The following is a 57,671-nucleotide window of genomic DNA, read 5'->3' as shown; positions in this document are numbered from 1 at the left end:
GGCGGAAGGAGTGTTAACTTGGTCCATTGTTTGTTTCGATTTTATCTGTCAGGCCGGGTATTACGTCAGCGGTAGTTTCGATCTCCGCTTGTAGCGGGATAGACGACGATGTCTTCTCACTCTGAGATTCATCTGTTATCTCTTTATCTTTGCGCTTTTCGACATCGGCTTGGTTATCTGCGTCTTCGTTTGATGATAAAGGGGGGGTTAACGAAGAATTGTCTTGTGGATCTTCTGGTGTCTGCGCGTCGAGTTTTGTGTCCGAAATATTCTGCTCAGCGGTTGTATCTTCAACTTCGACTTCAATCTTAGCTTCAACAGGCAGTAATTCAGGCTGTTGCTCGTTTAACCACACTAAGGTGTCGTAGTAGCGGCGAATATTATCTACGTAGATTACAGCCTCGTGGCCTCTTGCATAACCGTAGCGGGTGGTTTTGTAGTACCTTTTTTGGCGTAACTGGGGTAAACGTTTTTTTACATCGACCCACATATCTGGATTGCCACCTTGTCGCTCCGTTAACACGCGAGCATCTTCTAAGTGACCTAATCCCACATTGTATGATGCAAGTGCAAACCATAATCTGTCCGGGGACGGTATACGGTCTGGTATACGGGTCAACAATGTCGCGAGGTACTCAGAACCACCGCGGATACTTTGCTCAGGATCAAGGCGCGAGGTAACACCTAAGTCTTTCGCGGTATTTAATGTGAGCATCATTAAGCCCCGTACCCCGGTAACCGATCTTGCTCTAGGGTCCCAATGACTTTCCTGATAACTGAGGGCTGCCAATAAGCGCCAATCAAGATCGTTAGAATAACGTTCAAATAGCGTTTGATACTGAGGAAGTTTACTTGCTGCTGAACGAATGAAATCTCTCGTATCCACATAATTGAATTGGCGAACGTGGCCAAAATGTTTGTCTTCTAGGGCTGCCAATGTGCCATTTTCATGGATTTTTCCAAAATATTCAATGAGTGCAGCACGTAATGCGTCGTCACTTTTTTGGCTTGTCGCCCATGCGATACCTTGTGACTGACTTAATGAGAATCCGATACTGAGTTCAGGATATCTACGGCGCATTAAGGCTAATATATTTGAGTCCACTACTGTGTAATCTAATTCATCGGCTAAAACGGCTTCGAGTAACTCTTCAGAGTCCTTGTCATTCGTTTCTTGCCAGCTTAAATCTGGATTTTGCGCTTTGAAGTTGCGTAAGGTTTCACTGTGACCACTGCCGGCTACAACCATAAAGTCACCCGTGAGATCAGACAGTTCTCTAGGCCTGACATCACCTTGTTTAAACACTAGCTTTTGGCTAACATTTTGATATGCGGGGCCAAAACGAAATTGTGCGTAGCGTTCTGAACTAACGTTAATACCCGCGGCGATCACATCTAAGTGGGCATTATCTAACTGGGGAAAAAGCTCATTTACCGTGTAATAAGGAAATATTTCCAGCTTGACGCCTAAGTAGTCAGCAAATCCTGCTGCAAGCTCGTATTCGAAACCTTCTGGGCCGTTTGGGCCGTTATAATAAGTGGTAAGGCCGTAAATAGTGCCCACACGTAATACGCCCGTGTCTAGCACGTGTTGCAAGCTATCTTGCTTTTTAGGTTCATCACACGCACTGATCAGCAATGATAATGAAAGCAAAAAATAATAACGAAAAGAAATACGACACCCCTCAAAAAGCTTATAGCTGGATATTGTGACCAAAAGTGATGAATTCATCCAGATATTTATCATTTAATAAAAGTCGCCTTCCAAGCGGTTAAGTGCTTATCAATTGGGCTAAAATCAGTATATAATCCTGCGCTTAAAAATTTCCCGAAAATCGGTTTGCCATCACGAAAGTGGGCGAGCCCTGCAACTTGGTGATTACCTTTATGCTTGTCCTGCGCGGCGCTCCAGCCCTCTCTGAATTTCGTACTACAAAACTTCTGCAATCTATCGCAGCTCTTAATCTACCTGTTCACTCGTTGTTTGCCGAATTTGTGCATTTTGCACAAGTGAGCGCACCATTGAACAGCAACGATCAACACGTTTTAGATAAACTACTGACTTACGGCCCTAAAATTGAGGAGAAACAGCATAAAGGCATGCTGTTACTTGTTATTCCACGTGCGGGCACTATTTCACCTTGGTCATCGAAAGCCACCGATATTGCGCACAATTGTGGCCTGCAAACGGTACAGCGGTTAGAACGTGGTTGCGCATTTTACGTAGATGCTGACACATTAAGCGTTAACCAGCTTGCTCAATTAAAAAATGTATTGCACGACCGCATGACGCAAAGTGTAGTAGGGGACTTGCAAGATGCGAGTGTGTTGTTCAAGGATGAGTCACCGAAACCGCTTACTTCGATTGATATCTTAAGCGGCGGTAGAGAAGAATTAGTCAGCGCGAATCTACGATTAGGGTTGGCATTGGCCGAAGACGAGGTCGATTACTTGGTCACCAGTTTTAAAACACTGGGACGTAATCCGAATGACATCGAACTGTATATGTTTGCGCAGGCGAACTCAGAGCATTGTCGGCACAAAATATTTAATGCAGATTGGACCATTGACGGACAAGACCAGCCAAAGTCATTGTTTAAAATGATCAAAAATACCTACGAAAAATGCCCAGACTACGTGCATTCAGCTTATTCAGATAACGCTGCCGTTATGGAAGGGAGCTTTGCTGGTCGATTTTTTCCTCAAGCTGATAGTAATCAATACCGTTATCATCACGAAGACATCGATATTTTGATGAAGGTCGAAACCCATAATCACCCTACTGCCATCGCACCATTTAGCGGAGCGGCAACAGGTTCCGGTGGAGAAATACGGGATGAAGGCGCTACTGGTCGAGGTTCAAAACCTAAAGCTGGATTAGTAGGGTTTTCGGTTTCGAACCTGCGTATTCCTGGATTCGAGCAACCATGGGAAATCGACTACGGTAAGCCTGAGCGTATTGTAACCGCATTCGACATTATGCTTGAAGGACCATTAGGTGGCGCCGCGTTTAACAACGAGTTTGGCCGTCCAAATATTCTTGGTTATTTCCGAACGTATGAACAACAAGTTAATAGCTTTAATGGTGTTGAAGTGCGTGGTTATCATAAGCCTATTATGTTAGCCGGTGGTTTAGGGAATATTCGTAAGCAACATACTCTTAAAGGCGAAATAACCGTTGGCGCTAAGCTAATTGCGTTAGGTGGACCTGCCATGAACATTGGTTTAGGTGGCGGAGCTGCTTCATCTATGGCTTCAGGTGAGTCGAACGAAGATCTTGATTTCGCTTCAGTGCAACGTGGCAATCCAGAAATGGAACGACGCTGCCAAGAAGTAATCGATAAGTGTTGGCAGTTGGGTGAAAATAACCCCATACAATTTATTCATGATGTGGGCGCTGGCGGATTATCAAATGCGTTTCCTGAATTAGTTAATGATGGAGGCCGAGGGGCCAATTTTTCTTTGCGTAATGTGCCCAACGATGAAGCCGGTATGACTCCTCTTGAAGTATGGTGTAACGAGTCACAAGAGCGTTATGTGATGTCAGTGGCACCAGAAAATTTAGCTATATTTGCCGATATCTGTACCCGAGAGCGCGCACCTTTTGCGGTTGTAGGTGAAGCCACCGAAGCACGTCATTTAACCCTTGATGATAGTCATTTCAATAATAACCCTATTGATATGCCGCTGGACGTATTACTTGGTAAAGCACCGAAGATGCATCGCGATGTGCAGTCTAAAAGCTTTACGAGTAGTGCGTTTGATGTCAGTGAAATTGATTTAAATGAAGCTGCAATGCGCTTGCTATATCTACCTGCGGTAGCAGAGAAAACGTTCTTAATTACTATCGGTGATCGGTCTGTGACAGGGCTAGTTAATCGTGACCAGATGGTCGGTCCATGGCAAATCCCTGTAGCGGATGTGGCGGTTACGGCTGCTGCTTTTGACACGTATCAGGGCGAAGCGATGTCTTTAGGTGAGCGTACTCCCGCTGCGTTGCTTAATTTTGGTGCCTCAGCACGCTTAGCAGTGGGTGAAGCATTAACCAATATTGCTCCAGCCGACATTGGCGATTTAAAGCGTATTAAGCTTTCGGCAAACTGGATGGCCGCAGCAGGTCATCCTGGTGAAGATGCAGGTTTGTATGAAGCAGTCAAAGCCGTCGGTGAAGAGTTATGTCCAGCATTGGGCTTGACCATTCCTGTTGGTAAAGACTCAATGTCGATGAAAACCCAGTGGCAAGATGAACAAGGCGAAAAAGCAGTGACATCACCCATGTCATTGGTCATTACGGCATTTGGCGCCGTGCGAGACGTGCGTAAAACCCTGACACCAGAATTAACCCGTGACGGTGATACACGCTTGATGCTTATTGACTTAGGTGCTGGTCAAAATCGCATGGGAGCATCATGTTTGGCCCAGGTTTATAAGCAGCTTGGTGATAAGACCCCAGATGTGGATTCACCTGAATTACTCAAAGGCTTCTTTTTAGCTATTCAGCAATTAGTGCACGATAAGGCGTTACACGCATACCATGACCGTTCAGATGGTGGTTTGTTTACTACGCTGGTGGAAATGGCATTTGCAGGGAATACTGGTCTTAAAATCAATCTTGATGAATTAGCTGGGGATAACGCCAGTGTATTATTTAATGAAGAATTAGGTGCCGTAATTCAGTTCGATGCTGACAAGCAAATCCAGGTTGATGCGGTATTGGCAGAACATGGCTTAACTCAGGTCAGTCATGTTATTGGTACGTTGTCGACTGATGATCAAATTGTCTTCTTACGAGACAGCAAAGCAGTACTACAAAATAGTCGTGGTGCATATCGTAATGCTTGGGCACAAACCACTCATCATATGCAAAGTTTACGAGACAACCCGGAATGTGCCGAACAGGAACTCGCTACTAAAAATGATTCGAGTAATCCTGGCTTGCATGCGTCATTAAGTTTCAATGTGAATGAAGATGTTGCTGCACCTTATATTGCCAAAGGTATTGCGCCAAAAATGGCTATTTTACGTGAGCAGGGTGTGAATTCTCATGTTGAAATGGCCGCTGCATTTGACCGAGCAGGTTTTGATTCTGTAGATGTTCACATGAGCGATATTTTATCCGGACGAGTGTCGTTGACACAGTTTCAAGGCTTGGTTGCCTGTGGCGGTTTCTCATACGGGGATGTGCTAGGAGCGGGTGAGGGTTGGGCTAAATCAATTTTATTCAATAACATGGCTCGCGACGAATTCTCAGCGTTTTTCCAACGCAATGAGACCTTTAGTCTTGGGGTTTGTAATGGTTGCCAGATGTTGTCAAATCTGAAATCGCTTATCCCAGGGGCTGAACATTGGCCGCATTTTGTGACCAATCAATCTGAACGCTTTGAAGCGCGTGTAGCTATGCTTGAAGTGAAAGCGTCTCCATCTGTTTTCTTTCAAGGTATGCAAGGCTCAAAAATGCCCATTGCTGTATCCCACGGTGAAGGACGAGCTGAGTTTGCACAAGATGCTGGGCTACAAAATGCACTAAACAGTCATACCATAGCGCTGCAGTATGTAGATAATTACGGGAAGGTAACGCAGCAATATCCAGCTAACCCGAATGGTTCGCCAGCGGGCATATCAGGATTAACCTCATTAGATGGTCGTGCCACAATCATGATGCCGCACCCAGAGCGCGTATTTAGAACAGTCGCTAACTCGTGGCATCCAAGTGATTGGCAAGAAGATAGCCCGTGGATGCGTATGTTTAGAAATGCTCGGGTTTATCTTGGTTAATTTACCTATAGCAGAATAATGTAGTGTAAATAATCGTTCGGTAATTAATTTGCGCTGCTAAAAAGCCCCATTTCTTGGGGCTTTTTTGAAATTTTATCTATGTATTAATAACTTACATCTTTTTATAAGTAAAATAACAGGCCAAATTATTTTACGTTCAAAAAATAAACAAAAAGTTCCCCATATTTAAAAATTTATTTTTCGTTCAATTCTTTGATTTTACTAAATAAAACCTTGTAACCTTAGTGAAACCTGATTATTATTTACTCGTTTCTTGACAGAAGTTTACAATTCTGATTGTAAAAAGGATGTTAAGAATTCCGTGCAGGAAGCAAGTACTCATAAAATAATAAGAGACGTGATATGAATCGTTCATCTAAAGGTTTTGGTTTGGCAGGCGTGTTAGCGACTGTGGTTGTTCTTATTGTGGCTGCTATTTTCAGCACCTCTGCAAAATCTCAATCTGCTCCAACTAACACTGTTCAATCTTCAATTAATCAAAATAATGAGCTAGGTTAACTGGCGAATAAAGAATGAAATTTCTTGGTCGTTATTTTCCTTTATACAAAGGAATAGGCCTCCGTTCGCAATAGATTAATATTTAAAAACGGTTTTAACTGAACTATTTTTTCGATGTAACTCTTTGTTATGCGCCTTATGCTGGTCGCTTTTTTTCAGTAATACATATACTGATGCACTTCCTCCGTGATGAATTTGCGCGCTATGAAACGCGATCACTTCTGGCATTTGCTCTAGCCACTGATTTACTAAACTTTTCAAATAAGCAGCAATAGGTTTACCTTGCGCACCACGGCCATGTTTAATTAACATACAGCGAACTCCTTTTTGCTGGTTGTTATGTATAGCGTTAAACAATAGTTGGCGTGATTTTTCGAAGCTGCTTTGTTGTAAATTGAGTACGCCTTCGAGCGTATATTTACCTAACCGCAGATTTTTAAACACACCTTCTTGTACGCCATCTTGCTTGAAACTGAGCAGATCATCCGGCTTAACGAATCGTGTCACTTCACTAGATAAATAGTTATTGGCTTGTTTGAGGTGTAGCTCTAATGCTTGGCGTTTAAGTTGCTGTGCCAATGTTTTATCTGCTTGGGTAATAGTGACTTTATCATTAGGGGCGAGGGGAGTGACATCGCTCATGGCGGACAAAAAGTCATCATCAACACCATCTTCGTCAAATAACATACTCGTCACCATCCAATTGTCAGTGTGATATAAAATATTAATATAAGGCCATAACGGTAAATTTCAATTTACAAAATGTTGCAAACAACACGCATTGCAATAGGTTCTGTTCCAGTAGCGGATGTGCCACAATTTACAGTGGACAAACCATTAGGAATAACAATGAAGTCAGCAATATTAGCCACCACCATTTCAGCCATATTTGCGTTGAGTGGTTGTCAGGGGCAAGGAACTACCAATAACACCGGATCTCACAGTCAGTTAGGTAGTGTCGGCAATGCCGCCGTTAACATCGAATCAGGTAAAGATTATCATTCATTTTCAAATCCTGAACAAATTAGCGTCAGTCATTTAGCATTAGATTTGGATGTTAATTTTGATAAAAAGATTATTTCGGGGGATGTGGAATTAACGGTCAAACGAATGCAAGAAGGGGCTAACACCCTTATTCTAGACACACGGGATTTAACCATAAAAGGTGTGACTGCTAATGGTATGCCAATCCCCTATACGTTAGGTAAAGAAGATTCGTTTTTAGGTGCACCACTTTCGATAACGGTACCTGAAGGTGTTAATAAGGTGACGGTTTCTTATCACACGTCACCACAAGCATCTGGGGTTCAATGGTTAACGCCTGCGCAAACCGCTGGCAAAAAGCATCCCTTTTTATTCACTCAGTCACAAGCAATCCATGCGCGCAGCTTTATACCTTTGCAGGACTCGCCCCAAGTACGTGTGACTTACAGTGCTACCATTCATACCCCTAAAGATTTGCTCGCTGTAATGAGCGCCGCTAATGATCCTGATACGGCTCGCGATGGCGTTTACGAATTTGCTATGCCTCAGCCTATTCCGGCTTACTTAATTGCGTTAGCTGTAGGCGATTTAAAGTTCAAAGCTATGGGCAAACGAACCGGTGTATATGCTGAGCCTGCATTGCTTGATGCCGCTGCGGATGAGTTTGTTGATACTGAATCTATGCTTGAAATGACAGAAAAAACCTACGGACCTTATCGCTGGGACCGTTATGATTTGTTGATTTTACCGCCGTCATTTCCTTTTGGTGGAATGGAAAATCCTCGTTTGTCATTTATTACACCCACCGTTATTGCTGGTGATAAGAGCTTAGTCTCGCTTATCGCGCATGAACTAGCGCATTCATGGTCAGGTAATACCGTAACGAATGCCACTTGGCGTGACCTGTGGTTGAATGAGGGGTTTACCACTTATCTTACCTATCGCATCATGCAGATGGTTTACGGCGATGACAGATTTAACATGGAAGCGGTTTTAGGTCGCCAAGACTTGCAAGCCGATATTGATAGCTTGCCTGAGGGCGATCAAATTTTAGCAATTGATCTTCGTGGTCGAGATCCTGACGTGGTCTTTAGTAATATACCTTATGAAAAAGGCGCATTATTTTTACGTGAGTTAGAACAGAAAGTCGGTCGTGCTAATTTTGATGAATTTTTGCTGAATTACTTCGAGCATTTTGCTTTTCAAAGTATCACGACAGATCAATTTTTGGCTTATTTAGATGATACTTTACTAAAAGACTACGCAGATAAATTATCGGTAGAGCGTATTCACCAGTGGATATTCGAACCTGGTATTCCACAAGGAGCCCCAATAGCGCATTCGAACGCGTTTAAAGTGGTTGATGATGCTCGTAATCAATGGTTAAACGGCGAAATAAAAGCACAGGATATCGATGCTGATGATTGGGTTGTGCACCAATGGTTGTACTTCCTTAACAATATGCCAGAAACATTATCTCAGGCGCAATTACATGAGCTTGATCAAGCATTTGATTTGACCCAAAGTAAAAATAATGAAATTGCGCATAGCTGGCTATTAATGGCAGTCGAAAATTGGTATGAACCAGCATTACCTCGTGTTCACAGCTATCTGGTTAGCATTGGGCGTAACAAGTTGGTAAAACCAATTTATAAAGCGTTGTCGCAAACACCAGAAGGCAAAGAATTAGCGAAAAAAGCGTTCGCTGAAGCTAAACCTGGTTATCATCCGTTAACGGTTAAAGCCAATGAAGGCTTTGTAGAATAGCTTTGTTGCACATTATCTAGCACATAAAAAAGGAGACCGAAGGTCTCCTTTTTTATGTTTCTATTTAATGAACGAGAATGCTTACGGCGCTGTTACATTAGATTGAGCATTCGTTTTAAGTTGCTGCTCAGCGGATTTTCGCCATTTTTCTAACTCAACTAAACGACCCGTTAAGCCATTGCTTGCCAATGCCGTAGACATTAGTTTTTCTCGCAGGCTGGCGAGTTGCTGTTCTGAGTCGATTCCCGTTTGCTCAACCTTGTTTACTAACTCGCTTAATCTATTGGTGGTTTTATTGGTGCTATCTAATTGCTCCTGCAACAAACCCACAGTAGTAGCGTTCACGTCGGTTTCACCTTTAACGGCTCGGATACTTTGTTCTAACACTGATTTTTGCGATTTTAAGCTGACTTCGAGATCTTTTATTTCAGATTGATTTCTGCGCCACGCTGATGCCCAAAGCTTGTCCATTTGTTCCCACAAATCTTGTGTTTTGGCGCTGAGCTCGCCTACTTTAACCTGCAAGGCTACGGCAGACTGATCCATCTCCTCTCCGGTAGCGGAAAGTCTATTTTCTAAATCACCGATACGTTTTTGCGCCTCAACAATCACTAATTTTTGTTGTTCAATAGTGTACGCCGTATAACCGATACCTGCGCCCAATAGCAGAATGATGAATATTAATGCTACCCACGATGGGCCTGAGTTTTTAGCTTTGCGCTCGGGCGGCGGTGTGGGTTTCGTGGATGAGGTTGATCCCTTGGTCGTTGTAGTACCGCGGGTACGACGATAAGAGTCGAGATCATCTTTGTCCAAAACCATGGAAGGCATTTCATCTTTAATATTATCGTTCGACATAACCTGGTGTACATCCTCTAGCTAATTATAACAGGCCGATTATAACGTTGATTAAGGGAAAATTACCAAGTCAGTATTCAATATGGCCTTGATTTAACGTTAATTTAGGCGTTGCTACATAATTAGAAACAGTTTTGTGGGCTTCATAGATGTAAGTCGACACATATTTGACTATGGACTGCAACATTCTACGCATTGAATGACTGATGATTTCTTTGAAATGGCTCACATTGTCGCCCCATAACAGCACTAAAGCTGCCATGGGGCGAAGAGCTATCGCGGCAAAGCGAGTTTAGAAGCTGTAACTAACGCCAACTGATGCAGTGCGCGATTTGTTCGGGCGAGCACCATAGGGTTGACGACTAACAATATTTTCTTGATTAGTTAGGTTTTCGATTCGAGCAAAAAGACGCAAGTTGTCATTCACGTTATATGAACTTGATAAATCAACAATAAATGAGCTGTCTGTAACTTCAAATTTTTCACAAGAGGCTCGAGTACATACAGCATCGATAAATACAGCATTGAGGTAAGTCGTCCAATTGTCACCTTCAAGCCCCAAGGTTATTTGGCCTTGGTTTTCAGGAATATACGGAATACTGTCGCCTGCGGTTACATCACCGAAGAAATCGGTGCCTGATATATCTGTATTAAATTCACTGTCGATATAGGTGTATGTAACATTAAGCGGAACTCGCACGCCGTTAAACTGACCAAGCTCGGTTTTAAACAAAAACTCAACGCCTTGTACTGTGGCAGCGTCACCATTAAATGCATCACCAATTTCACAATTACTGCCTGATGATGCTGTACAAACACCTACTATGTTGTCGTAGTCACTGAGAAAATAAACCAATTCTGTATTGAGGTGATTATTTGCATAGCGAACCCCCAGCTCATAGTTAATTGCTTCTTCTTCTTTGGCCCCAGGTGAATTGCTCGGTGCAGTGAAACCTTTATGTGCGCCTGCAATTAAATTTAAGTTAGCGTCGACTTTATATAACACGCCTAAGCCAGGTAGTAGTACGGTGGTGTCGTTTTCTCTATCATCACGAAAAACTCGGTCTGCACCATTGGTATAACGAGTGCGGCTTTGGCTGATATCTTCAAAACGTAATCCTGGGGTAAATACCCAGTCGCCTAGCGTTATACGGTCATAAACATGAATAGCCAGTGCATCGGCGTCTTGCACGCGATTTCCTGCATTGCCCAGTTCACCTAAGTCGCTCAATACAAGTTGGCCATTAAGTTGTTGGTAGGTACTGTTGCGTTGTAGTCTGTCTTCTTGATCTTGGTGAAGACGAATGCCAACTTCAATGTGGTGTTTCGCTTCGCCTAATTCTTTATCTAAATTTAAGCCGAATTGAACACCCCGAGAATAATACTCTCGATTGTTCGAACGAAGCTGAATACTGCCTTCTGCTGTATCAATAGTGCCGTTCAAAATACCTTGCAACTGACTAACACTAATGTCATCTATGGCCTCGTTGGTATTAATTGCATTGACCACATCTGACCAACTAGTGCTCGAAAAATCTTGGGCATTGTCACTGCCATCTAAATCAATACCTTCAGTTTTAAACCAATCACGTTCGTGCGTGTTGTTGTAGGCGACAGCCGTGAAGTTTAGGTCTTTGTTAATTTGAAATGCATAGTTAAGCATCACTTGAGTGTGTTCAGTGCTGATGTTATCTAAAGCGGATAAGCCATAACGACGCTGCGCATTGTTAGCGAAATCAGCGTCCGTTAAACCCAAGTAGCTTTGTTCTGAATCCTGATCAGTATATTGTAATTTTAGCTCAACACTATGCCGAGAATCTTTTGGTGCATAGGCCAACTTCATGGTGAGGTCGGTAACGTCTAAACCTGTGTCGTTGTTACTGCGGTCAATGTCTTGAAAACCATCTGACTGCCATTGATGTGCTTCAAGTAAATAACCGAAGCCATTATCATTTTTACCGCCAACGGTTGCGTGGGCGCGATAAGTTGCATTTTGGCCTGCTTCTAAAGTGACTTGTCCACCTTGCGTGCTGGGTATAGGTGTTGAAATCATATTGATTGCACCACCAATGGTGTAAGGACCTTGGGTAATGGCAGCAGGACCTTTCACCACTTCAAAGGCACTCATTCGGCCAGCAGTGGGAAAATAATAAGCTGACGGGGCAGAGTAGGGCGCAGGAGCGATAAGCACATTGTCTTCTAAAAGAGTGATACGGCTGCTTCGCTCGGTTGCGACTCCACGAATACTAATATTCGGGCGTAATCCGTAACCGTCTTCTATTTGCAAAGATACTCCAGGGGCTTGTCTAATGATGCGCTGAATATCGCTATATTTGAATTTTTCTAAGTCTTGTTCGCCAATATATTGAGCGGCGCCGGTAGCTTCTTGGGCTTTTTGTTGATTTCCGTAGATAGTGACGGTTTCAATGGCTTTGTTCGTGGAATATTCTTGTGCGGCGACATTAAACATTGTTAAAGCAATTGCAGTGGCGAGCAGCGTTCTTTTCATTTCAGTTTCCGATCCGTTACTTTTTTGTTGTGGGTGTATCTAGCGTGTTAAAAGCCCGAGGATAATAGGTAAATAGAAAGCTTAATGCAAACCATTATCAATAGTCATCATTGTTGGCTATAGTTGAGTCTGTTCGCAATCAGATGATTGTGTCGGGAAAATGCATTTTACTTGTCAATAATATTGAAAATACGTCATACAAAATTCATTTTCTTTGTTTCGTGAGATTTGTGTTAGGTGTAATGGAATGACAATAAAATGTTATAAGTGAAATGGTTTGAACGAAATTTCAGTAAATCGCCTTATTGGGGGTACAGTCTTTGTTCAGTATTTCTTATTATTTTCCGTTGTGCTCACCTCTTGATTTTATTGATCTGGACGATCATGCCAGACAATCTAACTACAAGAGATTGTCAAAATGTCAGCATTTCCTGATTTTTGTCTCGCAAATCTCCGGCATTTTGTACACGCAGGACAAGAAATCCCTAGGCCTTTTAATTGGCGCTTTGCCAACACAAGGTTTGTTAAACTGAGCGCTCCAAGGCTTTGCGCTAAGGTCATGGATAAACATTAGCAAAATTATGGCAAACCCAGTTTTGAGCCTGTTTTTTTGAATATTGGCTTGGCAACTTTTGTGCAGAAGTCTTTTGCAAGTTAAGGTAAAAAATAATACCTGCTGTCAATAATCCGAATTCAATCGGCGTTTGCTTACCTTCTTATTCGTTTAATCAGTCCAAAACAGAAAATGATTGATTCAAACTAGTATATGAGCCGATTAGTTGGTAGCATTCGGCTCATATTTTGAGCCGAATAAATGGCATTAATCGACTCATAAAAACGTAACAGACATGAAATCCACTGATTAAGAAGTGCCCTATGTATATCTGGCAAAGTGCTAATTGGACTGAATTTACCTACCAGCAGGCAGCGCTAGCGCCTTTGCTGCATAAGGTATTGGTTAATCAACAGCAACTCATCGGCAAAGCTGCGAAGCTGCCTAAAGAGCTTTATCGTCAGGCTCAAATGGATGCTTTGATCCAAAATGCGCTTAAAACTTCAGAAATTGAAGGCGAGATGCTTAATGTGGGCTCGGTGCGTTCGTCTGTTGCGCGTCATTTAGGCTTAGAAAACTCTGCTTTTGGTGTTACGAAAAATCAGGCAACCGCACAAACTGATAGTTTGGTTAGCTTGTTGACCAAGGTCACATCAAACTTAAGTGTGCCCCTTACTCTAGATGAATTATGTCAGTGGCAGGGGACGTTATTCACACAAACGCCCCTTGTTCGCCAGATTAAAGTGGGTGAGTTACGTGATGAAGTACCAATGCAAGTTGTGTCACAACGTGGTGGCGGGCGCGAAACCGTGCATTTTGAAGCGCCACCAAGGTCAGATTTAAGCGAGCAATTAAACCTTTTTATGGAATGGTTTAATACCTACCCAAGCCAGAGTAGCCAGAAGCCTAGTGACAGGATTATTCGAGCTGCACTTGCCCATCTATGGTTTATCACATTACATCCGTTTGAAGACGGTAATGGTCGTATTGCAAGGGCATTGACTGACCGCGCACTAGCCCAAAGTGAGCAAAGTAGTATTCGCTTTTATTCGTTAAGCAGCGCCATTGAACAAAATCGTAAAGGCTACTATCACATACTTGAAGCCACTCAAGGTGTAAAAACATCCAGCCAAATGAACCAAGGCCAAGCTCATGATGTGACTGACTGGCTTATATGGTTTTTACAGGTACTTAATCAAGCACTTGAGCAAGGCTTAAAACGCATCGACAAAGTCGTGAGCAAAACACGTTTTTGGCAGCAACACAGCCAAACTGTATTAAGTGAAAGGCAAGTTAAAGTATTAAATCGCCTACTAGATTTATTTGGCGAAGAATTTGAACTAGGTATTAATGCTCGGAAATATCAAAGTATTGCCGATGTAAGTAAAGCCACTGCAACTCGCGATCTTGCAGAATTGGTAAATAAACACTGCCTTATTCAACTACCCGGTGGCGGACGGTCTACTCGGTATGCAGTCAACGTAGGTTAAACAACCTGAAGTTATGTAATCACTTTTTAATTATTAACTAGGATTTAGTCACTAATTTATTGGTACTTGCGTGGTGTAAAGAGGTGTTTTACGTCTGCAATATCAAATAAAGAGCGGTAAACAACGAGGGTTGTAGAGGTATGGCGTTTAATTATTGCGTGACCATTACAGGGGGAAGGTACTGCAGTTGAGTGGCAACTTTTATTGAGTGCGTAATTATTTGAAAAGGCTTAGTATTTGAATATGACAACAGTATTTTTGAGTTCTATTTGATGATTAAAATGAACAGGGAAAGCCTAGTTTTACAGTACTGATGATTTATTTGGCTGTTACACTTCAGCGTTTACTTATCATTTTTTTTATAGCTTTGATTGATCATATCCGTTCCCCTGATCCAGACTGGGAATATTCACGGAAGGAAATACTTTCTATATGCACTACTGTCGCTGTATTTTTACCTCTAATGGCGATAGTTTTAATTTTCATGACAAGACAAACCTAGAACAAATAGAACGGATAATTACTTTGGGTGAATTCCCCAACCGTCAAGATCTTTGGGCTAAGTTTGCGCTTATAAAGGTTATACGGCACAGCAGCTGCCGATTATTACCCATGATTATTATGACGATAGTAGCGGTATAGCGCAGCGTTATTATCAAATACAAGCCATTAATAAAACCCTTGAAGCCATATTCAAAGGCCGATGGTTAAATTTTCTATGCGTCTAAGTGTAAACTTAATTTATTATAGGCCACCTGTACAACACCAAAACGATTATCTTTTATTGAGATACTGATATTAAGGCATACTTTCAAATATTCTGCGCAACAACAGTGAGTGATTTTGGGGTATTTTGAGTAATCTTGGTTAAAGTGATGTGTTCAGATTAACAGGCTGCATGCATTGTTTTCATTGCTCTAGAATGGCCTTAGCTTAACGAGGGTATCTGCTGATGTTACCTATTGGTATCCCCACCTGGAATCGAACCAAGATCTAGCCCTTAGGAGGGGCTCGTTTTATCCATTAAACTACGGGGACTACGTTTATTAGCGCGCGTATTATTGCTCAGCATCACTCATAATGAAAGGGTTACTGCCGAGCTACGAAATCGTTTGCTTGAATGTTGACCAATGGCACCGATGTAGTTGAGCCAACCACCGCTGTGTCGCTATAAACATGGGTCACCCTGACCTTATTTGGATGGATCTTCAATTGTTGATGCAAATTACCCACTGAATCAAAAAATTGCGCGTGTTTAAATAACGTCAACGTATCGCCGATTTGAACCCCGTCCTGTTGGCCGATATTAACCGTTAACTGCTCGCCACTCACCTGTAGTACGCGTGCGTAGGTTGGTAGGCAGTTCAGGGCTTCATCAATTACTGCTGAATGTTCTATTAATGCGCTAGTCACGGCCAGTCCAAATTGCGATTGCCATAGTTGTTGACTTGTAGGGCTTACTTGCTGATGTAGTTTGAATTCCCAAGGGCTATTTACAGCCATCCGCGTTTGTTTAAGTAAAGTGGCGTTGTTACCGTCAAACAGAAACAGCTCAAGATGAAAATTACGTGACAAGGGAGCGTCCTGCCAAAATAAAAATGAATTTCGTGATGAGCGTTCAATGGATAGTTCGCTTATTTCACCTATGAGAACGTACTGATTATCACTTTGTCTGGCAAGAGAAATAATGTCTTCTTCGACATTGGGGCTGTTTGGATAAATATAGTAAGGTTGACGTTGCTTGATGCGTGCAAAGCGACTCGTTTCATTAAACTGTTGCTCCAAATGTTCACTTATGATTTGGCCAAATTCGCCTAGTCCACCTGCGATGGCTTGTTGTCTATCACGAATAGGAAACCAAGCACTTACCACACGCTTTTTGTATTGTGCCGCTTTACACTGACTTTCTTGCGCAAATATATCTGCGCGAATAACCACGGTCACGTAGTTATCGTGATACGACTCATTGACTAACTCTAAATCATTGACTTCACCACCACTGCGGATCTCAAAGCGGTCATTCTGCAGCAACCCGTTGGATACCGCTTGAATACTTGTGATTGAGGCGCCAGCAAACATCAGTGCTTGTTTAATGGCCTCTTGAGTCGCTTGTTTCTTTGCTAGGGCTTTATTGCCGTCTATGATTACTGCTTGGCCTGTGGCTTCGAACCAAGCAGCGTTTACTGGCATTGAGAGCAGCGGTAACCCAAGTGCAATGAGGGATATTAGGATCTGGCCCAGCTTTAGCATACTTTTAGCTCATTTAGGTTAATCGATTATTATTAACTTGATAGCATTTATAAATTCAGCAAGTTAAATATGGTATCCAACAATAGATGTCAGATTTTTGTAATGCAATGAGATAAGCATTTTTCATACCTAGCTCGACAAATCTACAATATTTAAATTATATAAACATAGGTTATGTGAAATATAGGTGCAGTTCTTGCTACAAACGATATATAGAATTAAAACCAAAGATCGGTGTTTATGCCTCTGTGGCTAAGCCCAATACCACTGGAATGATTATGAACAGATTATGTTTTGCCGTAATAGGCTTGAGTATATTGCTTAGTGGATGCTCGTCTGTATTCGATAAACAAGTCGAGTGGGAAGTGGTAGAGCCTGAGAGTTATCCAGTTTTATCTGCCATCGGCTATGCACCCATAAAAGCGCAGAGCGGCAGCACTGATTCAACTAAAATGCTGATGGCGATAAAGGCATCTAAGCTAGATGCCTACAGGGAGCTAACAGAACAGGTATATGGCCAAAAAGTTGACGGTAGCCAAACGTTATCCAATTTTTTATTATCTGATGAACGCCTTTCAAGTTCAGTACAGGGTGTGATACGTGGCGCACGCGTAATAAAAAGCTACCCAGTAGGTGATGATTTGTACGCCACTGAATTAGAGTTAGACTTCAAACGGGTATACGATATCTATTTGTCGACTGCTCGGCCCAGACGGGTAAAAGATGTACATTATTACTAGGCGCAAGCGTATGAACTGCGCTTTCCTGTTTCTCTGCTTTAGTTGATTAATTACCGCGTGTTACGGCAAGTACTTGCCGCTAATTAACAGTTTGCCAGTTTTGTCGAGTTGAGTGATTTAGATGAAATTAGAATATTCATTAACTTTGATCACATTACCGAGCGTCATATAACTAGCATTTGTAAGTAAACTAATCCGTCATATGCGACATGTATCCTAGTGTTTAGTCTGAATAAGACGATATAAATGTTCTAGACTAGATTAAGCGGGCGCATAAATAAATTTTAAGCGCTGATGCCTCGGCCACTTTTTCCCCCCCGTGCTTTACCACTTTTATCGTAGGTCATTGATTCTTTGGCGCGGGACTCTAGTAACAATGTTCGTAGGTGCTCAAGTCTGAGTTGTCCCTGTTCAACAGCAACTTGATTGATTTTTGTGCGGTATTGGCATTCAGATACTAACTTCTTTGCTCGGTCGAACAAGGCTAGTACTTCTTCACTAGTACGTTCTTCTTCGCTACTCGCATTAAAAGCAATGCTGATTGCATCGTCTTGTTGTTGAACGGTTGTTAGTAGATTTTCTTTATTTTTGAGCAGATTTATTAACGCTTCGGCATCTCGACTGCTGATTAAATGCAGTTCTGAGTCAAGCGCCTGAATGAGGTCTTCGAGATGGTCAAATTGTTTTGTTATCGCTTTTATTAATTCTGACATTCGTTTTGCCTGAGGTTAAGTAGGCAATCATTATGCTGCCGATACTAGTTTCTGCCAAATATTTCTGACTCTTGTAACGCAATATTTTTAGCCAAATTCTGCGGATTCACGCTGTACTCACCACTTTGAATAGCATTCTTTAAGCGGTCAACCTTTTCTTGATTAACCGGAGCCTCAGTACTTTTCTTCTGAACTTGGGCTAACTGCTGAGCTGATTGTGTCAAAGACACAGAATCTTGGCGCACAGGCTGAGATGAAGTGCTTTTACCGGCCGCTTCATTTGATTGTTGGTTTTGCGCTTGTTGCTGATTAATCTTTTGATTATCAAGAACTTGCTTTTGACCATTATTGTTAATGTTGTTAATAGACATAGTGACTACCTAACCTTGTTAATCTTACCTCACTTACTGTATCGGCAACCGAGGACACATCTTTAGTGTTATCTACACTATTTTTTTGCTATTTAACTCGAGTACATTAGTCATTGATCTATATACCGACGACGACTTCATTTGTACTAGCTACCCTAGCATTAATTTGTTTTTTAGAGCGAGTGTTAGTGACGATAATAGTATCGCCGATATTGCCGTCTTGCATTGCTACACCTGATGCTTTGACCTGCATCATAGTGTTTGAAGCATTGATAATAATTGTATCACCCTTACACACAAAACATAAATTATTCGGTGTAATAGGTTGGCCTGGCCGAACACGACGTTTGATGCGGGCGCCTAAAACATCTTCTACATTTGAAAACGTGGTGCGCCTGAGTAAAGCTCGATTCATATCGACTAATTTGATATTGCCGCTATTTAGAATGGTCCCTGGACTGACGGCATTTGAAATAACCACAACCGGCTGCATTTGTTTAACGCTGACCATTAAATACATATACCAATTAGACGGTTTACACAGGGCCTTTACCGCAATATTGCTTTGTTGCAGTGACTCGTTACTCGCAGTGTAAGTGATATATTCAGGACAAACAGGCAGATTCACCCGCTCATCTATCTCTGCTGTACTAATGTTAAGGCGGATTTGTGCCGATGTTGTAAGCTGGGATGCAACAAACTGCTGTGCGCCATCAATCAGTTGTGCGGCGCGTTCTCGATGCGTATTAGTGCTCGCGGATCCTGCGAAACTGGTTAGAGTAAGCATGATGATCGAGGCAAACGCTTTGTAAATCGCGATATTATTCATTTTCACTTGTGACCAATTTGTCTATGCTTAGGCAAGTGCAGATTGTGCATAGCGTCAAAAAATAGACGGTTTAACATAAAATGCGAAGTACTTGCCGCGATATATAAGCACAAAGCAACTATTAAGCCGACTTTCACTTTCACGGAGTTTTACATGTCCGATATTATGAATTCAGTCAATCAGCGTACCCAGTTGGTTGGTCAGAATCGTCTTGAATTGTTGTTATTTAGATTAAACGGTCGGCAAAAATTCGGCATCAATGTGTTTAAAGTACGAGAAGTACTTCAGTGTCCAAAATTAACGTCTATTCCTAAATTGAATTCTTATGTGCGTGGAATCGCCCATATTCGAGGGCAAACAATTTCGGTGATTGATATGAGTATGGCAACAGGTGGTAAACCGATACTCGATTTGAGTACTGCTTTTGTAGTTATTGCTGAATACAACAGTTCTGTTCAGGGCTTTTTAGTTGGAGCAGTGGAGCGGATTGTAAACACCAACTGGGAAGCAATCATGCCGCCCCCTAAAGGTAGTGGCCGAGCGAGTTATTTGACTGCAGTCACTGAATTTGAAAAGGAATTAATTGAGATTTTGGACGTGGAAAAGATCCTCAACGAAATTTCTCCCATTAGCACTGACGTTAGCGAAAGTGTGTCGAGTATGACGGTAGAAAACAAACGAGAGAAAATTATATTTATTGCTGACGATTCTGCAGTGGCGAGAAATCAAGTGAATAAAGCGCTTTCCACCCTGGGGCTCAAAATTGAAATGGCGAAAAATGGTTTAGAAGCACTAAATCGCCTTAGAGAGCTTGCACAAGAAACGGGTGATATTACAGATAAAGTGGGAATACTTGTTTCCGATATCGAAATGCCTGAAATGGATGGTTATACTCTGACCGCTGAGATTAAGAATGATCCCGCGTTAAAGAATCTACATGTAGTGCTGCATACCTCTTTAAGTGGTGTGTTTAACCAGGCAATGGTGCAAAAAGTTGGGGCCGACGATTTTATCGCTAAATTTCACCCCGATGAGTTGGTGACTTCCGTACAAAAATGGTTCGATAACAAATAATCGTGAAGGAAAGTCTATTGTCTAGTAATACACTTGATGATCATGAATACGCGCTTTTTTGTCGCTTTCTTGAACATCGATGCGGCATCGTGTTAGGGGAAAATAAGCAATACTTAGTGCGTAGCCGTCTATCGCCTTTACTTGGTAAGTTTAATCAAAAATCGTTATCCGATTTGATTAAGCGAACACTTGCTAACCATGATGTCACGCTGATAAATGCAGTCGTTAATGCCATGACAACCAATGAGACATTATGGTTTAGAGATAGTTACCCGTTTGACATTCTTCAACAAACGCTGCTTCCTCAATTAGCTAAGTCTGGTAAAAAAATTAGGATTTGGAGTGCGGCTTGTTCGTCAGGGCAAGAAGCTTACTCTATTGCGATGTCTGTTTTTGAATATCAAACTCGGAACCCGGGCGCTCTTGCTGGCGGTGTAGAAATAATAGCCACTGATATTTCTAGTGAGATGCTAAGTCTTGCAGAAGCCGGTCAGTACGATAATTTGTCTTTGTCTCGGGGATTATCAAGCGAGCGAAAAGCGCGTTTTTTTGACACGTCATCCGAAGGGAACTGCAGCGTGATTAAACAGAATATACGTAATATGGTCAGCTTTAAGCCTATAAACCTGCTGATGCCCTATACTAATCCAACGCGTTATGACGTGGTGTTCTGCCGAAATGTGCTTATTTATTTTTCGGCAACCTCTAAAGTCTCAATACTGCAAAAACTTGCCGCTTGCCTGCAACCACAAGGCGCACTTTTTGTTGGCGCGTCTGAATCCTTAACAGGAATTACCACCGAATTCACCATGAATCGTAGTGGAAGTGGTTTATTCTACTCAAAGAAAATATAGCTATTTCAATTGGTTAGCTAATTTCATTCAAAACGTCAAATCTTCTTTGGCATAGCTATTGCTTTACCCCTAGCGAATGAGGAGTAAAGCAAATGGCAATTAGTTTAGATAAGTTAATGGGATTCTCCCATAAAGCAGTGCAAGTACGTGAAGATCGTATGGAAGTGCTGGCCGGCAATCTTGCGAATGCAAATACGCCTGGCTACAAAGCAAGAGACATTAACTTTCAAGATGCTATGCGCAGTGCGCAAAGCGGACGTAGCCAAAATCTTACTCGTACTCATGACAATCATATTAAAGGCCATATGCAGGGTTCGGGGGAGTTGGAATTTCGCATTTCTAATCAACCTGATACCGGCGATGGTAATTCCGTTGATGTACAAGTCGAACGTAATGCCTTTTTAGATAATGGTTTGCGTTATCAGGCAAGCGTAGAGTTTCTTAGCGGTAAAATTAAAAGCATGAAGAAAGCCATCAGCGGAGGTCAAAGCTAATGAGTTTATTTAACGTAATGGATATCGCCAGTACCGGTATGAGTGCGCAGAGTGTGCGCTTAAATACCACCGCCAGTAACGTGGCAAACGCGAACTCGGTCAGTAGCAGTTATGATCAAACGTATAAAGCGCGACATCCCGTTTTTGCCGCTGAAATGCAACGCGCCTCTCAAGATCAAAATGCTGGTACGGGTGTACAGGTTTTAGGCATAGTCGAAAGTCAGGCACCGTTACAAATTGAATATAGTCCAGGTCATCCAATGGCAGATGAAAATGGCTATATCTATAAACCAAACGTGAATATCGTTGAAGAAATGGCCGATATGATGTCTGCGTCAAAGGCATATGAAACGAATGTTCAAGTCGCTGATACAACTAAACGTTTGTTTAGAACTGTATTGCGTTTAGGCCAAAGCTAGTCGCTTTACTATCCAGATAATTTCGAGGTACAGACGTGGATACATTAATTAAAAATGGCTTGAATAGCGATCTTTACTGGCAACCAGAAACGGTACCGGTCGCCGACGAGAGTAATCAAAAGTTATCACAAGAAGACTTTTTCTCATTACTCACCGAGCAACTTGCTAATCAAGATCCAAGTAAGCCCGTAGATAACGACCAGATGGTTGCGCAGATGACCAGCTTCACCATGGCTGACGGAATTAGTCAGTTAAATGAGAAGTTTGAGACATTCGCCACGTCAATGACGTCAAACCAAGCGCTTCAGGCCTCTAGTTTGATAGGGCAACAGGTTTTATTGCAAGGTGATGTCGCGCATATGTCCAGCGAAGGGCAGGGCGTTTCTGGCGTAGTGATCAACGATGCGACAACACTAAATACAAAAATTACCATTGAAAATGAATCTGGCAGCATAGTGAAAACTATCGATATTGGTACACAACCTGCTGGCAATATTCAGTTTAATTGGGATGGCAAAGATAGCGCCGGAAATATTATGGCGGCCGGAAATTACGTTGTAAAAGCGCAAGGTAATGTATCCGGTGAACCTCAACAATTAGTAACAGCAGTCAATCGGCATGTGGATAGCGTCAGCCTCGCTGGCAGCGGTCAAGGTGTCATTTTAAATCTTGATGGTGATGTAAGTGTCAAACTTGACGACGTCATTCAACTTGGTGGTTAACAGGAGAGCAAAACATGTCTTTTAATATTGCATTGAGTGGCGTATCTGCTGCGCAACGAGACTTAGATACAACCGCTAATAATATAGCGAACGTAAATACAGTAGGCTTTAAAGAGTCACGTGCAGAGTTTGGTGATGTATATGCATCATCCTTATTAGCGGGTGGTAAAACGAAAGTCGGTGATGGCGTTATTACGCAAGAAGTCGCGCAACAATTTTCGCAAGGTAGTTTACAGTTTACCAATAACTCATTGGACCTTGCGGTAACGGGGAATGGCTTTTTTGCCACCGTACCGGAAATTGAGTCCCGTGAATATTCATATACACGTGCGGGTATGTTTAAACTTGATGCAGACAACTTCGTTGTTAACTCAAACGGCGATAATTTGCTTGGCTTCCCTGTTAACAACGACGGTACTTCATCTTCAGTTGCACTGAGTACGACGCAACCAGTTCAAATTCCTGATTCTTCTGGCTCGCCGCAACCCACTTCTGAAGTATCATTAAAGATGAACTTGCCTGCTGGTGATGACCCTGTTGATTTAGACTTATTCAACCCTGATGATCCATTGACTTACAATGCTGCCACGTCTGTCACAGTATTTGATTCTCTAGGTGACAGTCACGTCATGACCTATTATTTTATGAAAGATCAAAATGAGACGAATGAGTGGGTAGTGGCGACTTATATGGACGACCTTCCCTTAAATACCGAAGGTGACACCATAGGTGCCCCTCCTGCGGCAGGGGAAAACGTGGTAGGCGAAAACTCTCTAACTGAAGGTATATCTGGATACCGGATGACGTTTAGTTCAGGTGGCGACTTTACAGGAATTGAAAACGCTGACGGTACAGCTAGTTTGACAGGTGAAATAACCTCGGTAGCGTTAGGCGGCACGATATTGTCGAACGGGTCGGATGCGACTCAAGCCATTAAGACCGATTTTGCCTTTGACGCATCTTCAGCAACATCAGATGAACCAACCCAATTTGCATCCGCGTTTGAGGTGACATCCCTTGAGCAAGATGGTTTAGCCGTTGGTCGGTTAACGGGGATTGATATTGGCGCAGATGGTCTTGTACGTGCAACATACTCAAACGGTACATCTGAACCCATTATTCGCGTTGCCTTAGTACGTTTCGCTAATGACCAAGGCTTGACCCAGCAAAGTAACACCCAGTGGCAAGAAAGCATCTTATCCGGCGAAGCACTTGCCGGAGAGGCAACAACAGGTACCTTTGGCGATATAAACTCGTCTGCCCTTGAGCAAGCCAACGTGAATTTAACCACCGAACTTATCGATTTGATTATTGCTCAACGTAACTTCCAAGCTAACTCCAGAGCCCTTGAAGTCAATAACCAGCTCAACCAAACAATTTTGAATATTCGATAATTAATTCAATTGGTTAACTTTATAAAGGTCACCTCGCGTGACCTTTTTTATAGTCTAATATCCTTTCATATCGTTATCTTTTGCTTAACTTCTAGTCGATTTTTTTACCATAAAGCAGCTAGTGGCACTTAATTTGCACAGTTCTAGTTAAGTTCACTTTTCGTCAAGAAGTTGTCATGGATAAATTACTGTACATTGCCGCCAGCGGCGCTAAACAAGATCTTCTTGGTACGGCTGTGCGGGCTAACAATTTGGCCAATACCCAAACCACGGGTTTTCGCGCGCAACTAGAGCAAGCTCGCAGCATGCCTGCGTTTGGCGAAGGGCTGCCAACACGCGTGTTTTCCATGACCGAGAACCCTGCAAATAATTTTGAAGGGGGGGCGATGATCCAAACCGAGCGAGAGTTGGATGTGGCGATTCAAGGCGATGGTTGGTTGTCAGTACTAGACACTAACGGCGGTGAGGCTTACAGCCGTAACGGCAGTTTGCAGATCAGTGCCGATGGGCAATTACAAGACTCTTCTGGCAATACCATAATCGGCGAAAATGGCCCGGTGTTTTTGCCCATTCCTTTGTCGAATATCAATATTGCTGGCGACGGTACGATTTCAGTAAGGCCCCAAGGCGCACCGGAAACAGTGCTTGAAGAAGTCGGCAGATTAAAGTTGGTGAACCCACAACTTACCAACATTGAACGTGGTAACGACGGTTTATTTCGTCAAAAAGACGGCGAGATAGCGCAATTTGATCCTACGGTGAGTATCCGTAACGGCATGCTTGAGGGCAGTAACGTTAATCCTGTAGAGGAGATGGTGGACATGATCTCACTGCAACGACATTACGAAATGCAAGTTAAATTTATGAAACAAGCCAGTGATTTAGATTCCAAAGCGAATCAATTACTGCGCATTATTTAATAGCCAGTGGCTGAAGAATAATCTATTAGGGGAGATGACCTATGCACCCAGCATTATGGATCAGTAAAACCGGACTCGATGCAGCGCAAACCGATGTAGCTGTTATTTCAAACAACTTGGCGAATGCCAGCACTGTTGGCTTTAAGAAAGACCGCGCGATCTTCGAAGACTTGCTTTATCAGAATATTAATCAACCTGGTGGGCGCTCGTCGGCAGATACCGAATTACCTTCTGGTTTGATGTTAGGCGCTGGTAGTAAGGTGGTTGCGACACAAAAAGCCCATACTCAAGGCAATATGCTGACGACTGAAAATGCATTGGATATGTCAATTCAGGGCAGGGGGTTCTTCGAAATACTGCAACCTGATGGCAGCACCGCGTATACACGAAATGGTCAATTCACTCTTAACGACCAAGGGCAGATTGTAACGCCTGGAGCCGGGTTCTTGCTACAACCAAACATTACCGTTCCCGAGGATGCTCAGCAAATTACCATATCTCAAGACGGGGAGGTTTCAGCTTCAATTCGTGGTCAAGCTGATCCACAAGTCTTGGGGCAAATAAGCCTGTCTGATTTCGTGAATATGACTGGCTTACAGCCTATTGGTCAAAACTTATACGTTGAAACTGCCGTTAGTGGTGCACCCATTCAAGGTGTGCCTGGCCTTGAAGGGTTAGGGACCGTAGTGCAAGGAGCACTGGAAACGTCGAATGTTAATGTGACCGAAGAACTGGTGAACTTGATTGAAAGCCAACGTCTGTACGAAATGAACTCAAAAGTTATTTCGGCCGTGGATTCAATGCTTGGTCAGGTTATTCAACAACTTTAGTGGTTAATATTATGAAAGCCTTATATGTCATTGGATTAAGTGGATTACTCAGTGCCTGCCAGAGCACGCCTGAGCCGGATGTTATGCCGAACGACCCTTACTATGCACCTATCACGGCTGAGTTGCCGCGGCAAAAGATTGCCGAAGACGGCTCAATTTTTCAGGCTGACATGGCCAATAGCTTGTATTCAGATGTGAAAGCCCGTCGTGTGGGCGACATCATCACTGTGAATTTGGAAGAAAATACCCGGGCAACGAAATCCGCAGGTACCACTACTTCGAAAGAGTCGGCCCTGGACGTCAGTCCCATAATTGGCCTTGGGGGGAATGCAGTGAATATTGGTTCTCAATCATTGCAACTGGGTGTCGACAGCTCAAACGAGTTTACCGGTGATGCTTCCGCCAATCAGAGTAATAATTTAAGCGGTAGCATTTCAGTTACTGTGATGAAAGTTTTCTCAAATCAAAACTTATTGGTACGCGGCGAAAAATGGTTAACCCTGAACAATGGTAATGAGTATATACGTTTAACAGGTGTTGTTCGCCCAGCTGATGTTAGTCCAACGAATGAGATAGTTTCAACCAAAATAGCCAACGCCCGCATTCAATACAGCGGCACAGGTACGTTTGCCTCAGCGCAAAAAGAGGGTTGGCTAACCAGTTTCTTTTCCTCCGAGTACTGGCCGTTTTAGGCAGGAGTAGTATATGAAATTATTTATTTTGGCTTTTATGGTGGCGAGTCTTTTAGTGGCCCCCATTGGACAGGCTCAGCGTATTAAAGATTTAGCCAGCATCCAAGGCGTACGTAGTAACCAATTAGTGGGTTACGGTTTGGTTGTTGGTTTACCCGGCACTGGCGAACAGAGTCCGTTCACGGAACAAAGTTTTCGCACTATGTTGTCAAATTTCGGTATCAGCTTGGATAGCACGTTAAAGCCTAAAATTAAAAATGTCGCCGCAGTCGCGGTACACGCCGAACTACCACCGTTTTTAAAGCCAGGCCAAAAAATCGACGTCACTGTTAGCTCAGTAGGGGAAGCAGCCAGTTTACGAGGTGGTACATTACTGCAAACTTTTTTGAAAGGCTTAGACGGCAAAGTCTACGCGGTTGCTCAGGGCAGCATGGTGGTCAGTGGCTTTGGCGCAGAAGGCGCTGATGGCTCAAAAATAGTTGCCAATACGCCAACAGTTGGACGCATAGCTAACGGTGCAATCATCGAGAGAGCCGTTCCCAGCGGTTTTATGCAGAATGATTTTTTAACCATTAACTTAAATTATCCTGATTTTTCCACCGCGAAAATTTTAGCTGATACGATTAATCAGCGTTTAGGCGCCGATCCGGATAAAGGTTACATTATTGCTACGCCCATCGACGCAGCGTCTGTTCGTGTATCGGCTCCTCGAGACGTGGGGCAGCGAGTGGGGTTCTTAGCAACGCTAGAAAACTTTGAATTCGTACCTGCTAAAGCGCCAGCGCGGATCGTAATCAATAGCCGAACCGGCACGATCGTGATTGGTCAAGACGTACGTTTATTACCCGCAGCCATAACTCACGGCGGATTGACAGTTACCATTAGTGAAAATCAACAAGTTACTCAGCCTAATCCATTGGGGCAAGGGGAAACTGTGGTGACGGATCAGTCAATTATTGACGTGAATTTAGATGACACGCGCATGTTTAAATTTGATCCAGGCGTGACCCTTGACCAACTTGTTCGCGCAGTGAATGAAGTGGGCGCCGCACCTGGTGACTTAATGGCAATACTAGAAGCGCTCAGTGAGGCCGGAGCCTTACAAGGCGAGCTAGTTGTTATTTAGCGTGTTTGATAAGACTGAGGTTTAGCCGATGGACAGCATAGACAATAGCGTTAAGTTTCAAGGCCAATTTGAAATGTCGCGCAACGCAAATGACATTCAAGGATTGGATAAATTGCGCCGGGCTGCTCAAAACGGCGATGACGCCGCGTTGGAAGAGGCGGCGAAACAATTTGAAGCGATTTTTGTGCAAATGATGCTTAAGTCTATGCGTAAGGCGCAAGATGTTATGGCAGATAAAGACAGCCCGTTTAATTCAGAACAGGTTAAGTTTTATCGCGATATGCATGACCAGCAATTGGCCAGTGATATGTCAAACAATGGCAGTATTGGATTGGCTGATATTATTATGCAGCAGCTTAGTAAGGGCGGCGATGGTTTTACGCCTGCGAGTGTTATTCGTAATGACGGTAACTTATCAGACATTAACCGTCATAGTGTTCAAAGTATCAAGCAGGCTCAACAGACCGTGTTACCGGATGCTTCTTCTACAGGGGCTGGTTTCAAAGATGCGGCGTTTAGCGGTCAACAAAATTTCATGGATGCATTATATCCAGTCGCCCAGCGAGTTGCACAAGAGCTTGATATAGAACCTAAAGCATTGCTCGCTCAAGCTGCCGTAGAGACAGGTTGGGGCCAATACATGATGCATACCGATAAAGGCAATACCCATAATTTATTTGGGATCAAAGCCGGTAAAGCATGGCAAGGCGACACCGCTAGGGTTAACACATTAGAATTTGAACAAGGCTTAGCGACACCTAAGAAAGCTGAATTTAGAGCATATGGTTCATTTGACGATGCGATGCAAGATTACGTGTCATTTGTGAAAGAGAACCCTCGTTATCAACAAGCACTTAAAAATACGAGTGACCCTAAACGTTACTTTGAAGAGTTACAACAAGCTGGATACGCGACTGATCCAGCCTATGCTCAAAAAATTATTTCTGTCTTGAACAGTGATTCATTAAGCAATTATCAGCCATGAACAACATCAGAGTAGGGAGTGTAAAATATGATTAGGACTTCGGATTTATTATCCATTGCCCGCTCTGGTGTTGAAGCAAGCAACCAGTTACTCAGTACGACAGGTAATAATATTGCCAATGTTAATACTGATGGATACGTGCGAGAAAGAACAAATTTTGTTGCAGAGTTAATGGGCGGAGTCGGTCAATACACTACCGACCGAGTTGTTAATACTTTTGCTCAAAATCAGTTACGTCGTGATACCACCATGCTTGCAGAGCATGAAGCATATTGGGAAAAAACTGCCATTTTGGACAATGTTTTTGCCGGTGAAGCTAACAGTGTATCGACTAGCATGAGCCGCTTTTTTGCTTCAATGCAAACAGCGAACGATGATCCGACAAATATGTCTGCGCGCCAACTGGTGTTAGGTGATGCTGAATCCATGATTGGACAAATGGGCACCATATCAACGTTTTTAACCGAAAAAGAACGTGAAATTAATTTTGAATTTGAAGCATCTCTTAATAAAGTTAATTCTTTGGTTGAATCAATCGCATCGTTTAATGACTCCATTCGCATCGTTCAGGCAAATAACCCCCATGATACTCCAGGCGCGTTAATGAACCAGCGTGACTCCGCTATCTTAGAGTTAAGTAGTTTGGTATCAATTGAAACACGCAATAGCTCTAATGGTGATGGTTCGGTTATGGTGAACCTAACCTCGGGTGAGTCACTCGTCATGCAAGATGGTACCTTTAGTGTTTTAGAGGTTAACAATAGCGCAGATCTTAACTACAAATCATTGCAGCTCACCAGCAATGGTAAACCAACGTCGTTAAATCTTACGGAAACTGAATTGGGTGGGACGATTGGAGGTTTGTTTCGTTACCGTGATGAGGTACTTGAGCCAAGTCGCCGGGAACTTGGGCAAATTGCACTGGCGGTTACAGAGGCTGTCAATACGCAAAATCGTGCGGGCATGGATTATGATCAACAGTTGGGTGGTGAGATCTTCACACGCCCTGTCAGCATTGGTCTTAATTATCCCGGTAACGCTGATACAACTTCAGTTGTTAACGGTCGTATTGCCCAAGGCGGTGCAAGCGCCATAACCAGTGCTGATTACCAAGTTACGATCGATGCCGTCACTGCTAGTGTGCCTCCAACTGTCGATGTAACTGTGGCATTGCTCAATATTGATGGTTCTGCTGTGCTAGATGTGAATGGTGATCCAATTACACAAAATTACATTGGTCTGACTGCCCAAAGTGGTGAGTACAGCGAAATATTAGGTGGTTTAGAGCTAGAGTTTTCAAAAGGATCTGGCTACACCGCAGGAGATCAGTTTTTACTGCAACCAACTAAGGGAGTCGCTGACAAAATTGAGTTGGTTACAACACGCCCTGAAGACTTAGCGCTTGCCAGTCCAATTAGAATAGATGCTGCGGATGATAATTTAGGTGGTGCGGAGTTAATCTCAACCCAAGTCACGAATACTTTTGTCGATACTACGCCGTTCGATTCTCGTTCATCTGGTTTTGATGGTGCTGGTGGTATTCATGCCCCTGGAGCTGCACCTGGTGGAGGGGTCGGCGCGCCATCAAGCATTTTATTTAACTCATCAAATGAGTTCGAGGTGTACGACAGCGCGGGCACATTAATTACTACGGTTAGTGGAGCTGCGTCATTAGATAACTTACTAACGCAGGCCTCTCAAACGGCTGGTTGGCCAGCAGCATTCAGCGCGCTGGATAACTATCCAGGTTATGATTTTAGTCTGCAAGGTGAACCGAAAGCCGGCGACTCGTTCTCTATTGGTTATAATACCAACGGACTTAACGATAACCGTAACGGGTTAATCATGGCTAATTTGCAAAACGAGAATGGCATGCAGTTGAATAATGCTGGGTCGGGCGATCCCGTTAGTTTTCACGAAGCTTACGCCGATACAGTTAGCGATATAGGTCAAAAAGCAGCTAATGCCAACATAGCCGTAAAAGCAGGAGAGGCCCTAAAGTTGCAGTCTAAAGATTGGTTTGATTCGGTGTCTGGTGTTAGTTTAGATGAAGAGGCTGCCAATTTAGTGCGCTTTCAACAGTCTTATTCTGCTGCAGCACGTTTGTTGAATACTGCGCAAGAAATGTTCGATACCATTTTGAGCATGGTGAGATAATGAAACAAGTGAGAGTGAAATAATGCGTATTTCTACTGGTCAATTATACGATAGAAGCATCCGTGCTGTGCTGAACAATCAAGATGAGTTGTCTGATGTTCAGCAACAATTATCGACTGGAAAAAAGTTATTACGTCCGTCGGATGATCCTGTTGGAACCGCACAGGTTATTCGTTTAACAGAAGAAATTGATTTAATTTCACAATACAATAAAAACAGTAACTTGCTAACAAGCAGTATCGCGCAGGAAGAAACAATACTTGGCAATGTGACTGACAATATCCAAAGAGCGCGGCAATTAATGGTTCAAGCTGGTAATGGCATACTTAACTCACAAGACCGAAATGCCATTGGTATTGAGATTGCGCAAATACGTGACCAAGTATTTGACGCAATGAATAGCCAAAATGCGAATGGCGAGTATATTTTTGCTGGTTATCAATCTGCAACACCTGCTTTTAGTTATACCGCTGGCGCTTCAGGGAATAAATACGCTTTTGAAGGTGATGAAGGAATAAATGAAATCAGGGTGTCGAATACATTCTCTTTGGCGATGAATACGTCAGGTCAAACCGTTTTTGAAGATGTTTATGCTCGACTTACAGGCGATATTACATCGACAAGCGGCGTGACATCAGCGTCTTCTATTATTACTGCACAATCCGAATTCGATCAGTTTCATGAGCAAAATTATGATCCTGTCACCGCCGCAAATAATGAATATCAGATTGATATCATTAGCGCCACTGAAGTGAGTATCACTAACTTGGGTACTGGCAATGTTGTTGGTACTGAATCATTCGCTAGTGGCACACCTTTTAATTTTGAAGGACAGGATTTTACTATTGAGGGCAGTGTGGGTGACAGTGTTAACTTTACACTACAAAAGCCTGAGAAAAAGAGTATCGTGGAAACCCTTAATGATTTTTATATTGATTTAAGTGATGAAAATATCTCTGATAAAGACTTCGAAGAAGGGATTAGAGATGCATTGGTTGGCGCGGACAATAGCTTAACGAGTATTCTTGATTCTATATCAATGCTTGGGAGTAAAATGAATACCGCCCAATCGGTACTTGAGTCAAATTTAGACTTGGAGATAACACACAAATCAGCCCGGGCCGAAATTGAAGACGTGGATTATGCTGAAGCAGTATCTGAGCTTAGTAAACAAGAAGCTGCGCTGCAAGCCGCACAAGCGACGTTCTCTCGCGTGACGGGGCTGTCACTATTTGATTATATTAGTTAATAGCTAAATATATTATTCACTCATTCACAGTCAACCTACTGCGGCAATTTTAGTTTCGCCAAATAAATATGCGCTTGTTGGTCTTGGTGAGATGAATAATAACTGACAAAAAGCGTGTTTTCCTTTCTTACCATTGCCGGATAACTGTTATCACCTGCTGACGGTAATATATTGAGCAATGATACTTTGGCACTTTTAAAGTTTACATTCAGTAGGGCTGTTACCAACTTACCTTTATGAATAATTCTTCCTGCGAGTAATGCTGAATAATTGTTCAGTTGCAACATATTAGGTCCTCCAAGATAAAAACCTAGATCTCGCCATTGCCAATTGATATAGGGGGGCTTGCTGCTCCCTAGTTGCGCGCTATAAGTATCGCTGTCTCTGCGCAGAATAATGTGTGCTATGTCACTTTCCATAAAACATATATCGCTCTCATTGGGGTATCCTTTATTGTGCTTTTGTAAACAAAACATATTACTGCTATGTCGATGAAAACTTCGTTTGGGATCACCCGAATAAAGATGCACTGCGTTTTTAGAACGATTGTATGCGATACCGTAAGCTTTACCGTCGTGCCATCGTAAACGCCACAACCACCAATGCTTTTCTCCTATACTTTTAGGGCAAGACCAACTTAGTCCATCTTGGGATACCCATATCAATGGATGTTGATTACCCAATTCACCGAGAAAACTGGTTTTGCTTATGCGCCGAGCATAAGCAAGTAATACCAGTTCTCCTTTTGGCGAAACACTTAATTTAGGATCCCGCAGATCAGTATCCGGCATAATTATACGCTGGGTATAAACCACCTCTGCACTTTCTGACAACGTTACGACGTTAATGTGTCCGTCATCGCTGACGTGGTTTTTAGCGACTCGAAAAGAACAGTAAAGTACGCCATTAAAATCACATAAATCAGTAAATGCATGGTGTTTACTACCCTTAGTTACGCGCTTTACATCAATAATTTGCATTTTAATTCACCAATCAGTATTTAATAAATTCATTGGAACTCAAAAGGTTAGCAAAAGCAAAGCCCTGGTTGGTTACCACTGGATTAAAAAACATCAAATTTTAATTAAAGAGAGCTTAGCTACAGTCGATAACATTTATGAGAGAGATAGTAATTATGATTTTTAAAATATCATTATTACTTTTAGAGTTATTTAACCACCAATTTTTTATTTTCGGTTATCAGCGAAAACTGAACTGAAAATGTAGGAGAGAAACCATGGGTTTATTTGTAAATACTAATGTGTCGTCTTTGAACGCACAACGTCAATTATTTAATTCGTCGACTAGTTTGAACACTTCGTTTGAGCGTCTTTCGTCAGGTTTTAGAATAAACCGAGCTGCTGATGATGCAGCAGGTCTTCAAATTTCTGAACGTTTAACTACCCAGATTCAGGGTTTAGATCAAGCTGCTAGAAACGCAAATGATGCAATATCGCTTGTGCAAACTGCTGAAGGGGCGTTGGGTGAAGTTACGTCTTCATTACAACGTATTCGTACATTAGCCGTTCAATCACAAAACGGTATCAACTCTTCGGCTGACAGATCCGCTCTACAAAAAGAAGTTAAGGCGCTGGTCACAGAAATAAGCCGTATTGCAACAGATTCACAGTTTGGTGATGCAACCCTGTTAGATGGTACGTTTTCAGCTAGTTTCCTAGTCGGTGCAAACGGCGGACAAAACATCTCTGTTAACTTGTCCACAATAGGTACAGGTGGTTTTGCTGCTTCTTCGTTAGGTCTAGATACTCTTACTGTAGCGAATATAGATGGTGCATCAGGAGCGTTAACCACTATTACTGATGCGATTTCCAGTATAGGGGCAGTACGTGCAGATTTAGGTGCCTTACAGAATCGGTTCCAATCGACAATCCGTAACTTGTCGAATATCTCTGAAAACGTATCAGCTGCACGTTCACAAATACGTGACACAGATTTTGCGACCGAAACAGCTGAATTGACTCGTAATCAGATTATTCAACAAGCGAGCTTAACGGTATTGAGTCAGGCAAATCAGCGTCCTCAGGCCGCTCTATCTCTACTTGGTTAATTGAATAGTTAAACTAGGTTTCTAGACCCTTCTGTTAGGGCTTTGAAACCAGGAGATAAAACGCCAGGTTGAGAAGATCCAATCAGTTGAGAGTCTACTCACTCTCTCGTCAGTTTAAGCCGAAGATTATCCTTCGGCTTTTTTCATTTAGTTTTTTACTTTTAAAATAAGATGGATAGATTGTTAATGGCTCCTATCTTTCTTGCGAAGATGGAATAACCGCTAATAATTTATACGTGTATTTATTTTCGTTTCAATAAGCAAACAACTTTCTACAACCTCACTATGGCGAAAATTACCTCGTAACTGATACTGCTTTCAAGTCCACACATCTTCATGCTTAAACGTCATCCATCCCTCGTGTACTATTTATCTTGGCATGACTGGCCCGCGACCTTATTTTTCTAATTCTATAAAACAGAGCTATTACCTACGCGTCCAGAACGATTAGATTTCTATGCTTCGAGTCGGCATTTGCAGCTCATACGCGATCATTGCATTTAGGTTGCTTATTTAACTAGCAGGTGTCTAATAAATAGCTGTTCATCCACAGAGAATTTACTACTCGCAGTATTATTTTTTTTCCAATGATTATTTTTCGATTAAATGCTAAAGATACTAGAGATATGGCCGATACTTATAGTTAAGGCGAATTGTATTCTGTGCTTTTTAAATTACCGAAAGGGAAAGGATATTGTGAATTTAAGCTGCACAAACGACGTAGAGTTTATACGCTAAATTAGTTTAGTTTACGATACTGAAAAGTGGATTATACTTACGATTAGTAATCCGTTATTAGTAACATAAAGACAGGGGATATTTGATGTTGATGCATCTTTGTTTTCTGCATTGTTTACGAGGTGAGTTATGGATATTGGAATATCACAAGTTGGCCAAAATTTTGCTATAAATTCTGACTTGAAGCAGTTAAATAATGAGGCAAAAGAAGATCTAAATCTGTTTAAAAAGCAATCTGTCGAAGAAGTTAAAGACATTGCTCTTTTAGCCGATAAAGATATTCAAGAGCAGATCGATTTCGAGCTTTCGGATAAAGTGATTGATAGTGCGATCGCTGATGTAAATGAATTTGTTCAGACTAAAAACCGCCAACTGAATTTTTCTGTTGACGAAGGTAGCGGTAGGCAGGTTGTTAAAGTCACTGATTCACAAAGCGGCGATGTAATCAGGCAGATACCGACGGAAGAAGTTCTTAATTTTTCAAAACGGATTAAAGAATTACAAACAGACGTTAGTTCGGCCGTTGGAATGTTCGTTAATAAACAGGCTTAAGATATAAATTTTATGAGGTGGCTATGTCAATTCAATCGCTTGGAGTAGGTTCAGGTTTAGATCTTGAGGCTCTGGTTAGTCAGCTTTTGGAAGCAGAGCGGGCGCCTAAACAGGAACGATTAGATACGCAAGAAGAGTCTTACGACGCTGAAATATCCAGTATTGGCTCACTTAAATCTAAAATGAAAGATTTTTTGGATAGTGTAGAAGAACTGAGCAGTGACGCAGATCTAAAAGGCCGTGAGCCTACCGTTAAAAATCCAAGTGAAGATGTCGAACCTTTTACCGCTGAAGCATCAAATAGTGCTGTAGAAGCGACTTATGCAATAGCGGTTACCCAATTAGCCAGTGGGAGTCGTATAGAAACTGATAACGCCGAGGACGGCGGCTTCGCGAGCACCAGTGACTCCGTTTACACTCAAACATTACCGACCGATCCCGCATCTGGCAGTTTGACATTTAAGATTGGCGCAACCAGTGATAGCTTTTCAATTGATGTGACGGCAGGAATGACGTTACAACAGTTAAGTAGCGCTATCAATAATTCCGATGACAATTTTGGGGTTCGTTCTAGCATTATTGACACGGGTACTGAATCAGGTGGTGCGAAGTTAGTATTTACATCTTCAGTTGAAGGTGAAGGGAATGACCTGGTTATTGTAAATGATAATGATCTCGCGGACCTTAATCGACTTGCAACGACTAACTCAACAGAAACAGTAAACTACTTATCGCCGGTTTTAAATGCTCAAAATTCCAAAGCCACAATTGATGGCATTGCGGTTGAAAGTAGTAGTACAGAGTTTGAAAACGTAATTGAGAATGTGTCATTTTCCGTATCTCAATTGTCTGAACTTGGAGATGACGGTGTTACGCCTCTAACCTCGTCTTTGAAAATAGGCTTTGATACTGAGGCTGTCGAAGAAAAAATTAGAGCGTTCGTTGAAAACTTTAACGCGTTAAATACTGAAATCACTAACCTAACTAAGTATGGTTTATCTGATCTAGAGGACGATGGGACGCTTGCTGGTGACGCCATGCTACGTGGGATCCAAAATGGTTTATCTAATATTATTGGTTCAAAAGTATCATCTTCTGGTTTAGGTACTTTATTTCAATTAGGCATTGAGTTTAATGAAGATGGCGAGCTAGAAATTGGTTCTTCAAATAAATATGGTTTTGGAAGCGGTGAAGATCGTTTAAAAGAGGCGCTTGAGGATAATTTTGACGATATCGCTGCGTTATTTACGGATAGTGAACAAGGTGTAGCGGTTCGGCTTGAAGAATATGTTGAGCAATATACGAAAGCTAGTGGATTACTAACCTCCAGAGAACGCTCGGTAAAAGATCAAAAGGATCAACTTTCAGACGAAAGAATACAATTTGAGTTAAGATTGGCATCTAGTGAGCAAATACTGCGTGACAAGTACCTCAATCTTGACCAAACAGTAACAAAACTAAATCAAACTGGGTCAGCGCTATTGGCATCATTAGGTTCAATTTAAAGCAGTAATGGGAGAATTTAGATGGCTTTAAAAGGCATCAATGCATATAAAAAAGGTAACTTGAAGCAAGAAGTTGCACAAGCCGACCCTCATAAATTAACCCTAATGTTGATGCAAGGTGCACTCGATAGAATGGCCTATGCAAAAGGTTGCATTGAGCGGAAAGAGTTTGCCGAAAAAGGGCAACATATCGGCCGATGTACCGCTATATTAATAAACTTACGGGATACGCTCGATTTAACCAATAATGCAGAAGTGGCAGACAATCTTTTTGCTCTTTATGATTACATGGTGCAAAGGTTAACTGATGCGACCGTTCAAAATAGTGTGTCGATTATGGATGAAGTGATTAATTTAATGTTACCGATTAAAACGGCCTGGTCGCAAATACCTGAAGCTGCAAAATTAGAAGCTTACGAAGCGCAACGGCAAAAACGTCAAGCAGCAGTTTGAAAAAAATTACGTTAACACACAAGTATTCCCCGCCTGAGCTTGAAACCATCAATCAGGAGCTGACTGATCTTTTAGCATCAGCAGATCCTGATGAAAAGTCCTTATATACACTGTCTGTTCGTAGAGATGACTGTATTAATACCTATATTTTAACACTTGATGACGTTCGTAAACCGCTGTTCTGTAAGGCTGAAATTGAAGTCAATAACGCATTAGTTGGCTACGCAGAGCAAATGTTTAAGGCATCTTTAAAACAATTAAGTGGTTTAGTTCGCGGTCGTAAAGCGGTTAAAAAATATATTTAACCGTAAAGGCATATCCACGTGGTAATCTTAAGTTATGTATGAATAATTAAATTTTCTTAAAAGTCTATATTATTCATAGCGATATACACTAGAATAGTATCAATATGAGCCTGCAATCACAGTGATGGAATAACAAAATGTTTAACAATAAATCGATTTTAATTACTGGTGGTACAGGCTCGTTTGGTAATCGTTTTGTTTCTTATATCCTCAAAAACTATAACCCTAGAAAAATCATTATTTATTCTCGAGATGAACTTAAGCAGTTCGAGATGCAGCAAGTCTTTGATGAAAAATGTATGCGTTATTTTATTGGCGATGTGCGTGATAAGGACCGTATGATATCTGCAATGCGTGATGTCGATTACGTCGTGCATGCTGCTGCTCTTAAACAGGTGCCTGCCGCTGAGTACAATCCGAATGAGTGCATTAAAACGAATATCTATGGCGCGCAGAATGTCATTGATGCCGCAATTGCGACAAATGTCAGTCGCGTTATAGCACTTTCTACTGACAAAGCAGCGAATCCAGTCAATCTTTATGGGGCAACAAAGCTGGCATCGGATAAATTATTTGTCGCCGCGAATAATATTTCAGGCGCAACGGGACCGCGCTTTTCAGTCGTACGTTACGGTAACGTCGTGGGGTCTCGTGGCTCAGTGGTGCCTTTTTATCGTTCTTTACTTGATCAAGGAAAACTTAAGCTCCCGGTTACTCACGCAGAAATGACACGGTTTTGGATAACGCTTGATGAAGGTGTTGAATTTGTTGTTAAAAACTTTCAACGAATGCAGGGAGGTGAAATATTTGTTCCTAAAATCCCGTCTATTAGGATCCTTGACTTAGTTGAATCCATAAGTGGAACGCGAGAGTATGACGTAGTGGGCATACGTCCTGGTGAAAAACTTCATGAAGTTATGGTGCCTGAGGAAATGGCACATCACTCTCTGGAATTTCAAGACCATTATGTGATCACCCCAGCCATTACATTTTTTGATAAAACCGTTAATTATGCAAAGAATAAATTAGATGAAATAGGTAAACCTGTTGCTGATAAATTTGAATATCATTCCGGTACTAATCCACATTTTTTGAGTGTGCAAGAGTTAAAAACGCTCGATAACGAAACTCTTTTATAGGTCCGTTGTTACATGATCCCTTATGGTAAACATCTGGTCGACGAACAAGACATCGATGCAGTGGTTGATGTTTTACGCAACCAGTTTCTGACCCAAGGCTCAACTGTTCCACAATTTGAGCAAGCCTTGTGTGATTATACTGGCTGTCAATATGCCACTGCAGTTAACAGTGGCACATCAGGCTTGCATGTTGCTTGTTTAGCCGCAGATATAGGACAAGGCGATACAGTATGGACTGTGCCGAATTCATTTGTGGCATCTGCCAATTGCGCGCGGTATTGCGGTGCAAATGTTGATTTTGTGGATATTGATGTTGCTACGCATAATATAGATATCGACGCCTTAATATACAAATTTGTTCAAGCAGAACAATCGAAATCCTTACCTAAAGCATTGATAGTTGTGCACTTTTCTGGTCTTAGTTGCGATATGCAAGTTATCCAAAAACTCACTCAAAGATATGGTGTAGTGCTAATTGAAGATGCCGCCCATGCATTAGGTGGTAGTTATCAGGGACAAAAAATAGGATGTTGCCAATATTCAGACATGTCTGTACTGAGCTTTCATCCCGTTAAGTCAATAACCAGTGCGGAAGGGGGGGCTGTACTCACTAACGTCAAGGTTTATGACGATAAGATAAAACTGTTTGCCAAACATGGTGTGACTCGTGATGCTGAGCAAATGGAAACAGACAGCCACGGTCCTTGGTATTACCAACAAATAGCACTGGGTTACAATTATCGTCTGAGTGACTTACACGCAGCCCTTGGTCTATCACAGTTAAGCAAGTTAGATAGTTTTATTAAAAGACGAACAGAGCTAGCGCAAAATTATCAAAAAAGGTTAGCTGATTTACCTTTAAAGTTACCTGTTATTACTGGTTATTCAAATAGTGCATGGCATTTATATATGATTGAACTAACTCAACACGACCGCAAGGCAGTTTTTGCCCAACTGCATGCTAGAGGTGTTGGTGTTAACGTGCATTATATTCCTATTCACCTGCACCCCTATTATCAACAACTTGGTTTTAAAATTGGTGATTTTCCGGTATCTGAGAATTTTTATCATCACGCTTTAACATTACCACTTTTTCCCAGCTTGACTGATACGCAACAAAATACCGTGATAGATGTATTGCATGAAGTATTACAATGAACATCGCGATTATTTCGGTCTCTGGCGGCAGTAACGTATTCCAGATAAAAGTACTAAATTGTTTGTTTGAAGAGCTTTAATCGCATATTCAATCCTGAATATGTCTGCTGTATTTAAGTTACAGCGTTTTTTACAGGCGGAATTCCTAACCTCAGGGTTGTAAGAGTTAACGATGAATAGCCCCATTGAAAAAAAGCTAATTCTAAGCAAAAAGTTTTAGTTATTCGCATGCTGACGTCGGCAGATGTGTGTGCCATCGGATTGCCTACCATTCGTTTTTTTCAGAAAAAACTGGCAGATAAAGAGATCCATTTTTTGACTTTTGGTGATATAGCTGAAGTGATCCGTAAAGCAGAACCTTCGGTGGTAGTACATAAGGTAGAAGCCAACCAATGGGCAGATGATTTTTTTCAAGCTATGGAATCTTTTCTAGGCCTTGCGGAAGATATAATTATCGATGAATATTCTCAAATCGTAAATTTAGATACTGCTTTTATGCCATGCTTTCTTGCTAGGTTTTTGCAAGATGCCGGTGAACCCGTCATCGGAAATTTTTTGAATATGTCGATTCAAAAGTTAATTACTAGAGTGCAAGCGCAAAGTTTGGATGCTGATTATGTCAATCTAGCTTCTTCATATTTAGACAGCACATTTTTAGGCATGTATAAATGGATGACTCCTTGGTGGCAATCATCAGTTGTGCCTGATGGTGGTTATCCTGAATTTTACCTTACACAATGTTGTGCATTTGATATTAAACAGTTAGATCAATCTATTTGTGTTGTGGCTGATAAGCGCTTATTAAAAAAAGCTAAGTCCACTAAAATCATTGGTTTGTGCTTAGATTCATCCCAAGACGGTTATGTATATCCTGATACCGACAAATTAAAAAGATGTCTTGAACAACAAGGGTATCAAATCTGGTTAGAAGATGAATGTGAAGGCAGCCTAAATAGCTTATTAAGAGTAATGGCCGCCAGTGATTTAGTTGTGTGTAAAGCCAGTGGAAACAGGTGGTTTGCACAAGCTGTTGAATGCCCAGTGTTATTAATTAGCGGAGCCTGTGAGCCAGCCACATTAATGCCAGATTTTGCTACCGAACCCGTATCTTCTTGTCCACAACATGCTAGTTACCGTTCGCAACAGTTAAACGATTCACAGACATGTAATTGCGATAAGCCAGAAAATTTAACTGAAAGTATTCATTCTATTTTTGAACATTTTGCGCAAGAGCAATCGAATGGATTATATTTGTATCGGCAAAAGTGTGAGATATAGCCTCACCAAAAGTTAATATAACGGCATAATAAATTGAAAAATCTATTAGAAATCAAAATAGTAGCTTTTATTGGTAACTAAATTGATACAAATAGTATACTAGTCAGCTAAATCGATTAATTGGCATACGCTGAGTTTTTCTAATATTAGAGCAACACTCCCCCAAGACCAACCGACACCAAAACCTGAAAATACTAATTTGTTACTGTGTTCGATTAATTGCGCAGATAAACTCATACATAGGGCTAAAGGAATTGAAGCTGAGCTTGTGTTTCCCACTTCTTTCATTGATATGATGACTTGCTTTTCATCCAGCCCCAATTTTTGACCTAAACGTTTTAACATCATTTCATTTGCTTGGTGCATAACGCAATAGTCAATGTCGCAAGCCTTCCACCCTTTTTTCTCTATACATGCCTCAATAGAGGCGGGAATTTCTCTTAGAGTAAATACAAATACTTGCATTCCATCCATAAAAAGCTCTGGCGAGTTATGTGGGTTCTTAGCACCACCATTGGGCTGAATAAGATAGGGGGCTCCTGAACCGTCAGTACCTAATGAAAAAACCATATCTTCACTATCGGCTCGTTTTTCTATTGCTATTGCACTAACAGCATCACCAAATAATGAAGATACAGTGCGATTGGATTCACTATATTGCCTGCTAGTAGTATCACCTACTACTAGCAGTGCTTTGTTGCCAGGTAATCCATTTAAAAGTTGAGATATTTGCCATAAACCGTATACAAATCCTGAGCAGCCTAAATTAATATCAAAAGCTAAGATACCTTTCTGTAATCCTAATTTATATTGGAGCTGCACAGCGTTGCCTGGTAATGGATAATCAGGAGTTTGTGTGACAAAAATAATCAATGATATATCTTCGTCTTGCCAATCCATTGAATTAATTAAGTTTTTGCAGGCTATATAGGCGAGATCTAGCGCAGTCTGTTTAGGATCGACTACTCGTCTTGCTTTGATTCCTGTTGAAGCAACGACTCGTTCTAACTCTTGCTTTTTCTCCTTTGAAGATTCATCTATATTTACTTTTTCAATAGCAGGTAAAACCGATACGATGCCAGAGATGGTTACCCCTTTAACAGTACTAATGGTCATTGGTTGCTCCTGATTGAATTGCATATTTGAAGTGCGTATAAATGAACTCGCATATGTGAAATGTTAAGGTTTATTCATTTAAGACGTAAGGTTTTTTAATTATAAATTTTATGAGCTTTGGAAAATCTATAATTAATATCCTTCTGTACATCATGACACTTTTAAGCCATATTTTTCAATGATATAGTGGAAACCAATTTAATTCCTAGATTTCAATAAGGTTATCCATGGAAGCTGTTATCAAGTCAGTAAAAATTGCGGGTATGCAGGCTGCTGTTCCTCCCCATCGGCACTCCTATGTAGAAACCCCTGAACTGTTTACTCAAGAAGAAGCTGATAAAATTTATGGAAGTACAGGTATCCATAGTCGACGCATTTTGCCAAAGCACCTTTGTGCTTCAGATATGTGCATCGCGGCAGCTGAGACTCTTTTACAACGGCTTGAATGGGATCCTGCATCTGTTGATATCTTGATCTATGTATCACAAGATTCGGATTATGCACTTCCAGCTTCTGCATGTTTAATGCAAAGTAGGTTGGGCTTACCAAGCTCTGCAGCTTGCTTAGATGTGAGTTTAGGTTGTTCTGGGTTTGTGTATGGCACTTGGATTGCGAGCCAGTTACTGAATGGTTCGAATGGCACGCGAGCACTAGTGTTATGTGGGGATACGTCTAGTCGCCATTTACTTCCTAATGACCGCGGAACTTTACCTTTATTTGGTGATGCAGGTGTAGCCACAGCCTTGGAGTTTGATGAAAGCTGGCCAGATTCATACGCTGTATTTGGAACCGATGGCAAAGGAGGACAGCATATTGCGGTTAAGGCTGGGGGGAGGCGTCACCCAACTATACCTGAATCCGCTCCGAGAAGTGGGGAAGAGGAAGCGAAACTCTTTAAAGATTCCCGTTTGCATTTAAATGGTGCAGCAGTATTTTCATTTACGCTTAAAGTTGTTCCGAAACTGATTAAAGACACTCTTGCGTTAGCGAATATTCATGCTGACGACATAGATATGGTTATAATGCATCAAGCGAATAAATTCATACTGGAACATTTACGTAAAAAAGCAAAAATACCAGAACATAAATATCTCATTGATATGCAAGATTTTGGAAATACTTCAAGTGCTTCCGTACCGCTAGCAATATGCCATAAACTTTCCTCTTACTTTGAAGATAATGAGAGTAAAAAAGTCATGCTAGGTGGTTTTGGTGTGGGGTGGTCTTGGGGCTGTATTGTCACCGATATGTTACCTTCAGTAGCCCCTGAATTGATTGAGATACCAGATGATTTTGAGCCTTTATCTTTGGAGCAAGTTTAATCTTTATGAATTTTGCAAACAAACTATATATTGTAACAGGAGCAGCTGTTGATTCTGATATTGGTTTGGCAATTTGTCAGTCTTTGGATGAAAAAGGGGCGCGGTTGATTTTGGTAGGGCGTCGAGCTGAAGCACTTGAAACCACATTGAGCTTGTTGAAAAATAAACATCACAAAATCAGTGTATTTGACCTAAGCCAGCTAGATTCGATTGCTGCATGGGCCAAATTACTTGTTGATGATTATGGTGCTATCGATGGATTAGTGCATAGTGCTAGTTTTCAGGGCTATAGCCCATTACGCGGAATAACCGCTAAACAAATTAGTCAATATTTTGATGTGAATTTTTCTGCGGCAGTGATGTTGGTCTCTGCCTTTTCGAAAGCTAAACACTTTAACCCAAATGCTAGTTTTGTAATGATTGGATCGGCTGCCGGATTGCGTGGTTTGAAGGCCAGAACATTGTATGCTGCTTCAAAAGCAGCTTTGTCTTCTATGGTTCAGTCTGCGGCTCTAGAATTAGCGAATAAATCAATTCGAGTAAATTGCGTGGCTCCAGCTGTGGTCGATGGCGCTAAGGCTGAAATACAATTTAAAACCTTAGGTGAAGCTCAAACTAAGTTGTTGATATCATCACATCCTCTCGGTTTGAGCACCCCAAAAGATGTCGCTAATAGCGTGTGTTTCTTATTAAGCACATTAAGTGCTAAAACAACCGGTGTGACGTTGCCGGTGGACGGCGGTTTTCTTGCTGGCTAAACCTCGTATCGCTTTTTATGGGAATAGTAGTCACAACGTTGGGGCAGGGCATATAATGCGTCTGTTTGCTTTGGCTCAAGTTGCATGTGATCAGTTTGATGTCTTATTTATTTATAAAACTTGCTCGCAATACTTACTGACTAAACTTGAAAGTGAAGGGTTTGCCAGCAAAAAAGTTAACACTCCATTCACCATCAGTGATGTTACCAAACTGAGTATTAGCATAGTGGTGGTTGATGACTACCATCTAAGTAAAGCTGAATGGACAGGTTTACAAGATGCCAATGTATACATAGTCGCTCTCGACGATAATCTCAATTCAGAAGCATTATTGGCCGACTTTGTTATCAACCCCGCTGCGGACACAAATTTGGTTGAATATAAAATACGTGCGCCTAATGCCGAGTTTTGTCTAGGACCCAAGTATAGTTATTTACGTAAAGACTTTACCTCATGTGCATTCGTTCCCTTACAAGCTAGGCCGAATATACTGGTTACGCTTGGCGGCACCGACCCAATGTCTATAGCTCTGCCATTATGTCAATCTTTAGTTAATTTGAACTTAGACTGCAATATCGAATTGTTGGTAGGCGAAAAACACCGTGATCATAAAGCACTGATGCAACTACAGGTGCATAACGAAAGGTTTTCAGTTGTGTTAAACCCTGATTCTGTTGCTCAGCATATGATGCAAGCAGGGTTGGCTATTTCAGCAGCGGGAGGGACATTAGGTGAACTCGCTTCACTAGGGGTGCCTACTCTTGCTTTAGTGATAGCTGAAAATCAGAAATCTGCATTACATCCGATGACACGTAAACCTTGGTATCGTGCTCTTGATGTCAGAGATTGGCAAAAACCTTCGGAACCCCATTTTGCACAGTTTAATAGTCAATTACTTAATAAGATAACTAGCATGACAGCGGCACTATGGCGTGATAATTGCGGTAGAGAGCACATGAGCAACACGGCTCGCCAATTGGTTGACACCCATGGCTGTCAAAGAATAATAGATAAATTGGCTTATTGCCTAGATAAAAGATAGGTGAACAAATGATTGCCACCCCGTCACTTCAACCCACTGCGTATTATGAACAATCAACCTTTGACTCAGAGCTCGTTGAGGTTTTTGAAAACAATTGGATTTTTGCAGGATTTGTAGAACAGTTAGCTAACGATAATGATTTTATCACCCTAACAATTGGTAAGACTCCAGTAGTTGTACAAAATTTCAAAGGGCAACTGAGTGCTTTGCTAAATGTATGTAGCCATCGTCGCGCGCAATTACAAACTGGTCCTCAAGGCAATCGATCTCTGCGTTGTCCCTATCATTGTTGGAGTTATAAACAGGATGGCGCTTTAGCTGGTGTGCCTCAAAACAATACTGACTTTGGATTAACCCAAGAAGACAAGCGAGCCTTATCTTTACGCCGGTTTGAGTTAGAATTATGTGGGAATTTCATATTTGTTAGGGTGTGTAAAAATAAACTCACTCTAAGGGCGTTTTTAGGTCCATATTTTCCTATCTTACAGGAGCTGTCTACTAGTTTTTGTGACTCTGTTGGCAAAGGGAGTTATGAATGGCACACAAACTGGAAAATTGCCTGCGAGACGGTACTGGAAGTTTATCATGTAGCAGGTGTTCATCCCGAAACCTTTGCTAAATTTGCCAAAGCGGAATGCGAAATTCAATTTTTCAATGGACACTCTACGGGGAATACCCCATTGCAAGACGCGCCAAAAAAATGGTGGCAAGGTGCCAGGAAACATCTGAAAATTGAACAAAATCAAAATTATACCGAATATAATCATTTCTTTATTTACCCTAATCTAGCAATAGGATTGACGAATGGAACTTTGATGTCTTTACAAACTTATGAACCTATTGATGCGACTCGCTCGAGATTAAATTTCGATTTGAAAATGGTAGCAAGAGTAGATGGCAAAGAAACCAGCGAAGCGGTTAAATCGGCGATAATGACAAATTTCAACGAATTCAATCATACCATTTTAGAAGAAGACCGACTGATTGCTGAGTCATGTCAAAAAAACATGTTAAGTGTGAATACCCCCGGTTTATTGGGGAAATGTGAAGATCGAATATTACATTTTCAAAATGCGTGGAAACGGGATGTCAGCCAAAATACTAACCAAATAAATGAAGATAATTGATATGTTTTCTACGTCAATAAGTATAGCTAACCGCGAAATTGGTCTTAATACAGAACCCTATGTTATTGCAGAATTGTCGGGAAATCACAAAGGCAGCCTAGAAAAAGCGTTAGCGATGATTGATTCAGCGGCAGCAACGGGTGTTGATGCCATTAAAATTCAAACATACAGTGCTGACACTATCACCTTGAACCATGATGCTCCTGAATTTAAAATTGAAGGAGGCTTATGGGCGGGGCGAACCTTATATGATTTATATCAAGAAGCTCATACTCCCTGGAACTGGCATAAAGCGTTATTTGAGCGTGCTAGAAAACGCAATATCACCTTGTTTTCATCGCCGTTCGATTTAACTGCTATTGAATTATTAGAGTCATTGGACTGTCCGGCATACAAGATTGCTTCGTTTGAAATAAATGATCTTGGCTTGATTGCCGCTGCGGTTAAAACCAACAAGCCTATTATTATGTCGACAGGTCTTGCCACGTTAGAAGAAATTTATGAAGCGGTAAGTACGGTTGCTGAATCTGGTGGCACACAGCTAGCCTTATTACACTGCATAAGTGGCTACCCGACTCCTATTGAAGATTGCAACTTACGTACTGTTGCCGACCTCTGCAATCGTTTTGATTTCCCCATCGGTTTGAGTGATCATACGATTGATAGTACAGCATCAACCACGGCTATAGCATTAGGGGCAAGTGTGATTGAAAAGCACTTCACTTTGGATAAAAATGATGGTTCTGTCGACGCGGCATTTTCTCTAGAACCAGAGGCATTTAGACAATTAAAGCTTGATACAACCAGAGTACACAAAGCCCTTGGTGCAGTTGGTTATGAGATTAAACCAAGTGAGGCGGGCGGGCGAGATTTTCGACGATCTCTCTACGTGACCCGTGCTATTAAAAAAGGTGAATGCTTTACGAAGGAAAATGTTCGCTCGGTACGTCCTGCATTGGGGTTACATACACGGTATTTAGAACAAGTTATTGGACAACAAGCTAGCCAAGATATTGCCTTTGGCGAGCCTATGTCAGAGTGTTTTTTGACGAAACCACTTATCACGGTCCCCCTTATAAAACCAAGTGTGAAATGAAGGTTATCTGTATCACACAAGCCCGAATGGGGTCTAGCCGCTTACCTGGTAAAGTGCTGCAACTAATTCATGGCAAACCGATGCTCGAATATCACCTATCAAGAGTCAAACAAGCTAAGTTGATTGACATGCATATAGTTGCTACGACAGTTCATGATATTGATAAGCCCATAGTGGAATACTGTAAAAACCATCAACAAGCGTATTTTTGTGGAGACGAGCAGGATGTCTTAGGACGATTTTATTTCGCAGCCTTAGATGTCGGAGCACAACCAGATGACATCATTGTGCGTTTAACTGGCGATTGTCCACTGATTAGTGGTGAGCTTATTGATGATGCTATTTCTCTTCATAAACAAGGCGTTAAGGGCCAATATACACATGTTAGCTTAGATTTTTTCCCGAGAGGGTTTGATTGTGAAGTCTTTACCATGGCTATGCTTGAAGATGCTTATCATAATGGAATGACTCAAGCTCACAGAGAGCATGTGACCCTATACTTGTATACACAAAGCGCCACTGTGGTGGTTCCTCTTACCACGGGTGATCCACTATGGAGACAATTCAGGCTCTGTGTTGATGAGCTCAACGATATGCGTTTAGTCGAAGAAGTTTTGCGGCAATTAGGAAGTAATTGGTTACTAGCCAGCCCAAATGATATTTGTCAGCTATTGCTGCAAGATGAACAATTGGCCAATATTAATAAAGAGGTGCAACAACGTACTGCACATTAAGCTGAAGATTTCATTCATTAGGCCGATAAACTGTAGAATAAAGTGAAGTTTTTCACGCACTGATAAGAGATATGGAATTATGAACAAACAAGAGTTTTTAAATAGTTTAGAAGAAATTTTAGAGTTAGATGAAAACACCTTAAAAGGTGATGAAGTATTGATGGAGATAGAGCAATGGGACTCTTTAGCCTTTCTTAGCGTGATTGCGATGGCCGATGAAAACTTTGATATTATTATCGAAGGAAGTCAGCTTGAAGAAATTAAGTCTGTAGCCGATTTGGTCGCATTGGTTGAAGAGCACTTAGCGGCTTAATTTTAGATGACTGAAAAATAATGATTAAAAACCCGTTAGATTTTAGTGGTAAACGAGTACTTGTAACGGGGGCATCCTCTGGAATTGGCCGTGCTTGTTCTATTCTGCTGTCTGAGCTTGGTGCCAAATTAGTATTAAATGGTCGTAATCTTGATTCATTAAAGTCAACTATGTCGTTGCTTGAAGGCAATGGACATGTGCTCGCTCCTTTTGATATGGCGGATACAAATGGCTTATGTGATTGGGTCAAAACAGTTACTAAAGAGCACGGTTACCTTGATAACTTTGTGCATTGCGCGGGGTTACAAATTACCAAACCTATACGTATGTTTGATCAAGCGTTTTTTGATGACACTATGCATGTGAATCTTGCCAGTGCGATGGCTATTAGCCAAGGCTTTAGGATTAAACGAGATAGAAGTAAACAAGGCTCTATCGTGTTTGTTGCATCGATAGCAGGCTTAATTGGCCAAACAGGTAACACTGTTTACGGAGCCAGTAAGGCTGGCCTTATGTCTTTAACAAGAGGTCTGTCAATGGAGCTATTGAGAGATAACATTCGGGTCAATTGTGTGGCTCCAGCGCTAGTTGAAACCGATATGGCAGTTCGCACTAAACAAAGTATGACCGATGCACAGTATCAACATATGTTGAATCAACATCCTATGGGGATTGGAGAGCCAAAAGATGTCGCCAATGCTGTAGCATTTTTACTCAGTGATGCAGCGAAGTGGATCAATTCAGTTACCCTACCAGTGGAAGGCGGCTACCTGGCCAATTAAGTGTAAATTATGGCGTTATATTTTAAACGAGTTGATGTGGATGATGCGCCTTTGTTGCTTGAGTGGCGTACTTCACCAGAAATCACAAAAGGTATGTATACGGATTTAGTCGATCCAACTATAGCAAAGCAGATAACATGGATAGAATCATTGCAGGGGCGAGAGGATTACCGCGCATACATGATCTTGGATGATAAAGAACCTGTGGGTTTTTTATGTTTCGATGATATTGATTATCAACATCAAAGGTGCAGTACTGGCTCGTATATTTATACTCGTGAGGCTAGATTAAAATACGCAATAACTTTGCATACCTATATCTGCAACTATGTGTTTTATCAGTTGAAACTGAAGAAAATTGTTAACTATGTCCTTGATGCAAATGAGAAAGTTGTCAAATTACAGTTAATCCATAAAACACGATATGTTGGTTATTTAAAGCAACATATTAGTAAAAATAATGAGCTTCTTGATGTGCATATTTTTGAGCAGCTCAAAGAAGATTGGAAAAAACAAAAGCAGCATTTTAGCTTAGACATCATAAAAGCTGCATACAATGACTGGGACAAAGCATGAGTAATATATTGCAGTTCATCGTAGACGAAACAAAGCAGATCCTTTTACAAAAGGGCGAGAAAGTTGCTGACATCACACTGGAAACAGAGTTTTTAACGGACTTACCTATGGATTCTTTAGATCTTGCGACCTTAATTGTGAGTCTTGAAATGCATACTGGATTAGATCCTTTCAGAACTGGATTTAAAACGTTTTATAATGTTGGCCAGCTAGTTGAACTTTACGAGAGTATTGAAAAGTAGTGTTTTTGCAAAGTGGTTCTTTCAAGCTTATAGAGCATGGGGAAAGCTATGAAGCCAAAGACTTTTCTTACTCGAAAGCACCCAGTTTAATGGAATATATTGAGTTATCTGGTACACGTCATAATTCCCAACAGAATCTCGTTGTACAGATGCTTCAAGCAATAATTGATGGGATCTCGGCAAATATCCCTGTGATATTTAATCGCAGCAATCAAGGTGTTAACTTTGATAAGCTACCCAAAGAGTTTTGTATTGGTTTGTTCACCTCAGGAACCACGGGCCCAGCAAAATTAGTATTTCACTTTTTGCATGATTTAATGCCAAACAACAAAAGAAAGAGCGAGGCAGCTAGTTGCTGGTTGTTATGTTATCACCCAATGAGTTATGCGGGCTTACAGGTTATTCTGCAAGTGATAGTAGCAAATGATGTCTTAGTAGCAGATGTAGACGCAAATGTTAGGCAAAAAGCTCAGTTGGCGATTGAACATCAAGTCAACGCCCTAAGTGCTACGCCTTCTTTTATACGAGCTTTATTATTGTGTTGGCAAAAAACTAAACCTATTGTTCATTTAATCAGCCTTGGTGGTGAAATTGCCGACCAAGGAACCCTTGATGCTGTTAAGTCGAGCTTTCCTGACGCAGCCCTGCGACATATTTACGCTACAACGGAATCAGGGGTTATTTTTTCGGTGAAAGATGATCTCGCCGGCTTCCCTAAAAAATGGTTACAAGCGTCCTTTAACGGTTGGCATATCCAAATTAAAGACACCCTTATTTTGGTAAAGGATACTTGCCAGATTGACACAGGGGATTGTGTTGCAGTGACAGAAGACAGAGTGCTATTTACTGGTAGAAGAGACAATGTTGTCAATGTAGGTGGGGCCAAAGTTAACTTAGAAGATATTGAGCGACAGCTCATTCAGCTTGAGCATGTGAGAGATGCAAGAGTTTTTGTAAAAGCTAACCCCATTACAGGAGCGTTAGTCTGTGCTGAAATTTGTAGTGTAGAAACTGAATTAGCCAAACAAGCTATTAACTTTTTTTGCCAACAGCTTGCGGCTGAGGCTCGCCCAAGAATAGTAACCTATTGTGAACAATTGACTTTAACTCCGGCAGGGAAAAAACAAAGATGCCTTTAATGAAACATGTCATCGTAAGCGGTGGTAGCAGAGGTTTAGGATTAGGGATCGTTAAGTCTTTGCTGCAAAACGGCTATCGAGTATCGACTTGTAGCCGCACTAAAACCGATGCTATGACTGAACTAGAAGGTGTTTACTCTTGTTTTAAGTGGTTTCCTTGTCAGATTGGAGACGCACAACAAACAGCAGAGTTTGTTAAATCGACATGTGAGTGGGCAAAAGATATCCCCTTATGGGCAGTCATCAACAATGCTGGTATCGCTAAAGAAGGGGTTTTAGCCACTTTTCCTAACCTAGAATCTGATGCCTTATTACAAGTTAATTTAAATGGTGCCCTCTATCTTGCGAGGGAAATACTAAGAGTTTTTCTTCGTCAGAATAGCGCCGGTCGCATTGTGAATATTAGCTCTATTATCGGTACTCGCGGTTATACAGGGTTGGCAGCGTACTCAGCGTCTAAAGCGGGGTTAGACGGCTTGACGAGGGCTTTGGCGAGAGAAAACGGGCGGCGAAACATTACCGTGAATTCTATTGCTCCAGGTTATTTAGACACAGAAATGTCGTCTATATTATCGGATAAAAAGCGTGAGCAAATTATACGTAGAACACCGATGCATAGATTAGGCACAGTTGACGATATCACCCCAGCAGTGGAATTTTTACTATCTGATGGTGCTGCATTTATTACCGGGCAAACTCTTACGATAGATGGTGGTATCACTAATTAATATGTCCGACGTACCTTGCAGATTATGTGGAGCTGGCCAGTGGATACAATTTTCGTCCATCACATTTGGCGTATGGACAGAAAATGACGACGAGTTATTAAGAGACACCAAAAGATACCCTTTAGGTGAATGTCAGCAATGTGGACATGTTCAGGTTACTTGCGATTATAGAGCCGAGTTATTCAGCACTTTATATTTCCATTCTGCACAAGAGGCAGTAATGTGGCATGAAGCACTTGTTGGTAGTGATATCCCTTATCTAAATATGGTTGAATTTGCTTCCAGTGATAAAGCACCAAAGCTTGTTGTGGATTTTGGCTGCGGTGAAGGAAAGCTGTTATCCGTCATTAATTCGTCTTACAAAAATAGTAAGTTAATTGGGATCGATTTTAACGACAGATTTGTGCTAAAAAATGCCGATTACGTGTCACATGACCTAAATAACTTGTCCGACTTGCCCTGCAACTCTTGGCCAAGTGGCATCGATTTAGCTACCGCCTCGCATGTGTTAGAACATGTGGTTGAGCCAGTGGAGTTTTTGACTCACATTAAGTCACACCTTAGTCAGGATGGTAACATTTTTATTGAGGTTCCTGATTTTTCCCATCAGCATGACTCAACTCTAATAGGTAAGAGTAATCTAGTGAATTTGCAGCATATCCATTATTTTACGGCTGATTCACTGACTTATGCTGCAGAGCAGGCCGGATTAGAAGTTATTAAATTAAAGCATGTAACCACGGGGTACATTCCTAGATTGCAAGCGCTATTTAAACGACCTGCGGGGCAAAGCTCTCACCTAACTAAATATCCTAAATTCGATGGTATAAATGCGGTACGCCATTACCAAGCTATTTGTCGAGATCGCAGACAACATTTTGTCCTTGCATTATTGCAGCAAATTGAGCGAGATAAGATGGCAGGAATATGGGGGCTCGGAGCTGATTTTTATGAATTACTAAATGAGTCGCTTGAGCTAATACAAGCTATTAAAGCTGGAACTCTGGTGCTGTTTGACTATGCGCATAAAGGCAAACAGTTTTTATCTCAAACTATTCTGTGTAGTTCCGATATTTCGAAGCAGACATTCAAAGTGTTTATTTGCCCGGTGTTAGTCGAAACCACAATAAAAATGCGAGAAGTCAGTCAGTATTGGCCAAACGTTGTAGAGTTTAATTATAGTGAGTGAGTTCATGGAGCCTAATTACGAACAGCAAAGGTGCCAAGTCTGCAAAGATAAAAACTGGCGTCAGCTTGATACGTTAGCGAGTGGTATTTGGGATAAAACTCAACAAGAATTAAATCGTCAAGAACTGATCCTACCCATAGGTGAGTGCCATTGTTGTGGCCATGTTCAGATGATGACAGTGTATGACGAGCAAATATTTAATAAACTTTACTTCTCGGATGTCAGAGAGCCATCCATGTTTATTGAAGCAACAGGGAGTGAACTTTCTCCTTATCAACAAATGATAAACTTCTTTAAGCCCTATTTATTAGAAGGGGGCAATATTGTCGATTTTGGATGCGGTGCGGGCAATATTTTTAGTGAAATGAAGAAGCAAGTTTTGCCAAAAATGGCCATGACGGGCGTTGATTTTAACCCTGTTATTGATGATCCAAAGATTGGATCGCTTCCTTGGGATCTAAATTCAATTGATGAAATGCCCAAACAATATTGGCCGGATGGAATTGATCTGGCGATCAGCACGCATGTTTTAGAGCATGTTGTTGACCCAGTACTTTTTCTTCAAAATATTCAGAAGCAATTATCAAACACAGGTAAAGTATTTATAGAAGTACCTGACTGCAGCCCGAACACTGACTTATCAGATATAGCTTTTACAAATGTTGTTCATGGTCAGCACATTCATTATTTCTCACTTAGTACGCTAGACATGATCGCTCAGCAAGCTGGTTTTCGCATTATCGCAAGCAAACAGATCATGACCAGAACGACACCTAGAGTATTGCTCATATTAGAGAAAGCAGAGGTCAAAACCATCTCTCAAAAAGTGACAGAAAATGCTTCAAACGTTGTCTGTCAACAATTTAAAGAAACTCAGATACAGCACAAATCATTATCAGGAATGATTTTAGAAACCATAAAATCTAAAGGCAGAGCCGGTTTGTGGGGAGTCGGCGGAGATGCTTATGCTTTACTAAATAATCACCCTGAGCTTATCGAAGCACTTGACGATGAAACGCTACTCTTATTTGATTTGGAGTTAGCGGGACACACCTACCTAGGGGCTACTATACACTGCAGTCGTTTATTACCATCAACAGACATGACTGTGTTTATGACACCGCTCTTTGCACCCACTAGGGCTAAAATGCATTTGATCAGTAAAGATTGGGACTCAAATGTTATTGACCCCTATAAGCCGGAATATTGTCGGGGAGGGGGGGGAGCTGAGCTTCGACAATGTATACTGGATTGCTTAACGTAAAATAACATTCCAATTGGTTTGTTAAGCACTCTTGTTTTACATAATATTATGCAAGAGATTCTTTGAGAGCTGTAAAACCAGTATTAAGAAAATAACGTTTAGAAAGTAAAAATAATGCGTGTTTCCACAGAATATTGTGTACTTATCATCTTTAATATTCATCGCATGATAAAAATACTTCTATCTGATATTGGTAGATCTCTTATAAGTAATCACAGAGTCCCATTACAACGACCAAATAATAAGCTTTAGTTCTCGTTAAGTTAAATGTTACGGTAACAAATGATAAGTTTGGCCTGTACCATTTTCAATAACCTTCCAAGGGAAGTTTAAAATATGTTGGCAACAAACACACTCAAGCAGCACATTAGACCGCTACGTGACGAATTTATATCTTTACTTGAATATTCTACTTCAGGTCAAGCAATGCAGAAATTGCTTGATGACTTTGAGTTCAATAGCGTAATTGATGTAGGGTGTGGTCCTGGATGGCACAGTAGAGTTTTATTAGAAAACAGCAAACAAGTTACTGCAATTGATTATAATCGTCACGCGTCATTAGATTTAGATGATTTTGCTAAAAATATGAATTTTATCGAGACAGATTTTATGACATTTACCATAGTAGAACAGTTTGATTGTGTTTGGTGTGCTCATGTATTGGAACATCAGTTAAATCCCCATAATTTCTTACTTAAAATTAAAGATATAGTGAAAGAAGATGGTGTCATTGCGATTACAGTTCCCCCCCTTAAACATGAGGTCGTAGGGGGGCATGTTACGTTATGGAATGCTGGAACTTTAATTTATAACCTAGTGTTGGCTGGAATGGATTGCAGCCAGATAGCTGTTCTACAGTACGGCTACAATATTAGCGTCATTTTCAAGAAAAAGAGTATCAAACTGCCAGATAGTTTACGTTTTGCAAATGGGGATTTGGAAAAGTTAGCCCCGTTTGTGCCATCCTTTGTAAAGCAAGGGTTTGACGGAAATATCTATAGTCATAATTGGTATGGAGAATGATTCTTCGTAACGTGGAACTGTTTTAACAAATACTCATTTTAAAAAAGATTTTATTTTAATCCCGTCGAAAAATAGTTTAAGTCAAAAATAGAAAATTTTCGCAGAGAGTCTGTGTGAAAATATCGAGATGCAGTAATAACCAAACCATGGCGATTTTAAAACAATGGGAAGCTGGAGTGCTAAATCTTGTGTTTACTCGTGAACAGGCCATGAGCAGCGCAGTATAATATCAGCGAGACAGATGGTTACATCATCACTCTGATGAAAGAGCCCGAACAGGAATACCGTCACCCCACAAGATATGGCAACATAGCGGTGAAGTCTTTTCAACGATGAAAGATAGTCAAACATAAGCACCTTCCCAGAGTTTTGCATAAAGAGTTTTTCTGGTAAGCGAAATATACTACTGCTATTAGTCTATATAGCGCGATGATATTATCAAAATCTCGGACTGACTGGTACTTGGGCCAGCAATGCATGCCATAAGGTTTGGGGTTCTTGCTCATTAGGTAAAGTAATAGGTTTCAAGTGAGACCATAAACGTGTATTTTTTTCTGCTGTTCTGAATTCAATGTAACGCAGAGCTATTCCAATTTCATAGGAGCGTTACTGGTTCATACACTCCTTAAAATTAATCGCCAAAAGCAAAGATCTTTGCTCGAAAAATACGGTAATCATAACGGGTTTGATAAAAACCCGTTATGAAAAATTAAGCGTTTGGCGAAATATTTAGTCGAAGTAGATAATCACTATCATTTTCATGTTGTAATGAAAAATGATTTAGTGAGAATTTCACTGCTTTTGAATATTCTGATACTCTGCCAACAAATATTGATTAAACTGGTCTTTCATTTTTATTAAATAACTATTTTTAAACTCGCTATCAGTGAGTTTCTCTGTAAAAGTTTTCCAACGTTTATTCTTATTCTCTATTTGTTGTCGGAAATCATTAATACAATTTTTATCTAATGCGTCTGAAGCTTCAGGCACGGATATATGGGGTTCGCCGTAATTAGGTTTGGGATAATTAAATAATGCAAAGTCGATTGAATAGTATTGGCATAATGCCGACATTGATTGAGCTGAAATAGGTTCAACTGTTTTTTCTGATGTATTATTACGACGCTGACCTAGTTGTAGATCAACCAACGACATTTGCGCAATTTGCGCCCATAACTCATCCATTCTTTCAAAGTGACCAATGAAGTCCGGCAATAGTTGACCATGTTTGATTAGAATTCTATATTGAGGCTGAGCATGATGCTCCATCTCAATCACAGGAATGGTCATCATATGGGACACCATCTCATCCATATTCATAAAAGGATCGAATCCTAGATACGTGAGATAACTTAGTTCAAATCCGTCTTTCCTACCACCAACAAATTTGTCACGATAGTAAGAAGTAAATTTATCGATTGGATTACGTACGAATGTGAATATTGGTAGTCGCGGGTATGGCAACGTCACAGCTCGTCGATTAGTTAATGCTTTACCTGTATTACTATGTTCCCAAATATTTTTATGAACTGATGGCACCTCCATAAGAAGGCTATGGCTAATACTGCTGCTAGCTACCTTGGGTACTGACAAGTACACAACATAAACACCTGGAACGAACTTTACAAAACTGTGTTCTATCATATCTAAAACCTATATTTATTGTTTTTACTAAATTATTCTATCGGGATTAAGATTTTTGAATTTTAGCGATGAGCCATCGGTTCATTGAAAATATAAAAATATTAGC

53 protein-coding genes, 1 tRNA gene and 1 pseudogene are annotated in these 57,671 nt (G+C 41.3%); 42 read left to right on the top strand and 13 right to left on the bottom strand.

All coding sequences use genetic code 11. The features are described 5' to 3' along the window. Positions 1 to 13: 13 nt before the first annotated feature. On the bottom strand, positions 14 to 1,747 hold the full coding sequence (gene mltF / locus GQR89_RS15090) for a membrane-bound lytic murein transglycosylase MltF (protein ID WP_233268979.1): 1,734 nt from the start codon (positions 1,745 to 1,747) through the stop codon (positions 14 to 16). A 140-nt stretch (positions 1,748 to 1,887) separates the two neighbouring features. On the opposite strand from mltF, the gene purL reads away from it, so the two are divergent. Further along, the gene (gene purL / locus GQR89_RS15085; RefSeq protein WP_158770805.1) at positions 1,888 to 5,775 is read left to right on the top strand and encodes a phosphoribosylformylglycinamidine synthase; all 3,888 of its coding nucleotides are present in this window, start codon (positions 1,888 to 1,890) and stop codon (positions 5,773 to 5,775) included. Between the two features lie 363 nt (positions 5,776 to 6,138). Further along, positions 6,139 to 6,294, top strand: a complete 156-nt coding sequence (locus GQR89_RS21365) for a hypothetical protein (RefSeq protein ID WP_199271331.1) — start codon at positions 6,139 to 6,141, stop codon at positions 6,292 to 6,294. A 75-nt stretch (positions 6,295 to 6,369) separates the two neighbouring features. Here the strand turns inward: GQR89_RS21365 and smrA are convergent, their stop codons facing one another. Next, the gene (gene smrA, locus GQR89_RS15080; protein WP_158770804.1) at positions 6,370 to 6,981 is read right to left on the bottom strand and encodes a DNA endonuclease SmrA; all 612 of its coding nucleotides are present in this window, start codon (positions 6,979 to 6,981) and stop codon (positions 6,370 to 6,372) included. A 162-nt stretch (positions 6,982 to 7,143) separates the two neighbouring features. On the opposite strand from smrA, the gene GQR89_RS15075 reads away from it, so the two are divergent. Continuing rightward, positions 7,144 to 9,045 carry a M1 family metallopeptidase gene (locus GQR89_RS15075; RefSeq protein ID WP_158770803.1) on the top strand — a complete coding sequence of 634 codons (1,902 nt, stop codon included), beginning with the start codon at positions 7,144 to 7,146 and terminating at the stop codon, positions 9,043 to 9,045. A gap of 81 nt (positions 9,046 to 9,126) precedes the next feature. Here GQR89_RS15075 and GQR89_RS15070 read toward each other — a convergent pair whose 3' ends face one another. The 3 genes from GQR89_RS15070 to GQR89_RS15060 form a co-directional block, all read right to left on the bottom strand. After that, complete coding sequence (locus tag GQR89_RS15070; protein WP_158770802.1) at positions 9,127 to 9,903, bottom strand: hypothetical protein; 777 nt, start codon at positions 9,901 to 9,903, stop codon at positions 9,127 to 9,129. 70 nt (positions 9,904 to 9,973) lie between these two features. After that, the gene (locus GQR89_RS15065) at positions 9,974 to 10,132 is read right to left on the bottom strand and encodes a hypothetical protein (RefSeq protein WP_158770801.1); all 159 of its coding nucleotides are present in this window, start codon (positions 10,130 to 10,132) and stop codon (positions 9,974 to 9,976) included. Between the two features lie 63 nt (positions 10,133 to 10,195). After that, positions 10,196 to 12,412 (bottom strand): TonB-dependent receptor domain-containing protein, encoded by a 2,217-nt coding sequence (locus tag GQR89_RS15060; protein ID WP_158770800.1) that lies wholly within the window; start codon positions 12,410 to 12,412, stop codon positions 10,196 to 10,198. 876 nt (positions 12,413 to 13,288) lie between these two features. Between GQR89_RS15060 and GQR89_RS15055 the strand changes: the two genes are divergently transcribed. Both GQR89_RS15055 and GQR89_RS21765 read left to right on the top strand, forming a co-directional pair. Then, positions 13,289 to 14,455: a Fic family protein gene (locus GQR89_RS15055; RefSeq protein ID WP_158770799.1), complete on the top strand. Its 1,167-nt coding sequence runs from the start codon at positions 13,289 to 13,291 to the stop codon at positions 14,453 to 14,455. A gap of 450 nt (positions 14,456 to 14,905) precedes the next feature. After that, positions 14,906 to 15,159, top strand: a pseudogene (locus GQR89_RS21765) (restriction endonuclease subunit R); the annotation flags it as partial. A gap of 259 nt (positions 15,160 to 15,418) precedes the next feature. Here GQR89_RS21765 and GQR89_RS15050 read toward each other — a convergent pair. Together GQR89_RS15050 and GQR89_RS15045 are read right to left on the bottom strand one after the other, a co-directional pair. Beyond that, positions 15,419 to 15,493 (bottom strand) — tRNA-Arg (locus tag GQR89_RS15050). Positions 15,494 to 15,544: 51 nt separating this feature from the next. Continuing rightward, a complete protein-coding gene (locus GQR89_RS15045; RefSeq protein WP_158770798.1) occupies positions 15,545 to 16,705 on the bottom strand; it encodes a flagellar assembly protein T N-terminal domain-containing protein in 1,161 nt (386 codons plus the stop codon). 278 nt (positions 16,706 to 16,983) lie between these two features. On the opposite strand from GQR89_RS15045, the gene GQR89_RS15040 reads away from it, so the two are divergent. After that, entirely contained in the window at positions 16,984 to 17,445 is a 462-nt protein-coding gene (locus GQR89_RS15040; RefSeq protein WP_158770797.1) for an LPP20 family lipoprotein, read from the top strand. A 284-nt stretch (positions 17,446 to 17,729) separates the two neighbouring features. Here GQR89_RS15040 and flgN read toward each other — a convergent pair whose 3' ends face one another. From flgN to flgA, 3 genes are all read right to left on the bottom strand, one after another. Beyond that, positions 17,730 to 18,158: a flagellar export chaperone FlgN gene (flgN, locus tag GQR89_RS15035; protein ID WP_158770796.1), complete on the bottom strand. Its 429-nt coding sequence runs from the start codon at positions 18,156 to 18,158 to the stop codon at positions 17,730 to 17,732. Positions 18,159 to 18,202: 44 nt separating this feature from the next. Next, on the bottom strand, positions 18,203 to 18,529 hold the full coding sequence (gene flgM / locus GQR89_RS15030; protein ID WP_158770795.1) for a flagellar biosynthesis anti-sigma factor FlgM: 327 nt from the start codon (positions 18,527 to 18,529) through the stop codon (positions 18,203 to 18,205). A gap of 118 nt (positions 18,530 to 18,647) precedes the next feature. Next, positions 18,648 to 19,358, bottom strand: a complete 711-nt coding sequence (gene flgA, locus GQR89_RS15025; protein WP_158770794.1) for a flagellar basal body P-ring formation chaperone FlgA — start codon at positions 19,356 to 19,358, stop codon at positions 18,648 to 18,650. Between the two features lie 153 nt (positions 19,359 to 19,511). Here flgA and GQR89_RS15020 point away from each other — a divergent pair, with 153 nt between their 5' ends. The 13 genes from GQR89_RS15020 to flgL all read left to right on the top strand — a co-directional run bounded on the left by GQR89_RS15020 (position 19,512) and on the right by flgL (position 32,274). After that, a complete protein-coding gene (locus GQR89_RS15020; protein WP_158770793.1) occupies positions 19,512 to 20,432 on the top strand; it encodes a chemotaxis protein CheV in 921 nt (306 codons plus the stop codon). Between the two features lie 17 nt (positions 20,433 to 20,449). Then, entirely contained in the window at positions 20,450 to 21,286 is an 837-nt protein-coding gene (locus tag GQR89_RS15015; RefSeq protein WP_158770792.1) for a protein-glutamate O-methyltransferase CheR, read from the top strand. A gap of 92 nt (positions 21,287 to 21,378) precedes the next feature. Beyond that, complete coding sequence (gene flgB, locus GQR89_RS15010; RefSeq protein ID WP_158770791.1) at positions 21,379 to 21,780, top strand: flagellar basal body rod protein FlgB; 402 nt, start codon at positions 21,379 to 21,381, stop codon at positions 21,778 to 21,780. Continuing rightward, complete coding sequence (gene flgC / locus GQR89_RS15005; RefSeq protein ID WP_158770790.1) at positions 21,780 to 22,199, top strand: flagellar basal body rod protein FlgC; 420 nt, start codon at positions 21,780 to 21,782, stop codon at positions 22,197 to 22,199. The genes flgB and flgC overlap by 1 nt, the downstream gene beginning before the upstream one ends. 35 nt (positions 22,200 to 22,234) lie before the next feature. Then, a complete protein-coding gene (locus GQR89_RS15000; protein ID WP_158770789.1) occupies positions 22,235 to 22,921 on the top strand; it encodes a flagellar hook assembly protein FlgD in 687 nt (228 codons plus the stop codon). Positions 22,922 to 22,935: 14 nt separating this feature from the next. After that, positions 22,936 to 24,315, top strand: coding sequence for a flagellar hook protein FlgE (gene flgE / locus GQR89_RS14995; RefSeq protein ID WP_158770788.1), 1,380 nt, complete (start codon positions 22,936 to 22,938; stop codon positions 24,313 to 24,315). A gap of 176 nt (positions 24,316 to 24,491) precedes the next feature. Beyond that, positions 24,492 to 25,235: a flagellar basal body rod protein FlgF gene (locus tag GQR89_RS14990; protein WP_158770787.1), complete on the top strand. Its 744-nt coding sequence runs from the start codon at positions 24,492 to 24,494 to the stop codon at positions 25,233 to 25,235. A gap of 41 nt (positions 25,236 to 25,276) precedes the next feature. After that, the gene (flgG, locus tag GQR89_RS14985) at positions 25,277 to 26,065 is read left to right on the top strand and encodes a flagellar basal-body rod protein FlgG (protein ID WP_158770786.1); all 789 of its coding nucleotides are present in this window, start codon (positions 25,277 to 25,279) and stop codon (positions 26,063 to 26,065) included. A gap of 11 nt (positions 26,066 to 26,076) precedes the next feature. Then, entirely contained in the window at positions 26,077 to 26,757 is a 681-nt protein-coding gene (gene flgH / locus GQR89_RS14980; RefSeq protein ID WP_158770785.1) for a flagellar basal body L-ring protein FlgH, read from the top strand. A 13-nt stretch (positions 26,758 to 26,770) separates the two neighbouring features. Then, on the top strand, positions 26,771 to 27,883 hold the full coding sequence (locus GQR89_RS14975; protein ID WP_158770784.1) for a flagellar basal body P-ring protein FlgI: 1,113 nt from the start codon (positions 26,771 to 26,773) through the stop codon (positions 27,881 to 27,883). Positions 27,884 to 27,911: 28 nt separating this feature from the next. Next, complete coding sequence (gene flgJ, locus GQR89_RS14970; RefSeq protein WP_158770783.1) at positions 27,912 to 28,868, top strand: flagellar assembly peptidoglycan hydrolase FlgJ; 957 nt, start codon at positions 27,912 to 27,914, stop codon at positions 28,866 to 28,868. A 27-nt stretch (positions 28,869 to 28,895) separates the two neighbouring features. After that, complete coding sequence (gene flgK / locus GQR89_RS14965; RefSeq protein WP_158770782.1) at positions 28,896 to 31,025, top strand: flagellar hook-associated protein FlgK; 2,130 nt, start codon at positions 28,896 to 28,898, stop codon at positions 31,023 to 31,025. Positions 31,026 to 31,047: 22 nt separating this feature from the next. Beyond that, positions 31,048 to 32,274 (top strand): flagellar hook-associated protein FlgL, encoded by a 1,227-nt coding sequence (flgL, locus tag GQR89_RS14960; protein ID WP_158770781.1) that lies wholly within the window; start codon positions 31,048 to 31,050, stop codon positions 32,272 to 32,274. Between the two features lie 35 nt (positions 32,275 to 32,309). Here the strand turns inward: flgL and GQR89_RS14955 are convergent, their stop codons facing one another. Next, positions 32,310 to 33,254 (bottom strand): hypothetical protein, encoded by a 945-nt coding sequence (locus tag GQR89_RS14955; protein WP_158770780.1) that lies wholly within the window; start codon positions 33,252 to 33,254, stop codon positions 32,310 to 32,312. Positions 33,255 to 33,511: 257 nt separating this feature from the next. Here GQR89_RS14955 and GQR89_RS14950 point away from each other — a divergent pair, with 257 nt between their 5' ends. From GQR89_RS14950 to GQR89_RS14915, 8 genes are all read left to right on the top strand, one after another. Beyond that, positions 33,512 to 34,342 (top strand): flagellin, encoded by an 831-nt coding sequence (locus GQR89_RS14950; RefSeq protein WP_158770779.1) that lies wholly within the window; start codon positions 33,512 to 33,514, stop codon positions 34,340 to 34,342. An 867-nt stretch (positions 34,343 to 35,209) separates the two neighbouring features. Beyond that, positions 35,210 to 35,632: a flagellar protein FlaG gene (locus tag GQR89_RS14945; protein WP_158770778.1), complete on the top strand. Its 423-nt coding sequence runs from the start codon at positions 35,210 to 35,212 to the stop codon at positions 35,630 to 35,632. Between the two features lie 23 nt (positions 35,633 to 35,655). Further along, positions 35,656 to 37,137 (top strand): flagellar filament capping protein FliD, encoded by a 1,482-nt coding sequence (gene fliD / locus GQR89_RS14940; RefSeq protein ID WP_158770777.1) that lies wholly within the window; start codon positions 35,656 to 35,658, stop codon positions 37,135 to 37,137. A gap of 21 nt (positions 37,138 to 37,158) precedes the next feature. Further along, on the top strand, positions 37,159 to 37,590 hold the full coding sequence (gene fliS, locus GQR89_RS14935) for a flagellar export chaperone FliS (RefSeq protein ID WP_158770776.1): 432 nt from the start codon (positions 37,159 to 37,161) through the stop codon (positions 37,588 to 37,590). After that, positions 37,587 to 37,895 (top strand): hypothetical protein, encoded by a 309-nt coding sequence (locus GQR89_RS14930; protein WP_158770775.1) that lies wholly within the window; start codon positions 37,587 to 37,589, stop codon positions 37,893 to 37,895. The genes fliS and GQR89_RS14930 overlap by 4 nt, the downstream gene beginning before the upstream one ends. Positions 37,896 to 38,032: 137 nt before the next feature. Further along, positions 38,033 to 39,034, top strand: coding sequence for a UDP-N-acetylglucosamine 4,6-dehydratase (inverting) (gene pseB / locus GQR89_RS14925; RefSeq protein ID WP_158770774.1), 1,002 nt, complete (start codon positions 38,033 to 38,035; stop codon positions 39,032 to 39,034). A gap of 12 nt (positions 39,035 to 39,046) precedes the next feature. Beyond that, entirely contained in the window at positions 39,047 to 40,192 is a 1,146-nt protein-coding gene (gene pseC, locus GQR89_RS14920; protein WP_158770773.1) for a UDP-4-amino-4,6-dideoxy-N-acetyl-beta-L-altrosamine transaminase, read from the top strand. A gap of 228 nt (positions 40,193 to 40,420) precedes the next feature. After that, positions 40,421 to 41,470: a hypothetical protein gene (locus GQR89_RS14915; protein ID WP_158770772.1), complete on the top strand. Its 1,050-nt coding sequence runs from the start codon at positions 40,421 to 40,423 to the stop codon at positions 41,468 to 41,470. 99 nt (positions 41,471 to 41,569) lie between these two features. Here GQR89_RS14915 and GQR89_RS14910 read toward each other — a convergent pair whose 3' ends face one another. After that, positions 41,570 to 42,586 carry a ketoacyl-ACP synthase III gene (locus GQR89_RS14910; protein WP_158770771.1) on the bottom strand — a complete coding sequence of 339 codons (1,017 nt, stop codon included), beginning with the start codon at positions 42,584 to 42,586 and terminating at the stop codon, positions 41,570 to 41,572. Between the two features lie 227 nt (positions 42,587 to 42,813). Here GQR89_RS14910 and GQR89_RS14905 point away from each other — a divergent pair, with 227 nt between their 5' ends. From GQR89_RS14905 to GQR89_RS14835, 15 genes are all read left to right on the top strand, one after another. After that, positions 42,814 to 43,908 carry a 3-oxoacyl-ACP synthase III family protein gene (locus GQR89_RS14905; RefSeq protein WP_158770770.1) on the top strand — a complete coding sequence of 365 codons (1,095 nt, stop codon included), beginning with the start codon at positions 42,814 to 42,816 and terminating at the stop codon, positions 43,906 to 43,908. A 5-nt stretch (positions 43,909 to 43,913) separates the two neighbouring features. After that, positions 43,914 to 44,666 (top strand): SDR family NAD(P)-dependent oxidoreductase, encoded by a 753-nt coding sequence (locus GQR89_RS14900; protein ID WP_158770769.1) that lies wholly within the window; start codon positions 43,914 to 43,916, stop codon positions 44,664 to 44,666. Then, the gene (pseG, locus tag GQR89_RS14895) at positions 44,656 to 45,708 is read left to right on the top strand and encodes a UDP-2,4-diacetamido-2,4,6-trideoxy-beta-L-altropyranose hydrolase (protein ID WP_158770768.1); all 1,053 of its coding nucleotides are present in this window, start codon (positions 44,656 to 44,658) and stop codon (positions 45,706 to 45,708) included. Before GQR89_RS14900 ends, pseG begins: the two co-directional genes overlap by 11 nt. 8 nt (positions 45,709 to 45,716) lie before the next feature. Then, positions 45,717 to 46,835 (top strand): SRPBCC family protein, encoded by a 1,119-nt coding sequence (locus tag GQR89_RS14890; RefSeq protein WP_158770767.1) that lies wholly within the window; start codon positions 45,717 to 45,719, stop codon positions 46,833 to 46,835. A gap of 1 nt (position 46,836) precedes the next feature. Beyond that, positions 46,837 to 47,931 carry a pseudaminic acid synthase gene (gene pseI, locus GQR89_RS14885; RefSeq protein WP_158770766.1) on the top strand — a complete coding sequence of 365 codons (1,095 nt, stop codon included), beginning with the start codon at positions 46,837 to 46,839 and terminating at the stop codon, positions 47,929 to 47,931. After that, the gene (locus GQR89_RS14880; RefSeq protein ID WP_158770765.1) at positions 47,928 to 48,665 is read left to right on the top strand and encodes a cytidylyltransferase domain-containing protein; all 738 of its coding nucleotides are present in this window, start codon (positions 47,928 to 47,930) and stop codon (positions 48,663 to 48,665) included. Before pseI ends, GQR89_RS14880 begins: the two co-directional genes overlap by 4 nt. 79 nt (positions 48,666 to 48,744) lie before the next feature. Further along, complete coding sequence (locus tag GQR89_RS14875) at positions 48,745 to 48,978, top strand: acyl carrier protein (RefSeq protein ID WP_158770764.1); 234 nt, start codon at positions 48,745 to 48,747, stop codon at positions 48,976 to 48,978. A 20-nt stretch (positions 48,979 to 48,998) separates the two neighbouring features. Further along, a complete protein-coding gene (locus tag GQR89_RS14870; protein ID WP_158770763.1) occupies positions 48,999 to 49,760 on the top strand; it encodes an SDR family NAD(P)-dependent oxidoreductase in 762 nt (253 codons plus the stop codon). Between the two features lie 9 nt (positions 49,761 to 49,769). After that, the gene (locus GQR89_RS14865) at positions 49,770 to 50,336 is read left to right on the top strand and encodes a GNAT family N-acetyltransferase (RefSeq protein ID WP_158770762.1); all 567 of its coding nucleotides are present in this window, start codon (positions 49,770 to 49,772) and stop codon (positions 50,334 to 50,336) included. Further along, positions 50,333 to 50,578: a phosphopantetheine-binding protein gene (locus GQR89_RS14860; protein WP_158770761.1), complete on the top strand. Its 246-nt coding sequence runs from the start codon at positions 50,333 to 50,335 to the stop codon at positions 50,576 to 50,578. Before GQR89_RS14865 ends, GQR89_RS14860 begins: the two co-directional genes overlap by 4 nt. Beyond that, entirely contained in the window at positions 50,578 to 51,717 is a 1,140-nt protein-coding gene (locus GQR89_RS14855; RefSeq protein ID WP_370460948.1) for an AMP-binding protein, read from the top strand. Before GQR89_RS14860 ends, GQR89_RS14855 begins: the two co-directional genes overlap by 1 nt. Beyond that, positions 51,717 to 52,445, top strand: a complete 729-nt coding sequence (locus GQR89_RS14850) for an SDR family NAD(P)-dependent oxidoreductase (RefSeq protein ID WP_158770759.1) — start codon at positions 51,717 to 51,719, stop codon at positions 52,443 to 52,445. Before GQR89_RS14855 ends, GQR89_RS14850 begins: the two co-directional genes overlap by 1 nt. Position 52,446: 1 nt before the next feature. Then, positions 52,447 to 53,634, top strand: coding sequence for a methyltransferase domain-containing protein (locus GQR89_RS14845; RefSeq protein WP_158770758.1), 1,188 nt, complete (start codon positions 52,447 to 52,449; stop codon positions 53,632 to 53,634). After that, the gene (locus GQR89_RS14840; RefSeq protein ID WP_158770757.1) at positions 53,627 to 54,898 is read left to right on the top strand and encodes a class I SAM-dependent methyltransferase; all 1,272 of its coding nucleotides are present in this window, start codon (positions 53,627 to 53,629) and stop codon (positions 54,896 to 54,898) included. The genes GQR89_RS14845 and GQR89_RS14840 overlap by 8 nt, the downstream gene beginning before the upstream one ends. 336 nt (positions 54,899 to 55,234) lie before the next feature. Next, positions 55,235 to 55,921 (top strand): bifunctional 2-polyprenyl-6-hydroxyphenol methylase/3-demethylubiquinol 3-O-methyltransferase UbiG, encoded by a 687-nt coding sequence (locus GQR89_RS14835; RefSeq protein ID WP_158770756.1) that lies wholly within the window; start codon positions 55,235 to 55,237, stop codon positions 55,919 to 55,921. A gap of 792 nt (positions 55,922 to 56,713) precedes the next feature. Here the strand turns inward: GQR89_RS14835 and GQR89_RS14830 are convergent. Further along, complete coding sequence (locus GQR89_RS14830) at positions 56,714 to 57,565, bottom strand: sulfotransferase family 2 domain-containing protein (protein WP_158770755.1); 852 nt, start codon at positions 57,563 to 57,565, stop codon at positions 56,714 to 56,716. Between the last annotated feature and the right edge of the window lie 106 nt (positions 57,566 to 57,671).

Source organism: Paraglaciecola sp. L1A13 (assembly GCF_009796745.1).
GTDB lineage: Bacteria > Pseudomonadota > Gammaproteobacteria > Enterobacterales > Alteromonadaceae > Paraglaciecola.
The sequence above is the reverse complement of the archived record's forward strand: the minus strand, read 5'-3'. Positions and strand labels throughout refer to the sequence as shown.

Excerpts from the sequence above, each read along its gene's own strand:
- GQR89_RS15075 (WP_158770803.1), top strand. The coding sequence starts at position 7,144 with ATGAAGTCAGCAATATTAGCCACCACCATTTCAGCCATATTTGCGTTG.
- GQR89_RS14835 (WP_158770756.1), top strand. The coding sequence starts at position 55,235 with ATGTTGGCAACAAACACACTCAAGCAGCACATTAGACCGCTACGTGAC.
- fliS (WP_158770776.1), top strand. The coding sequence starts at position 37,159 with ATGGCTTTAAAAGGCATCAATGCATATAAAAAAGGTAACTTGAAGCAA.
- GQR89_RS14870 (WP_158770763.1), top strand. The coding sequence starts at position 48,999 with ATGATTAAAAACCCGTTAGATTTTAGTGGTAAACGAGTACTTGTAACG.
- GQR89_RS14845 (WP_158770758.1), top strand. The coding sequence starts at position 52,447 with ATGTCCGACGTACCTTGCAGATTATGTGGAGCTGGCCAGTGGATACAA.
- GQR89_RS14875 (WP_158770764.1), top strand. The coding sequence starts at position 48,745 with ATGAACAAACAAGAGTTTTTAAATAGTTTAGAAGAAATTTTAGAGTTA.
- GQR89_RS14975 (WP_158770784.1), top strand. The coding sequence starts at position 26,771 with ATGAAATTATTTATTTTGGCTTTTATGGTGGCGAGTCTTTTAGTGGCC.
- GQR89_RS14905 (WP_158770770.1), top strand. The coding sequence starts at position 42,814 with ATGGAAGCTGTTATCAAGTCAGTAAAAATTGCGGGTATGCAGGCTGCT.
- flgL (WP_158770781.1), top strand. The coding sequence starts at position 31,048 with ATGCGTATTTCTACTGGTCAATTATACGATAGAAGCATCCGTGCTGTG.
- flgC (WP_158770790.1), top strand. The coding sequence starts at position 21,780 with ATGAGTTTATTTAACGTAATGGATATCGCCAGTACCGGTATGAGTGCG.
- GQR89_RS21365 (WP_199271331.1), top strand. The coding sequence starts at position 6,139 with ATGAATCGTTCATCTAAAGGTTTTGGTTTGGCAGGCGTGTTAGCGACT.
- flgK (WP_158770782.1), top strand. The coding sequence starts at position 28,896 with ATGATTAGGACTTCGGATTTATTATCCATTGCCCGCTCTGGTGTTGAA.
- GQR89_RS15055 (WP_158770799.1), top strand. The coding sequence starts at position 13,289 with ATGTATATCTGGCAAAGTGCTAATTGGACTGAATTTACCTACCAGCAG.
- GQR89_RS14890 (WP_158770767.1), top strand. The coding sequence starts at position 45,717 with ATGATTGCCACCCCGTCACTTCAACCCACTGCGTATTATGAACAATCA.
- flgM (WP_158770795.1), bottom strand. The coding sequence starts at position 18,529 with ATGTCTATTAACAACATTAACAATAATGGTCAAAAGCAAGTTCTTGAT.
- GQR89_RS14990 (WP_158770787.1), top strand. The coding sequence starts at position 24,492 with ATGGATAAATTACTGTACATTGCCGCCAGCGGCGCTAAACAAGATCTT.
- GQR89_RS15020 (WP_158770793.1), top strand. The coding sequence starts at position 19,512 with ATGTCCGATATTATGAATTCAGTCAATCAGCGTACCCAGTTGGTTGGT.
- mltF (WP_233268979.1), bottom strand. The coding sequence starts at position 1,747 with ATGATAAATATCTGGATGAATTCATCACTTTTGGTCACAATATCCAGC.
- GQR89_RS14830 (WP_158770755.1), bottom strand. The coding sequence starts at position 57,565 with ATGATAGAACACAGTTTTGTAAAGTTCGTTCCAGGTGTTTATGTTGTG.
- GQR89_RS15045 (WP_158770798.1), bottom strand. The coding sequence starts at position 16,705 with ATGCTAAAGCTGGGCCAGATCCTAATATCCCTCATTGCACTTGGGTTA.
- pseC (WP_158770773.1), top strand. The coding sequence starts at position 39,047 with ATGATCCCTTATGGTAAACATCTGGTCGACGAACAAGACATCGATGCA.
- flgN (WP_158770796.1), bottom strand. The coding sequence starts at position 18,158 with ATGTCAGAATTAATAAAAGCGATAACAAAACAATTTGACCATCTCGAA.
- pseI (WP_158770766.1), top strand. The coding sequence starts at position 46,837 with ATGTTTTCTACGTCAATAAGTATAGCTAACCGCGAAATTGGTCTTAAT.
- GQR89_RS15040 (WP_158770797.1), top strand. The coding sequence starts at position 16,984 with ATGAACAGATTATGTTTTGCCGTAATAGGCTTGAGTATATTGCTTAGT.
- flgB (WP_158770791.1), top strand. The coding sequence starts at position 21,379 with ATGGCAATTAGTTTAGATAAGTTAATGGGATTCTCCCATAAAGCAGTG.
- flgA (WP_158770794.1), bottom strand. The coding sequence starts at position 19,358 with ATGAATAATATCGCGATTTACAAAGCGTTTGCCTCGATCATCATGCTT.
- GQR89_RS15070 (WP_158770802.1), bottom strand. The coding sequence starts at position 9,903 with ATGTCGAACGATAATATTAAAGATGAAATGCCTTCCATGGTTTTGGAC.
- GQR89_RS15060 (WP_158770800.1), bottom strand. The coding sequence starts at position 12,412 with ATGAAAAGAACGCTGCTCGCCACTGCAATTGCTTTAACAATGTTTAAT.
- flgE (WP_158770788.1), top strand. The coding sequence starts at position 22,936 with ATGTCTTTTAATATTGCATTGAGTGGCGTATCTGCTGCGCAACGAGAC.
- fliD (WP_158770777.1), top strand. The coding sequence starts at position 35,656 with ATGTCAATTCAATCGCTTGGAGTAGGTTCAGGTTTAGATCTTGAGGCT.
- GQR89_RS14915 (WP_158770772.1), top strand. The coding sequence starts at position 40,421 with ATGCTGACGTCGGCAGATGTGTGTGCCATCGGATTGCCTACCATTCGT.
- purL (WP_158770805.1), top strand. The coding sequence starts at position 1,888 with ATGCTTGTCCTGCGCGGCGCTCCAGCCCTCTCTGAATTTCGTACTACA.
- GQR89_RS14945 (WP_158770778.1), top strand. The coding sequence starts at position 35,210 with ATGGATATTGGAATATCACAAGTTGGCCAAAATTTTGCTATAAATTCT.
- GQR89_RS14955 (WP_158770780.1), bottom strand. The coding sequence starts at position 33,254 with ATGCAAATTATTGATGTAAAGCGCGTAACTAAGGGTAGTAAACACCAT.
- smrA (WP_158770804.1), bottom strand. The coding sequence starts at position 6,981 with ATGTTATTTGACGAAGATGGTGTTGATGATGACTTTTTGTCCGCCATG.
- GQR89_RS14910 (WP_158770771.1), bottom strand. The coding sequence starts at position 42,586 with ATGACCATTAGTACTGTTAAAGGGGTAACCATCTCTGGCATCGTATCG.
- GQR89_RS14865 (WP_158770762.1), top strand. The coding sequence starts at position 49,770 with ATGGCGTTATATTTTAAACGAGTTGATGTGGATGATGCGCCTTTGTTG.
- flgJ (WP_158770783.1), top strand. The coding sequence starts at position 27,912 with ATGGACAGCATAGACAATAGCGTTAAGTTTCAAGGCCAATTTGAAATG.
- flgH (WP_158770785.1), top strand. The coding sequence starts at position 26,077 with ATGAAAGCCTTATATGTCATTGGATTAAGTGGATTACTCAGTGCCTGC.
- flgG (WP_158770786.1), top strand. The coding sequence starts at position 25,277 with ATGCACCCAGCATTATGGATCAGTAAAACCGGACTCGATGCAGCGCAA.
- GQR89_RS14950 (WP_158770779.1), top strand. The coding sequence starts at position 33,512 with ATGGGTTTATTTGTAAATACTAATGTGTCGTCTTTGAACGCACAACGT.
- GQR89_RS14850 (WP_158770759.1), top strand. The coding sequence starts at position 51,717 with ATGAAACATGTCATCGTAAGCGGTGGTAGCAGAGGTTTAGGATTAGGG.
- GQR89_RS14860 (WP_158770761.1), top strand. The coding sequence starts at position 50,333 with ATGAGTAATATATTGCAGTTCATCGTAGACGAAACAAAGCAGATCCTT.
- pseB (WP_158770774.1), top strand. The coding sequence starts at position 38,033 with ATGTTTAACAATAAATCGATTTTAATTACTGGTGGTACAGGCTCGTTT.
- GQR89_RS14880 (WP_158770765.1), top strand. The coding sequence starts at position 47,928 with ATGAAGGTTATCTGTATCACACAAGCCCGAATGGGGTCTAGCCGCTTA.
- GQR89_RS14900 (WP_158770769.1), top strand. The coding sequence starts at position 43,914 with ATGAATTTTGCAAACAAACTATATATTGTAACAGGAGCAGCTGTTGAT.